The sequence below is a fragment of the Janthinobacterium sp. Bl 1 genome, from assembly GCF_058215535.1.
On the sequence record NZ_CM177086.1, the window covers coordinates 1141171 to 1197665 of the forward strand.

At 62.2% G+C, this 56495-nt stretch carries 53 protein-coding genes and 1 riboswitch (2 of these 54 only partly in view); of the genes, 38 read left to right on the top strand and 15 right to left on the bottom strand.

What is annotated here, in order from left to right; all coding sequences use genetic code 11:
• A protein-coding gene (locus tag AC4BCN_RS05175) for a hypothetical protein (protein WP_223279002.1) crosses the window boundary here: on the bottom strand, positions 1-350 show its 5' portion. The gene continues 340 nt to the left of window position 1, outside the view; only the first 350 of its 690 coding nucleotides appear in the window; the start codon lies at positions 348-350; its stop codon lies off the left edge, out of view.
• A 99-nt stretch (positions 351-449) separates the two neighbouring features.
• On the opposite strand from AC4BCN_RS05175, the gene AC4BCN_RS05180 reads away from it, so the two are divergent.
• From AC4BCN_RS05180 to AC4BCN_RS05200, 5 genes are all read left to right on the top strand, one after another.
• Entirely contained in the window at positions 450-1367 is a 918-nt protein-coding gene (locus AC4BCN_RS05180) for a LysR family transcriptional regulator (protein WP_139091751.1), read from the top strand.
• A gap of 88 nt (positions 1368-1455) precedes the next feature.
• Complete coding sequence (locus tag AC4BCN_RS05185; RefSeq protein WP_139091750.1) at positions 1456-2325, top strand: MBL fold metallo-hydrolase; 870 nt, start codon at positions 1456-1458, stop codon at positions 2323-2325.
• A gap of 20 nt (positions 2326-2345) precedes the next feature.
• Entirely contained in the window at positions 2346-3002 is a 657-nt protein-coding gene (locus AC4BCN_RS05190; RefSeq protein WP_139091749.1) for a DsbA family protein, read from the top strand.
• A gap of 93 nt (positions 3003-3095) precedes the next feature.
• Positions 3096-4559 carry a catalase gene (locus AC4BCN_RS05195; protein ID WP_139091748.1) on the top strand — a complete coding sequence of 488 codons (1464 nt, stop codon included), beginning with the start codon at positions 3096-3098 and terminating at the stop codon, positions 4557-4559.
• Between the two features lie 142 nt (positions 4560-4701).
• The gene (locus AC4BCN_RS05200; RefSeq protein ID WP_139091747.1) at positions 4702-5085 is read left to right on the top strand and encodes a hypothetical protein; all 384 of its coding nucleotides are present in this window, start codon (positions 4702-4704) and stop codon (positions 5083-5085) included.
• Between the two features lie 53 nt (positions 5086-5138).
• On the opposite strand, the gene AC4BCN_RS05205 is transcribed toward AC4BCN_RS05200, so the two are convergent.
• From AC4BCN_RS05205 to AC4BCN_RS05220, 4 genes are all read right to left on the bottom strand, one after another.
• Entirely contained in the window at positions 5139-8717 is a 3579-nt protein-coding gene (locus AC4BCN_RS05205) for an ABC transporter permease/M1 family aminopeptidase (protein ID WP_490492724.1), read from the bottom strand.
• A gap of 10 nt (positions 8718-8727) precedes the next feature.
• On the bottom strand, positions 8728-9621 hold the full coding sequence (locus AC4BCN_RS05210) for an ABC transporter ATP-binding protein (protein ID WP_046683456.1): 894 nt from the start codon (positions 9619-9621) through the stop codon (positions 8728-8730).
• Between the two features lie 171 nt (positions 9622-9792).
• Positions 9793-10989: an ABC transporter permease gene (locus AC4BCN_RS05215; protein WP_490492725.1), complete on the bottom strand. Its 1197-nt coding sequence runs from the start codon at positions 10987-10989 to the stop codon at positions 9793-9795.
• A 3-nt stretch (positions 10990-10992) separates the two neighbouring features.
• A complete protein-coding gene (locus AC4BCN_RS05220) occupies positions 10993-11772 on the bottom strand; it encodes an ATP-binding cassette domain-containing protein (RefSeq protein ID WP_128141266.1) in 780 nt (259 codons plus the stop codon).
• 147 nt (positions 11773-11919) lie between these two features.
• On the opposite strand from AC4BCN_RS05220, the gene AC4BCN_RS05225 reads away from it, so the two are divergent.
• Both AC4BCN_RS05225 and coq7 read left to right on the top strand, forming a co-directional pair.
• On the top strand, positions 11920-12351 hold the full coding sequence (locus tag AC4BCN_RS05225; RefSeq protein ID WP_139091743.1) for a hypothetical protein: 432 nt from the start codon (positions 11920-11922) through the stop codon (positions 12349-12351).
• Positions 12352-12436: 85 nt separating this feature from the next.
• Positions 12437-13081 carry a 2-polyprenyl-3-methyl-6-methoxy-1,4-benzoquinone monooxygenase gene (gene coq7 / locus AC4BCN_RS05230; RefSeq protein ID WP_046683453.1) on the top strand — a complete coding sequence of 215 codons (645 nt, stop codon included), beginning with the start codon at positions 12437-12439 and terminating at the stop codon, positions 13079-13081.
• Positions 13082-13197: 116 nt separating this feature from the next.
• On the opposite strand, the gene AC4BCN_RS05235 is transcribed toward coq7, so the two are convergent.
• Positions 13198-13620, bottom strand: coding sequence for an OsmC family protein (locus AC4BCN_RS05235; protein ID WP_077399527.1), 423 nt, complete (start codon positions 13618-13620; stop codon positions 13198-13200).
• Between the two features lie 225 nt (positions 13621-13845).
• Here AC4BCN_RS05235 and rplM point away from each other — a divergent pair, with 225 nt between their 5' ends.
• The 5 genes from rplM (at position 13846) to erpA (ending at position 16825) form a co-directional block, all read left to right on the top strand.
• A complete protein-coding gene (rplM, locus tag AC4BCN_RS05240; protein ID WP_010393282.1) occupies positions 13846-14274 on the top strand; it encodes a 50S ribosomal protein L13 in 429 nt (142 codons plus the stop codon).
• A gap of 9 nt (positions 14275-14283) precedes the next feature.
• On the top strand, positions 14284-14676 hold the full coding sequence (rpsI, locus tag AC4BCN_RS05245) for a 30S ribosomal protein S9 (protein ID WP_010393285.1): 393 nt from the start codon (positions 14284-14286) through the stop codon (positions 14674-14676).
• Between the two features lie 170 nt (positions 14677-14846).
• Complete coding sequence (gene argC / locus AC4BCN_RS05250) at positions 14847-15884, top strand: N-acetyl-gamma-glutamyl-phosphate reductase (protein ID WP_128141267.1); 1038 nt, start codon at positions 14847-14849, stop codon at positions 15882-15884.
• Between the two features lie 90 nt (positions 15885-15974).
• Positions 15975-16364 (top strand): bactofilin family protein, encoded by a 390-nt coding sequence (locus AC4BCN_RS05255; RefSeq protein WP_034749532.1) that lies wholly within the window; start codon positions 15975-15977, stop codon positions 16362-16364.
• 98 nt (positions 16365-16462) lie between these two features.
• Positions 16463-16825 (top strand): iron-sulfur cluster insertion protein ErpA, encoded by a 363-nt coding sequence (gene erpA, locus AC4BCN_RS05260; protein WP_029496047.1) that lies wholly within the window; start codon positions 16463-16465, stop codon positions 16823-16825.
• 64 nt (positions 16826-16889) lie between these two features.
• Here the strand turns inward: erpA and AC4BCN_RS05265 are convergent, their stop codons facing one another.
• Together AC4BCN_RS05265 and AC4BCN_RS05270 are read right to left on the bottom strand one after the other, a co-directional pair.
• Entirely contained in the window at positions 16890-17984 is a 1095-nt protein-coding gene (locus AC4BCN_RS05265; RefSeq protein WP_490492726.1) for an anhydro-N-acetylmuramic acid kinase, read from the bottom strand.
• Positions 17985-18105: 121 nt separating this feature from the next.
• A complete protein-coding gene (locus AC4BCN_RS05270) occupies positions 18106-19473 on the bottom strand; it encodes a M23 family metallopeptidase (RefSeq protein WP_034749221.1) in 1368 nt (455 codons plus the stop codon).
• A 154-nt stretch (positions 19474-19627) separates the two neighbouring features.
• Here AC4BCN_RS05270 and tyrS point away from each other — a divergent pair, with 154 nt between their 5' ends.
• From tyrS to AC4BCN_RS05325, 11 genes are all read left to right on the top strand, one after another.
• Positions 19628-20893, top strand: coding sequence for a tyrosine--tRNA ligase (gene tyrS / locus AC4BCN_RS05275; protein ID WP_034749219.1), 1266 nt, complete (start codon positions 19628-19630; stop codon positions 20891-20893).
• On the top strand, positions 20890-21336 hold the full coding sequence (gene dtd, locus AC4BCN_RS05280) for a D-aminoacyl-tRNA deacylase (protein ID WP_456129326.1): 447 nt from the start codon (positions 20890-20892) through the stop codon (positions 21334-21336). The genes tyrS and dtd overlap by 4 nt, the downstream gene beginning before the upstream one ends.
• Before the next feature lie 33 nt (positions 21337-21369).
• Positions 21370-22002 (top strand): YbhB/YbcL family Raf kinase inhibitor-like protein, encoded by a 633-nt coding sequence (locus AC4BCN_RS05285; protein WP_490492727.1) that lies wholly within the window; start codon positions 21370-21372, stop codon positions 22000-22002.
• 3 nt (positions 22003-22005) lie between these two features.
• Positions 22006-22650: a histidine phosphatase family protein gene (locus AC4BCN_RS05290; protein WP_139091737.1), complete on the top strand. Its 645-nt coding sequence runs from the start codon at positions 22006-22008 to the stop codon at positions 22648-22650.
• 107 nt (positions 22651-22757) lie between these two features.
• On the top strand, positions 22758-23798 hold the full coding sequence (gene dusB, locus AC4BCN_RS05295) for a tRNA dihydrouridine synthase DusB (RefSeq protein ID WP_139091736.1): 1041 nt from the start codon (positions 22758-22760) through the stop codon (positions 23796-23798).
• A 191-nt stretch (positions 23799-23989) separates the two neighbouring features.
• Positions 23990-24223 (top strand): helix-turn-helix domain-containing protein, encoded by a 234-nt coding sequence (locus AC4BCN_RS05300; RefSeq protein WP_008445162.1) that lies wholly within the window; start codon positions 23990-23992, stop codon positions 24221-24223.
• Positions 24224-24328: 105 nt separating this feature from the next.
• The gene (gene purH, locus AC4BCN_RS05305) at positions 24329-25915 is read left to right on the top strand and encodes a bifunctional phosphoribosylaminoimidazolecarboxamide formyltransferase/IMP cyclohydrolase (RefSeq protein ID WP_139091735.1); all 1587 of its coding nucleotides are present in this window, start codon (positions 24329-24331) and stop codon (positions 25913-25915) included.
• A 184-nt stretch (positions 25916-26099) separates the two neighbouring features.
• Positions 26100-26639 (top strand): crossover junction endodeoxyribonuclease RuvC, encoded by a 540-nt coding sequence (gene ruvC / locus AC4BCN_RS05310; protein ID WP_034749205.1) that lies wholly within the window; start codon positions 26100-26102, stop codon positions 26637-26639.
• A gap of 54 nt (positions 26640-26693) precedes the next feature.
• The gene (ruvA, locus tag AC4BCN_RS05315; protein ID WP_034749203.1) at positions 26694-27272 is read left to right on the top strand and encodes a Holliday junction branch migration protein RuvA; all 579 of its coding nucleotides are present in this window, start codon (positions 26694-26696) and stop codon (positions 27270-27272) included.
• A gap of 6 nt (positions 27273-27278) precedes the next feature.
• The gene (gene ruvB, locus AC4BCN_RS05320; protein ID WP_034749202.1) at positions 27279-28334 is read left to right on the top strand and encodes a Holliday junction branch migration DNA helicase RuvB; all 1056 of its coding nucleotides are present in this window, start codon (positions 27279-27281) and stop codon (positions 28332-28334) included.
• 23 nt (positions 28335-28357) lie between these two features.
• Positions 28358-28825, top strand: a complete 468-nt coding sequence (locus tag AC4BCN_RS05325; protein WP_071079569.1) for a YaiI/YqxD family protein — start codon at positions 28358-28360, stop codon at positions 28823-28825.
• Positions 28826-28876: 51 nt separating this feature from the next.
• Here the strand turns inward: AC4BCN_RS05325 and AC4BCN_RS05330 are convergent, their stop codons facing one another.
• From AC4BCN_RS05330 to AC4BCN_RS05345, 4 genes are all read right to left on the bottom strand, one after another.
• Positions 28877-30016 carry an OmpA family protein gene (locus AC4BCN_RS05330; protein WP_490492728.1) on the bottom strand — a complete coding sequence of 380 codons (1140 nt, stop codon included), beginning with the start codon at positions 30014-30016 and terminating at the stop codon, positions 28877-28879.
• Positions 30017-30029: 13 nt separating this feature from the next.
• The gene (locus tag AC4BCN_RS05335; RefSeq protein WP_490492729.1) at positions 30030-31805 is read right to left on the bottom strand and encodes an ice-binding family protein; all 1776 of its coding nucleotides are present in this window, start codon (positions 31803-31805) and stop codon (positions 30030-30032) included.
• A gap of 273 nt (positions 31806-32078) precedes the next feature.
• Positions 32079-32534 carry a DUF2147 domain-containing protein gene (locus tag AC4BCN_RS05340; protein ID WP_128141277.1) on the bottom strand — a complete coding sequence of 152 codons (456 nt, stop codon included), beginning with the start codon at positions 32532-32534 and terminating at the stop codon, positions 32079-32081.
• 112 nt (positions 32535-32646) lie between these two features.
• Positions 32647-35454 carry a valine--tRNA ligase gene (locus AC4BCN_RS05345; protein ID WP_490492730.1) on the bottom strand — a complete coding sequence of 936 codons (2808 nt, stop codon included), beginning with the start codon at positions 35452-35454 and terminating at the stop codon, positions 32647-32649.
• Positions 35455-35624: 170 nt separating this feature from the next.
• On the opposite strand from AC4BCN_RS05345, the gene AC4BCN_RS05350 reads away from it, so the two are divergent.
• Complete coding sequence (locus tag AC4BCN_RS05350) at positions 35625-38009, top strand: ankyrin repeat domain-containing protein (protein ID WP_338680789.1); 2385 nt, start codon at positions 35625-35627, stop codon at positions 38007-38009.
• A gap of 468 nt (positions 38010-38477) precedes the next feature.
• On the top strand, positions 38478-39542 hold the full coding sequence (locus AC4BCN_RS05355; protein ID WP_490492731.1) for a porin: 1065 nt from the start codon (positions 38478-38480) through the stop codon (positions 39540-39542).
• Between the two features lie 9 nt (positions 39543-39551).
• On the opposite strand, the gene AC4BCN_RS05360 is transcribed toward AC4BCN_RS05355, so the two are convergent.
• Positions 39552-41636: a putative bifunctional diguanylate cyclase/phosphodiesterase gene (locus AC4BCN_RS05360; protein ID WP_490492732.1), complete on the bottom strand. Its 2085-nt coding sequence runs from the start codon at positions 41634-41636 to the stop codon at positions 39552-39554.
• Positions 41637-41871: 235 nt separating this feature from the next.
• On the opposite strand from AC4BCN_RS05360, the gene AC4BCN_RS05365 reads away from it, so the two are divergent.
• The 12 genes from AC4BCN_RS05365 to AC4BCN_RS05420 all read left to right on the top strand — a co-directional run bounded on the left by AC4BCN_RS05365 (position 41872) and on the right by AC4BCN_RS05420 (position 53253).
• The gene (locus tag AC4BCN_RS05365; protein ID WP_128141281.1) at positions 41872-42612 is read left to right on the top strand and encodes a Crp/Fnr family transcriptional regulator; all 741 of its coding nucleotides are present in this window, start codon (positions 41872-41874) and stop codon (positions 42610-42612) included.
• A 45-nt stretch (positions 42613-42657) separates the two neighbouring features.
• Positions 42658-44562, top strand: coding sequence for a hybrid sensor histidine kinase/response regulator (locus AC4BCN_RS05370; protein WP_490492733.1), 1905 nt, complete (start codon positions 42658-42660; stop codon positions 44560-44562).
• Positions 44563-44590: 28 nt separating this feature from the next.
• Complete coding sequence (locus AC4BCN_RS05375) at positions 44591-45397, top strand: response regulator (RefSeq protein WP_034749183.1); 807 nt, start codon at positions 44591-44593, stop codon at positions 45395-45397.
• 38 nt (positions 45398-45435) lie between these two features.
• The gene (locus tag AC4BCN_RS05380; RefSeq protein WP_034749180.1) at positions 45436-45693 is read left to right on the top strand and encodes a hypothetical protein; all 258 of its coding nucleotides are present in this window, start codon (positions 45436-45438) and stop codon (positions 45691-45693) included.
• A gap of 83 nt (positions 45694-45776) precedes the next feature.
• Positions 45777-45892, top strand: a riboswitch (TPP riboswitch).
• A 79-nt stretch (positions 45893-45971) separates the two neighbouring features.
• Entirely contained in the window at positions 45972-47885 is a 1914-nt protein-coding gene (thiC, locus tag AC4BCN_RS05385) for a phosphomethylpyrimidine synthase ThiC (RefSeq protein WP_128141283.1), read from the top strand.
• Positions 47886-47905: 20 nt separating this feature from the next.
• Positions 47906-48109: a sulfur carrier protein ThiS gene (gene thiS, locus AC4BCN_RS05390; RefSeq protein ID WP_490493575.1), complete on the top strand. Its 204-nt coding sequence runs from the start codon at positions 47906-47908 to the stop codon at positions 48107-48109.
• Between the two features lie 15 nt (positions 48110-48124).
• The gene (locus AC4BCN_RS05395; RefSeq protein WP_070305799.1) at positions 48125-48916 is read left to right on the top strand and encodes a thiazole synthase; all 792 of its coding nucleotides are present in this window, start codon (positions 48125-48127) and stop codon (positions 48914-48916) included.
• Positions 48917-48924: 8 nt separating this feature from the next.
• Complete coding sequence (gene thiD, locus AC4BCN_RS05400; protein WP_490492734.1) at positions 48925-49680, top strand: bifunctional hydroxymethylpyrimidine kinase/phosphomethylpyrimidine kinase; 756 nt, start codon at positions 48925-48927, stop codon at positions 49678-49680.
• 10 nt (positions 49681-49690) lie between these two features.
• A complete protein-coding gene (thiE, locus tag AC4BCN_RS05405) occupies positions 49691-50302 on the top strand; it encodes a thiamine phosphate synthase (RefSeq protein ID WP_490492735.1) in 612 nt (203 codons plus the stop codon).
• A gap of 78 nt (positions 50303-50380) precedes the next feature.
• The gene (locus tag AC4BCN_RS05410; RefSeq protein WP_034749164.1) at positions 50381-51013 is read left to right on the top strand and encodes an ANTAR domain-containing response regulator; all 633 of its coding nucleotides are present in this window, start codon (positions 50381-50383) and stop codon (positions 51011-51013) included.
• Positions 51014-51106: 93 nt separating this feature from the next.
• The gene (locus AC4BCN_RS05415) at positions 51107-52213 is read left to right on the top strand and encodes an S-(hydroxymethyl)glutathione dehydrogenase/class III alcohol dehydrogenase (RefSeq protein WP_490492736.1); all 1107 of its coding nucleotides are present in this window, start codon (positions 51107-51109) and stop codon (positions 52211-52213) included.
• A gap of 185 nt (positions 52214-52398) precedes the next feature.
• Positions 52399-53253 (top strand): hypothetical protein, encoded by an 855-nt coding sequence (locus AC4BCN_RS05420; RefSeq protein ID WP_139091723.1) that lies wholly within the window; start codon positions 52399-52401, stop codon positions 53251-53253.
• On the opposite strand, the gene AC4BCN_RS05425 is transcribed toward AC4BCN_RS05420, so the two are convergent.
• Positions 53250-53525, bottom strand: a complete 276-nt coding sequence (locus tag AC4BCN_RS05425; RefSeq protein WP_490492737.1) for a hypothetical protein — start codon at positions 53523-53525, stop codon at positions 53250-53252. The genes AC4BCN_RS05420 and AC4BCN_RS05425 overlap by 4 nt on opposite strands.
• A 108-nt stretch (positions 53526-53633) precedes the next feature.
• On the opposite strand from AC4BCN_RS05425, the gene AC4BCN_RS05430 reads away from it, so the two are divergent.
• Positions 53634-55937 carry a UvrD-helicase domain-containing protein gene (locus AC4BCN_RS05430; protein ID WP_070305791.1) on the top strand — a complete coding sequence of 768 codons (2304 nt, stop codon included), beginning with the start codon at positions 53634-53636 and terminating at the stop codon, positions 55935-55937.
• A gap of 184 nt (positions 55938-56121) precedes the next feature.
• On the opposite strand, the gene AC4BCN_RS05435 is transcribed toward AC4BCN_RS05430, so the two are convergent.
• Positions 56122-56495 carry the 3' end of a BPSS1780 family membrane protein gene (locus AC4BCN_RS05435; RefSeq protein WP_485883494.1) on the bottom strand. The gene runs 418 nt beyond the window's last position, so only the last 374 of its 792 coding nucleotides appear in the window; its start codon lies beyond the right edge, outside the window; its stop codon occupies positions 56122-56124.

The following is a 56495-nucleotide window of genomic DNA, read 5'->3' on the forward strand; positions in this document are numbered from 1 at the left end:
TTTCCATCCTTCTCGAAGTGTCCGCGGACTACCGTCGCCTGGAACTGGCGCAGCGGCAGCGGCGCGGCCGGCAGCAAGCGCGCCAGCTCGAAGTGTTCCGGTTCGAGGGTCCATAGCGCCGTATGTCCATCGAGCTGCCGGCGCAGCCGCGCATCGAGGACGGGGTCGGCCAGCCGCACTTGCAGCACCACCTGGTAATCGTGCGGCGCATGGAACATCGGCAGGTGCGAGGCATACAGCCCTTGCTTGCCGCCAAACAGCACCATGCCGTGCAGGCCCCAGGTCAGGGGCGCGGCGTGGGCGAGGCTGGAGGTGAGCAGGAACAGAGAAAGGAAGAGGGTGCGCAGCATGGGTTTCATCGATGAGTTGGAATGCAACGATGATAGGGGCGGTATCATGGACAGTACAGCAACCATTTTTCACTTTTTGTGTCCTGTTTGGAAATCATCATGAACATGAGCCTTGCCGACCTGCGCGTGTTTTGCAGCGCCGCGCGCCAGCCGACCCTGGGCGCGGCGGCGCTGGAATTGCACCTGACGCCATCAGCTGTGTCGAAAGCCTTGCGCCGTCTGGAGGGGGACATGGGCGCGCCCCTGTTTGACCGGAGCGGCAAGCAATTGCTGCTCAACGACAGCGGCCGTTTGCTGCTCGAGCGTGCGCGCACCTTGCTGGCGCTGGCCGAACAGGCGCGCCTGGACGTGATGGGCGAGCGGGGCGCCATCGATGGCCGCATCGCCGGCCCCGCCTTGCTGCTGTGGCGCCACGCGGACACCCTGGCGGCGGCGCTGGACGCCTATCCGCAGGCCAGCGTGCGTTTGCAACCGGCTTTCGAGGATGCGGCGCTGGCGGCCCTGGCGCGTGGCGATTGCCATGCGGCACTCGTAACGCAGGACGCCATCGCCCGGCGCGGCGCCGACTGGCCCGCCACCTGGCACAGCACGGCGCTGGGCAGCATGCGCATGCTGCTGGCGGCCGGGCGCGGCCATGTGCTGGCGCGCGGCGTGCCGGCAGCCTGCGCCTCCGTGCGCTGCGGCATGCAGGATGTCTCGCCGCACGCCTTCGCCAGCCCGACGCACTCCTTGCTGTGCGGCGAGGAGCGTGGCCGCCATGCCGATGGCTGGCGCGGCGTGGCCGGGCGCACCATCCGCTACTGGAGCGACGATGTGCAGTTGCTGTTGGGCTATGTGCAGTCCGGCCGGGCGCTGGCCTACCTGCCCGACTTCGCCGTGCGTGCGCACGATTTGCTGCAGGTCGAACTGGCCGGCAGCGTCGATTGCAGCGAAAAAATCCTGCTTGTGTGGGATGGCGCGCTGGCGGGGGAGTGGCTGCACGCCTTGGCGCGGCAGTTGGCAATTCATCCGAATTGAGCAACAAACTATTGCGCTTTAACGGGTTTTTCTACCGGATTGAGCAACGTAAGATGCAGTCATCCCAATCATCTTGTGAAGGCAGATCATGTTCTCCAAAACCATCAGCAGCGTTCTTGTTTCCACCGTGTTTGCCGCCGGCGCCGCCTCGGCCGCCGCCAGCGCTCCTCTGACCCTGGAAGTATTCAATCCGGGCGAAGAGGCCATCTTCCCCGTCGCTTCCGTGCTGGTCGCGGGCAAGCATGACGCCGTGCTGATCGATGCGCAGTTTTCGCGCGCCGAAGCGCAAAAGCTGGTGGAGAAGATTCGCGCCAGCGGCAAGAAACTGACGACCGTGTACATCAGCCACAGCGATCCCGATTTTTACTTTGGCCTCGACGTGATCAAGGCCGCGTTCCCGCAGGCGAAAATCGTTGCCACGCCTGAAACCGTCGCGGAAATTCGCCGCAAGGCTGACGCCAAGGTCGCCTACTGGGGCCCGATCCTGAAAGACAATGCGCCGAAAAGCATCGTCATTCCGGAAGCGTTGACGGGCAAGCGCATCGCCCTGGAAGGCCAGTCGCTGGACATCGCCGGCCCGACGCCAGCGCGCACCTATGTGTGGATTCCATCGATCAAGGCCGTCGTCGGCGGCGTGGTGCTGTTTGGCAATTTGCACGTGTGGACGGCCGATACGCAAAGCGCGCAATCGCGCCAGGACTGGCTCAAGACCCTCGACGGCATCGCCGCCCTGAAACCCGTCACCGTCGTGCCTGGCCACTTCAAGGTCGGTTCGCCCCTGACGCCGGACAGCATCGGTTTTACGCGCGACTACCTGGTGACGTTTGAAGAGGAAACGGCCAAGGCCGCCAATTCGGCCGCCCTGATCGAGGCGATGAAAATGCGCTATCCGAAGCTGGGCCTCGATGGCGCTTTAGAAACCAGTGCAAAAGTCGCCAAAGGCGAAATGAAATGGTAAGCGGCAACCAGGAGGCTCACATGCCCACACTGCACTACATTTTCGACCCGCTGTGCGGCTGGTGCTACGGCGCCGCGCCGCTGGTCGAGGCGGCGCGCGCCGTGCCTGGCCTGACGGTGGCGTTCCACGGCGGCGGCATGATGACGGGTAGCAATCGCCGCCAGATCACGCCCGAGTGGCGCGGCTATGTGCTGCCGCATGACCGGCGCATCGAGCAAATGTCGGGCCAGCCCTTCGGCGACGCTTATATCAACGGCTTGCTGAACGATACGACGGCCATGATGGATTCCGAACCGCCGATCACGGCCATCCTGGCGTCTGAAGCCTTGGCCGGCAAGGGCCTGGACATGCTGCAGCGCGTGCAGCGCGCCCATTACGTGGACGGCTTGCGCATCGCCGACCTGCCCGTGCTCGTGGCCTTGGCGCAAGAGCTGGGCATGGATGGGGCGGCCTTCCAGGCCGAATATGCGCGGCAGGCGGGCGCCGCCACGCAACGGCACATCGACGCCAGCCGCACCTTGCTGGCGCAGGTGGGCGGGCAGGGCTTTCCTACCTTCGTGCTCGACGATGGTAGCGGCAAGCTGTCCGTGATCGATATCGGCGGCTTCCTGGGCCAGCCGGTGAAGTTGCAGGCGCAGCTCGGTGGCGTGTGCGATGCGCAAGGGTGCGCATTGTAAATAACTATCGATTCGATAAAATCAATTATCTTTTCCTTTGTTGTTGACCTCGTTACACTGCTTCCATTAGTCAACAACGAAGGAAAAGCAGCCATGAGCCAACAGCCGCCATTCAGTACCGCCTCGGGCATTCCCGTCGCCGACAACCAGAATTCCATCAGCGCCGGCCCCCGCGGCCCGCTGCTGCTGCAAGACTTCCACCTGATCGAAAAACTCCAGCATTTCAACCGCGAGCGCATCCCTGAGCGCGTCGTGCACGCCAAAGGTTCGGGCGCCTACGGCACCTTTACCGTCACGCACGACATTTCGCGCTACACCAAGGCCAAATTGTTTGCCGAAGTAGGCAAGCAGACGGCGACCTTCGCGCGCTTTTCCACGGTCGGCGGTGAACGCGGCAGTGCCGACACGGAACGCGATCCGCGCGGTTTCGCCGTACGTTTCTACACGGAAGAGGGTAACTGGGATTTGGTTGGCAACAACACGCCGATGTTCTTCATCAAGGACCCGATCAAGTTCCCCGATTTCGTCCACACGCAAAAGCGCGATCCGCAAAGCAATCTGAAATCGGCCGAAATGATGTTCGACTTCTGGAGCCATGCACCGGAAAGCTTGCACCAGGTCACCATGCTGTTCTCGGACCGGGGCACGCCGGACGGCTACCGCCACATGGATGGCTTCGGCAGTCACACATATAGCCTGATCAATGCCGACGGCCAGCGCGTGTACGTGAAATGGCATTTCAAGACGCGCCAGGGCATCAAGAATCTGCCTGCCGCGGAAGCGGGCCGCCTGGCCGGCGCCGATCCCGATTACGCGCAGCGCGACCTGTTCGGCGCCATCGCACGCGGCGATTTTCCCCAGTGGGAAGTCAAGCTGCAAGTGGCGACGCAGGAGCAACTCGATGCATGGGAACAGCGCACGGGCTGGAATCCGTTCGACCTGACGAAAGTGTGGCCGCACGCGGACTTCCCGCTGCTGCCGGTCGGTATTTTCGAGCTGAACCGTAACCCGGACAATTACCATGCGGAAGTCGAGCAGGCCGCCTTTTCGCCGGCCAACGCCGTGCCCGGCATGGGCTACTCGCCGGACAAGATGCTGCAAGGCAGGCTGTTCGCCTACCACGACGCCCAGCTGTACCGGGTCGGCACGAACCACCAGCATCTGCCCGTGAATGCGGCCCGCTGCCCCTTCCACAACCAGCAGCGCGACGGCGGCATGGCGATCCACAATGGCGGCGCGGCACAGAATTACGCAAACGTGGCGGCGGCAGGCAGCGCGCCGCAAGGGCTGGGCCATGGCGAGGGAGCGCTGGCGCTGGCTGGCGGTGCGGCGCGCTACGATGGGCGCGGCGTGGAAGACGACTTTACGCAAGCCGGCAATCTGTTCCGCCTGATGTCCGCGCAGGCGAAGCAAAACCTGTTCGACAACCTGGCTGGTCCCTTGAGTCTGGTGCGGCCGGAAACCTTGCAGCGTCAACTCGGTCACTTCGACCGGGCCGATGCCGCCTACGGTGCCGGCGTGCGGGCCGCCTTGCAGGCGCGTGGCGTGGCGCTGTAGGAGTGTTGCAGGCGGAACAAGCTTGTTCCGCCTGTTGTTGATGCAGCGCAAATTAGAGCCGGATACTAAATATTGCCTTGTGGACATATTTGCCGTCCATGCGTAGACTTGACGATCTGATCTGACTAGAAAGTCTTGCAATATGAATATCGCGAAGCTGTCGGTGCATGGGGACGACCCCACGCTCAAATCCATCCTCGAAGTCTTGCCCACCGATCCGGAACGACAATGGCGCAAGGGCGAGGCGAAGGGCGCGAATCGCGTGCATCTCGATTCCGGCTTTGAAGTGCTGATCGCGCAGGCGCCCAAATCGCAAGTGTTGCCCTCGCGCATACGCAGCTATCTGGCCGAATGCCGTTCGCGCGGCGTCACGTTCACGATGCCGCGCATCGTGGCCGAGCTGCAACTGGAGCTGAACGGCGATGACACGGTCGATACGCCGCTCGACCTGTCGCTGGCCGACATGCAGCACCTGACGGAAATGGGCATCAGCCTGAGCCTGGTGACGCGTTCCGCCGCAGGCTGATTCCCCTGTAATACCGAAGTGGCCGCCCTGAATGCACGGGCGGCCATTGTTCGTCACGGCTCTTCGAGCTCGACGGCGACCATATTGTCGTCCGGCTTGCGGTCGATCAGCTTGTTGTCGGGATCGATGCCCGCCTTGCCGGGGCGGCTGCCGACGATGACGGTGTAGCTCGCCTGGCGGGCCGTCATGCGCAGGCGCTCGCGCAGCAGCGGATGGCCATTCGCATCGTCGACGCCGATCTCGATCCAGTCGTGCAGCGGCGCGTCGTGTTCCTCTCCCTGTTCGCCGGCCGTCAATTTTCCCGCCTGCACCTTGAGGGTGACGGCGTACTTGCCATCGCCGCGCTTGGTGGCCGTGGCTGACAGGGCGCGGTTGTCGAACAGTACGATTTTCTCGAACAGGTCGTCGATCAGATAAGCCTGTTCGGGTGGCGTGACCTGGCGCAAGCCGGCAATCAGCGCCGTCACGCTCGCATACGGCGGGCCTTTCTGGCCATGGGTCTTGAGCAGGTCGCGCAGCACGCCGTTGATCTTGTCTTCGCCGATGATATCTTGCAGCAAGTACATGGCCAGGCTGCCCTTGTGGTAGTGGATGTAGGCCTGGTTTTCATTCTCGGCCAGCGGCAATTCCTTCTTGCGCTCTTCGCTGCGTCCCATCAGGTATTGATTCAGGTCATAGCGCAGGAAGCGGCGCATCTTGGCCGGCCCCACGGTTTTCTTCATCACCATCAGCGCCGAATATTCGGCCAGGGTTTCACTGAGCACGGTGGCGCCGCGCGTGTTGCCACCCACCAATTGATGCGCCCACCACTGGTGCGCCACTTCATGCGCCGTGATGTAGAACGGATAGTCGATGTCCTTCGGGTTCTTGTCGTCCACCTTGGCGATGAAACCGAGGCCTTCCGAGTACGGAATCGTGTTCGGGAACGATTGCGCGAACGTGGCGTAGCGGGGGAACTCGACGATGCGCAGGATCTTGTGCTGGTAGGGGCCGAAGTTTTTCGTGTAGTACTCGAGCGCTTCCTTGCTGCCGCGCACGAAACGATCGAGATTGTATTCATGCCCCGGCTGGTAATACACGTCGATGGCCACGTCTTGCCAGCGCTCGTGCTTGACGGCGTAGCGGGCCGACTGGAACGCGTAGAAATTCAGGATGGGCTGGTCCATCGTGTAATGGAAGTAATGGCGACCCTTGGCGATCCAGTCGTTGTCCAGCATGCCCGGCGCGATGGCCGTCTGGCCGTCGACGGTGCTGACGGTGGCGTCAAAGTTGATGCGGTCGGCATCGTTGCTGACGTAATTGTCGGCCAATCCCTTCACATCGTCGCGCGGCAAGGCCCGTTCGCGCGCCGGCAAGCCGTGTTTCTTGCGGTCGCGCGGGTCCGTCAATTCCTGCTGCGGCTGGTAGCCGATGTGCGGCAGCACGGCATTCGTGAAGAAGGTGCCGTTGCCCACCACGGGCGTGTCCTGGCCCAGGCCGAAGATGCCGCGCGGCGCATAGCGGACGTCGAAATCGAGGCCCAGCGTGGCGCCCGGCGCCAGCGGCGCGGCCAGGCGGTAGCTATAAAAGCCCAGCTTGCCGTCGTCGAGACCGGGATGCACGCGCGCGTCAAAACGCAGGCGCATGGTGGCGGTCGGGTCTTGCTGCACAAAAATGTGGCTGATCGGCAGGCTGGTCTTGTTTTGCAGCAGATAGCGGCCCGTGACGATGAGGCTGCGCTGCGCCGGGTAGATGGCCACGTCGAGTTTCACGTCGGTGATTCTCGGCTGCGGCGTGGCGGCAAACTTGCGGTACTGGCGTTCGATGCTGGCGCGGTCCGCATCGCGGGAAAATTCGGACTGGTAATCGTTGGCCACGTGGAAAACGTAGAACAGCACGCCGCCGGCGAAGACGAAGATCAGGGCGCCGCCTGCAAAGCTGGCCAGCACGCCATGCGTGAGGCCGTGGCGCGCCAGGCGCAGGCGGATGCGCCAGCTGTCCTGCGCGCCGCGGGGCCAGAACAGCAGCGACAGCACCGTCAGCATGACGGCCGCGCCGCTCCAGTACAGCAAATACCAGCGCTCGCGCAACACAAAGTGGCCGGCGCCGTTCATGGCCGAATACACGACTTCCGGCGTGCTGCCGTACAGCAGCAGCGGGTCGCCCAGGCCCAGCGAGGAAAAGCTGATGCTGGCGATGTGGTACAGAATCATGGCGAAATACGCGAGGTATTTCTGATTGATCAGCACCTGCACGAAGATGGCCAGCACGGCCACCAGCGCATAGTAGGGCAGGTGCGACAGGAACAGCGATTCCAGGTACAGGCCGGGGTCGAGGCGGTAATAGCCCTTGAAAACCTGGATCGACATGCCGCACAGCATGATGACCAGGCTCAGCAAGGCTTGCAGGCCGACCAGCGCCAACAGCTTCGACAGCAGGGGCAGCCAGTTCGGCACGGGCAGGGCGTCGAGCATCTGATACGTGCCCGCTTCCCGTTCGCGCCACACCAGCTCGCCCGCGTAGAAGGTGGTAATGATCAGCATGAACAGGGCGAACGAGGCGCTGACCATGTCCAGCACCTTTTCCGTCACGGGATAGGTATTCGTGCCGTACATGGAACCCATGTCCAGCGCGCCCGCATACATGGTCAGCACGCCGGCCAGCACGATGACGACAAAATAGATGTTCTTGATGGTTTCGCGCAGGTTCAGCCAGCTCATCTTGAGAAGCAGGGCGGCCAGGTTACGCTGCGCGAAGTCGGGCGTTTCCTGCGTGGATAGCGAGGCGTTCGACAGGCGCTGCGGCGCCTCGCCCTCGCTGCGGCGCCTGGTGGCGCCCGCGTCCGTCGTCGCGTGGAACTGGAAGCGCCAGTAGCCGAGCAGCAAGGCCACGAGGGCGAAGCCGGACCAGATGACGCGGTTCAGCAGGTACACGCCTTCCAGGGGCACCAGGCGCGTGTTGCGCTCCGCGTTCGGCCAGTATTCCGTCAGGCGTATCAGCGCCGTGGTGCCGAAGGGGTCGATCAGGGCGGCCAGGGTCTTGTAGTCGAGGTCGCGCGCCAGCGACGGCGCCACCAGGTAGCCGATCAGCATGACTACCGAGCTGATGTACACGGGCAGCATGCGCCGCGTGAGAGCCGCGATGACGAAGAAGATGGCGCCGAAGATGAACAGGTTCGGCAGCAGGGTAAATACATACGGCATCAGGTAGGCGAGCGCCCGTTGCGGGCCCAGCCGTTCCGGGTCGATGCCGGGCAGCCAGGCGCCCAGCCAGGCACCGATGACGATGCTGGAAAACACCACGGCCAGCACCAGATAGGCGCCGAGGAATCGGCCGAATACGTACTGGTATTTCTTGATCGGCGCGCTGAAGAAGAAATGCTGCATGCCGTATTCGAAATCCTGCTGCACCGAGCGGCCCATCATGGCGGCCACCACCACGGCGCCGAAACAGCCGAGCAGGCTGCACGTGAACGCCAGCGAGCGCGGCGCGTTGATCAGGAACTTGCCGCCGAAACTGATGCTCGCTTCCTTGAAGACGCCGCCGGCCGCCGCCATCCACAGCATGGCCAGCGCCAGGAACATGGCGAAATACACCCAGGTGGACAGCAGCTTGAGCCGCTGTCGCGCTTCAAAGCGGGCGATGGCAAACATGGCCGTCCCCTCAGTCGCACTGCGGGGCGACGCGGTGGCGCCCGGCAATGGTGGCGAAATACAGGTCTTCCAGGTCGCCGATGGCTTCCTCGAAGCCGTCGCCCGGGTCGTCGTCGCTGTAGACGTGGATCAGGGTACGGCCCGACAGCAGACGCGTGGAAATGACGGCGTGGCGCTGCTGGAAGCTGGCCAGCTCTTTCTTGTCGACAAAGCGTGCCCAGATCTTGCAGCTGACTTCGTCAATCAGTTCCTGGGTCTTGCCGCACAGCAGCAAATGGCCCTTGTTGATGATGGCCATGTTGGCGCACAGGTCGGCCACGTCGGACACGATGTGGGTCGACAGGATCACCGTCTTGTCTTCGCCTATGTCGGACAACAAGTTGTGGAAGCGCACGCGTTCCTGCGGGTCGAGGCCGGCCGTCGGCTCGTCGACGATGATCAGCTTCGGGTCGCCCAGCAGGGCTTGCGCGATGCCGAAGCGCTGGCGCATGCCGCCGGAAAAGCCGCCCAGGCGCTGGTGGCGCACGTCGAACAGATTGGTTTGCTGCAACAGCCCGTCGACGACTTCGCGCCGGCGCGCCCGCTGCGACAAGCCTTTTAACATGGCGAAGTGGTCGAGCAGCTCGTAGGCCGTCACTTTCGGGTACAGGCCGAAGTCTTGCGGCAGATAACCGAGCATGCGGCGGATCTCGTCCTTGTCGTCGAGCACGTCGTAGTCGCCGAAGAAGATCGAGCCGGAATCGCATTCCTGCAAGGTGGCCAGGGTGCGCATCAGGGTCGACTTGCCGGCGCCGTTCGGGCCCAGCAAGCCGAACATGCCCGGCGGTATCGTCAGCGAAACATTGTCCAGCGCCACTACGCCATTCGCGTAGGTCTTCGACAATTTGCGGATCTGCAATTCCATACAACTCCTAACTCATGCGTTGCTGCCCGGTGCGACAGGGCTACTCTATGCTGGCATTGTATTGAATTTAAGACGTACTGGGCAGTTGCATGCGATACACGGCATTTTCGCGTGCCCAGAGTGCAGCCGGGCGGGGTGGATGGTGCCCCGCCGCAAGCATTGGGCGCAAGTTTAATTCCGGAATAACACCGATTCGCGATTGAACCACCAGCGGCACAGCATCAAGAGCGCGCCCGCGATCACCGTGGTCGACGCCAGGATCACGCCGAACATGCGGTAATCCATGGTGCCCTTGACCAGTTCCTTCATCGCCAGCGACACATTCGTCAGCGGCACCATGGCCCATATCCAGTTCAGCTCGACGCCGGGCAACATGGCCGCCACCGTGGGCAGGATGACGAACAGCATCAGCGGCGTGATCATGCCGGCCGCTTCCTTGTAGCTTTTCGCGTAGATCGAGATCGACAGCAGCAGCGAGGCGAAGATGGCGGCCGTCGGCACCAGCATCAGGGTCACCATGGCCAGGTCGGGCAAGCCGATGCTGCGCACCATGACGGCCATGTTGCCTTCGAGTGAACTGCCGAAGATGGCCAGCAGGGCGCCCATGCTGCCCACCATCAGCACGGCCGAGGTCATGCCGACGGTAAACAGCACGAGGAACTTGGCCACCACGATGGCGCTGCGCGGCACGGGGGCCAGCAGCAGGGTTTCCAGGGTGCCCCGCTCCTTTTCGCCCGCGCCCAGGTCGATGGCCGGGTACATGGCCGCCGTCAGGCACACCATCAGCAGCAGGTATGGCAGCATGCCGCCGACGATGGCGCCCATCTGCTCGCGCTCGTTGGCCGTCGATTGCTTGTCGAGCACGATGGGGTGCAGGGCAAAGGCCAGCTGGGCCGGGCTCAGGTTCAGGGCCGACAGCGCGCTTTCGCGCAGGCTGGCGTTGTAGGCCTCGACGATCTCGCGCACCCGCTGCTGGGTCACGTCGACCGTGCTGGCGCTGTTGTAATGCAGGGTGACCTTGGCTTGCTGCTGTTGCTTCAGCGCTTCTTCAAACCGGGGCGGGATGACGACGGCGAACTTGATGCTGTCGTCGCCGATGGCGCGGCGGATGTCGCCCTCGCTGGCCAGCGGCACTTCGCGCAGGTTGTGCTGCTGCGCAAAACGCGCGCTCAAGCCCGGTGAATGGTCCTTGCCGAACAGCGCATAGCGCATTTCCGCCGTTTTCGCGTTCTTGAACATATTGCTGGAAACATAAGCGAAGCCGCCAAAGATCAGCGGCATGGCAAAGATGGGGATGAGGATGGTGAAGATCAGCGTCTTGCGGTCGCGCGTGAGTTCCAGCAACTCTTTCAGATAAATGGTCCACATGGCTCAGGCTCCCTGGTTGATGACGCTGACAAAGGCGTCGTACAAGTCCGCGCTGCCGCCCAGGTGGCGCAGTTCGTTGACCGTGCCATTGAAGGCGGTGGTGCCGCGGTTGATGATGCAGACGCGGTCGCACAGCTTTTCCACCTCGTGCAGGTGGTGCGTGGAAAAGATCAGCGGCACGCGCAGCGCCTTGTAGCTGGCGATGAAGTCGAGCAGGATCTTGGCCGACATTACGTCGAGGCCCGTCGTCGGCTCGTCGAGGATCACCACCTGCGGCTCGTGCACGACGGTGCGGGCGATCGCGCACTTCTGTTTCATGCCCGTCGACAGCTGATCGGCCCGCTTGCTGCCATACTCTTCCATTTGCAGCAGGGAAAACAGCTCGTCGCAGCGGCGTTTCAGCTTGTCGGCCGGCATGCCATGCAGGCGGCCAAAGTATTCCACGTTCTCGCGCGCCGTCAGGCGGCCGTACAAGCCCGTCGAACCGGACAGGAAGCCGATGCTCTGGCGCGCCACCAGCGGTTGCTGCAAGACATCGACGCCGTTGACGAGGGCGCTGCCCGCGTCCGCCTGCAAGGCCGTCGACAGCAGACGCAGGGTGGTCGTCTTGCCGGCACCATTCGGTCCCAGCAGGCCCAGCACTTCGCCCGGGGCGCAGCTGAAACTGACGTCGCGCACGGCGTGGAACCAGCCCTCGTGTTCGCGCGGATCGCTGACGTGCACGCCCTTGCCCTTGTGGGGCGGCATGCGGAAACGTTTTGCCAGGTGTTTGACCTCAATCATGTGCATCATCCATTCAATGGTGAAGAACGAGAGTAGCATGCAAAAAATGTAACTTGCAAGGTGGAAATATCGTTTGGTCTATTGAAAAAAACAGCATCTTCATGCAAGCTGGCCCGGTGGGCGCCGCGGACGGCGCGGGAGAGCGCAATGCAAACGATCGATCAGGCAATGCAGGACAAGGTACTGGCCGTGGCCCGCGCCGGCATGACCAGTGCCGAAGCCATCGGTTTCTTCCGCGTCAGCCTGGGGCTGTACTACCTGGCCGGCCTGATGACGGAGGAAACGCTCGATTTCAAGCAGATCGACGCGAAGTACAACCGTTTTATCTACCACTCGATAGGTGGGGGGCACAGCATCGCCAGCGTGCTGCAATTCATGAGCGGCGAGAAAGTATTGCGCGTGCTGCAATCGGAGCGTTTCCTTGCCGCGTTTGCCCAGCACTGCCCGGACATCCCCGTCGACAGTATTTCCTTCCTGATTTCACTGAATCTGGGCGTGGCGAAAAGCCTGTCCGGCCTGGACGCCGTCGGCCCCGTGGTGGACTGGATCGAGCAGGAAAAAGCGCGCACAAGTCAATAAAGCCCCGATCCCCCTGCGCGCGGCGTGGGGACGGCCGGCCGCTATCGTCCTATAATTCATGTTTTCCCTGACATGAATAGCCACGATGACCGCAAACCGCCATTTTGACCCCCTGGATCGTTTGATTGTTGGCGCCGACAAGGCCTTGCGCGTCATGGCGGGCGTGGCCTCGGCCTCGCGCCCCACGCCAGCCGCGCATGCGCCCGATGCGGAACTGAGCCCGGCCGAACAGCGCCACAGCGCCGGCTTGATGCGCGTCAACCATGTGGGAGAAGTGTGCGCGCAAGCCCTGTACAACTCGCAGGCGCGCTACGCGCACAGCCCGGCCATCCGCGCCCAGTTCGACGAAGCGGGACGCGAAGAGGAAGACCACCTGGCCTGGACGGCGCAGCGCCTGACGGAGCTGGGCTCGCGTCTGAGCCTGCTCAATCCCCTGTGGTACGCCGGTTCGTTTGCGCTGGGCACCATCGCCGCGCGCATGGGCGACGGCCGCAGCCTGGGTTTTGTGGTGGAAACGGAACGCCAGGTGGAAGCGCACCTGGCCAGCCACCTGGAGGAATTACCGCCGCAGGACGCCAAGTCGCGCGCCATCGTCAAGCAAATGGCCATCGACGAAGTGGAACACGGCGCCGCCGCCCAGCGACTGGGCGCCATCGACACCCCGGCGCCCGTGAAGGCGCTGATGGGGTTGATGGGCAAAGTGATGACAAAAACCGCGTATTACATCTGATACTTCTGCGTATATCGGGTACATCTGATACTTCTGCAGATCGTAAGCCGACAACATTGTTGGCGCCGGTAGTGTCGTCGGATTACGCGGGGCTTGCCCCGCTAATCCGACCTACATCATTCCTCGATGATTTCAAAGGAATGCGTAATCTCCGCCGTTTTCGCCAGCATGATTGACGCCGAGCAATATTTGTCATGCGACAAGGCTACAGCCCGCTCCACAGCGGTCGGTTTCAGGGCCTTGCCCCGCACCGTGAAGTGAAAGTGGATCTTGGTAAAGACTTTCGGATCGGTGTCGGCGCGCTCGGCCTTCAGGGTCACTTCGCAGCCACTGACGGCTTCGCGCCCCCGTTTCAGGATCAGCACCACATCATAGGCGGTGCAGCCGCCCGTGCCCAGCAAGACCATTTCCATGGGGCGCGGCGCCAGGTTGTGGCCGCCGCCATCGGGCGCGCCATCCATGGTCACCAGGTGGCCGGAACCCGTTTCTGCCCGAAAACTCATGCCCGACGGGCCATTCCAGCTGACTTTGCATTCCATCGTACTCTCCGAAAATTGTAAGCGTTTTGTATTGTAATAGAGGAATGCCTGTCCATGTGCCGCCCGCCGGGCCGCAGCCGGCCTCGATTGCGGCTTGACGCGGCAAGGCAAAGCCGCTTATACTTGTCGGCTTTCCGTTCGCTCAGGAAAAGTAAATAAGGCAGAGTCCGAACAGCAATATCGTCGGAACCACCATTTGAGCGTGTAATCTATTAGGAAGTCAACATGAAAACATTTTCCGCTAAAGGACATGAAGTCCAGCGCGATTGGTTCGTGGTTGACGCGACGGACAAAGTCCTCGGACGTGTTGCCAGCGAAGTGGCACTCCGACTGCGCGGCAAACACAAACCAGAATTTACTCCTCACGTCGATACCGGCGACTTTATCGTCGTCATCAACGCAGGCAAACTGCGTGTGACCGGTACCAAAGCTACTGAGAAAATTTACTACCGTCACTCTGGCTATCCAGGCGGCATCTACGAAACCAACTTCCAGAAAATGCAACAGCGTTTTCCAGGTCGCGCGCTTGAGAAAGCGGTCAAAGGCATGCTGCCTAAAGGCCCACTCGGCTACGCAATGATCAAGAAGCTGAAAGTGTACGCGGAAGGTTCCCATCCGCACGCTGCTCAGCAACCTAAAGCACTTGTTCTCTAAGGAACTGACATGATCGGTAATTACAATTATGGAACCGGCCGTCGCAAAAGTGCAGTGGCTCGGGTTTTTATCAAAGTTGGCACAGGCTTGATCGTTGTTAACGGCAAACCAGCAAACGAATACTTTTCGCGCGAAACGGGTCTGATGGTCATCCGTCAACCACTGGAACTGACCGGCAATGTCGAGCGTTTCGACATCAAAGTCAACGTCCATGGCGGCGGTGAGTCGGGCCAGGCTGGTGCAGTTCGTCACGGCATCACCCGCGCTCTGATCGACTACGATGCAGCGTTGAAACCGGAACTGGCGAAAGCCGGCTTCGTTACCCGCGATGCACGTGAAGTCGAGCGTAAAAAAGTTGGTCTGCGCAAAGCACGTCGCGCAAAGCAATTCTCGAAGCGTTAATTTCTACGCTACAGCACCTTCCGGGGTGCTGGTCGAAAAGCCGCTGGACTTTGGTCCCGCGGCTTTTTTGCATTTCAGCGTGACTCTGCGTTGCGCTGTAAAATACGCGGAAAACCCCCAGGGGTAGCGTTCCCCCTCATCTTTATGCAATCTATACACAAGGAAAGAACATGATCAAAGTTGGCATCGTCGGCGGCACTGGATACACGGGCGTGGAATTGCTGCGCTTGCTCGCTACCCATCCAGATGTCGAGTTGACGGCGATTACCTCGCGCAAGGAAGATGGCTTGCCCGTTGCTGACATGTATCCTTCCCTGCGCGGCCATGTCAAACTGGCGTTTTCCTCGCCGGACAAGGCCAACCTGGAACAGTGCGACGTGGTCTTCTTTGCCACCCCGCATGGTGTTGCCATGGCGCAAGCACCAGCCCTGCTGGCCGCCGGCGTGAAAGTGATCGACCTGGCCGCCGACTTCCGCCTGAAAGACCAGGCCAAGTTCGAGCAGTGGTACAAGATTCCCCACACGGCCCCTGAACTGATCGAACAGGCCGTGTACGGCTTGCCGGAACTGAACCGCGAAGACATCAAGCAAGCCAAGCTGATCGCCAACCCCGGTTGCTACCCGACCACCATGCAGCTGGGCTTTTACCCGCTGCTGAAAGCTGGCCTGGTCAACGCGGGCAGCCTGATCGCCGACTGCAAGTCGGGCGTGTCCGGCGCCGGCCGCAAGGCGGAAATCGGCATCCTGTTCTCGGAAAGCAGCGACAGTTTCAAGGCCTACGGCGTGGCCGGTCACCGCCACCTGCCGGAAACGACGGCGCAACTGCAGCGTTTCACGGATGAGAAAGTGGCGCTGACCTTCACGCCGCACCTGGTGCCGATGATCCGCGGCATGCATTCGACCCTATACGCGCAGCTGAACAAGGATGTCAGCAATGACGAATTGCAAGCCTTGTTCGAAGAGCAATACAAGGATGAGCCTTTCGTCGACGTCATGCCATTCGGCTCGCACCCGGAAACCCGTTCTACGCGCGGCTCGAACATGCTGCGCCTGGCCTTGCACCGTCCCGAAGGCGGCAATACCGTCATCGTGCTGGTGGTGCAGGACAACCTGGTCAAGGGCGCATCGGGCCAGGCCGTGCAGTGCATGAACTTGATGTTTGGCTTGAAAGAAACGGCCGGTTTGCAACACATCGCCGTGATGCCGTAACGATAGGCGACTGTGCTTGCGCGGGTCCGGCGCCTTTTTGCCGGACCTGTGATAAATTGGACTGCCACCTACCCCGACAGGATGACGTTCATGTTCGAGCGCAACGCGAAAAATCCCATCGATACCTTGATCGGCGCTTCCACGCGGATCGAGGGCGACTTGCTGTTTTGCGGCGGCTTGCGCATCGATGGCCATGTGCGCGGCAACGTCACGGGCGAGCCGGGCGAGCCCACGTATATAGTGCTGGGCGAGGCGGGCCGCATCGATGGCGAAGTGCGCTGCTCGAGTCTGGTCGTCAGCGGCGAGATCAATGGCCCCGTGTATGTGTCCGAAATGCTTGAAATCCAGCCAAAAGCCCGCATTGTAGGAGAGGTCTATTACAAGGTGCTGGAAATGCACAGCGGTGCATTGGTGCAAGGCAAGCTGAGCCGGCACGACAGCGCCGACCCCGTGCTGCACCTGGCCGTGTCGGAAATGTGAGCAGGAACAACACCGTCCAGCCGCATCAGCGGCGGCCGCAGCGCGACTTGCGCCAACAGTCTATAATGACTTAATGTTTTCTAGTAGGAGTGCCTGATATGAATGCCGTCGCTGAAATGCAAGATGTGATCCCTTCCCCTATTATCTTTACCGATAGCGCCGCTGAAAAAGTCGCGCAGCTGATCGAAGAAGAAGGCAATCCCGACCTGAAATTGCGCGTCTTCGTGCAGGGCGGCGGCTGCTCCGGTTTCCAGTATGGCTTCACCTTCGACGAAATCGTCAACGAAGATGACACCACCATGGTCAAGAACGGCGTCCAGCTGTTGATCGATTCCATGAGCTACCAGTACCTGGTCGGCGCGGAAATCGACTACAAGGATGACCTGGAAGGCGCGCAGTTCGTGATTAAAAACCCGACAGCCACGTCGACCTGCGGTTGCGGTTCGTCTTTCTCCGTTTAAAGTACTAAACTGGGCAAGTAAAAATAGCGGATCATCGATCCGCTATTTGTGTTTCTGTGCCCGCTTAGCTCGGGTATAAGGCGCCCAGTACCCTCAGCCCCTGCGCTCCCGTCACGGCCGGCAGATTGCCCGGCTTGCGCTGCGTAAAGCGCCAGGCCAGCCAGGCAAAGGCCAGCGCCTCGACCTGACTGGGTGCCACGCCCAGCGCTGCCGTCGATTCCACTGCCATGCCCGGCAATGTTCGGGCCAGCGCCGCCATCAGGCTGGCGTTCTGCGCGCCACCGCCACACACATATACCGTTTCCGCCTGCGCACCGTCGCGTAGGATGGCGTGCGCCAGGCTGGCGGCCGTCAGCTGTGTCAGGGTCGCCTGCACGTCGGCAGGATTGGCTTGCGGATAGTTGCTCAGCTTGTCCTGCAACCAGTCGGCATGGAACAGGTCGCGGCCCGTACTTTTCGGCGCCGGCAAGTCAAAATATGGTTCATTGAGCAAGTCTGCCAGCAAGCCGGGGATGACCTGGCCCGTGGCGGCCCAGGCGCCATTGGCGTCGTAGGGTTGGCCCTGGTGCCGCAAGACCCAGCCATCCATCAGCGCATTGCCGGGGCCCGTGTCGTAGCCCGTCACCGTGCCGTCTGCGTGCAGCACGCTGATATTGCTGATGCCGCCGATATTGGCCAGCACGCGCGTGTGGCCGGGCACATTGAAAATGGCTTGGTGAAAAGCGGGCACCAGCGGCGCGCCCTGGCCACCGGCCGCCACGTCGCGGCTGCGCAAGTCGGCGATGACGTCGATGCCCGTCAGTTCAGCCAGCAGAGCCGGGTTGTTCAACTGGCGCGTAAAACCCAGCTCGGGGCGGTGGCGAATGGTCTGGCCATGTGCGCCGATGGCGGCGATGGCGTCCGGGCCGATGCCCGCATTGTTCAGGAGCATAGCGACGCAGTCGGCGTAATGGCGCACGAGCTGGTTTGCCGCCAGCGCTTCGCGTTCGATTTCATTCTGGCCGGCACTTTGCAAGGCCATCAGGTCGTCGCGCAGGCTGGCGGGAAAGGGAATGTAGACGTCGCCCAGGCTGCGTGTGCCGCCATCGTCGGAAAAGTCGACCAGCGCGCCGTCAACGCCATCGAGGCTGGTGCCAGACATCAGGCCGATATACAGCATGGGTTTTCCTTGAGTGCGTAAGTGATGGGGTGCATTGTGCCGCATTTTCCTGTTCAAAAAACAAAGGCACCGGCCATCTGCATGGGCGGTGCCTTTATATATTGCCCGAAGGCAGTGTTGCTTAGCGCGAAGCCAGTGCCGTGTCGTTCGGACGCAGCAGGGTGAAGCGGTGCATCATGTCGGCCGATACCATGCGGAAGCGGCTCAGCTCGGCGGCCGTCAATGGCGCCTGGGCTTGTACATTCAGCTTGCTTGGATCTTGTGCCACGCCGCCGACGCGGAATTCATAGTGCAAATGGGCACCCGTGGACCAGCCGGTGGTGCCGACGTAGCCGATCACATCGCCCTGGCTGACTTTTTGACCTTTTTTCAGGCCCGAAGCGAAGCGGCTCATGTGGGCGTAGGCGGTGCTGTAGTTGGCCCAGTGTTTCAGGACAACAACATTGCCATAGCCGTTTTGGCTGCCGACGGAGTCGACCACGCCATCGCCCGAAGCGCGGATAGGCGTACCCGTTGCTGCAGCGAAATCGATGCCCTTGTGCGCTTTCCAGTTGCCGGAAATCGGGTGCACGCGCATGGAGAAGCCGGACGAGATGCGGGAGAATTCGAGGGGGGATTTCAGGAAGGCTTTTTTGAGGGACTTGCCGTCGAAACTGTAGTAACCGCCGCCTTGCTTGCTGGCTGGGTCTTCGAACCAAACGGACTGGTAAGTCGTGCCGCGGTTGGTGAATTCACCGGCCAGGATGCGGCCCGCTCGGACGAATTCGCCATCTTGCCAGAATGTTTCGTAGACAACATTGAACGAGTCGCCGCGTTTCAGGTCGGAGCGGAAGTCGATATTGGTGGAGAACATTTCCACGATTTGCGCGGAAATCGAGTCTGGCAGGCGGGTGCCGTCCAGGCTGGAGTCGGTGGCGGCGAACAGGGTGGAAGTAATCTTGCGCGCGTGCATTTCAACGCGGCGTTCCAGCTGGGCTGCCACTTCCGTGGCCACGAACTTGTCGCCCTTGCGGGTGATCAGGATGTTCTTGACCGATTTGTCCGTGCCGTCGACGAGAGTGGCGCGCATCCAGTTGAGGTCGCCGTTTTCGGTCGTTTGCGCTTGCACGCGCTTGCCCGATTTCAGCAACATCACGCCGCGCGCGATCTTGTCGGTTTTAATGAAATTGGCGGCCGCCTGATCATCCACGCCGAGACGGGTCAGCAGGGTGGCGAGGGTATCGCCAGCGCGGACTTTTTCTTCGTGGGTGAAATTCTGGTCTACCTGTTCCATCGCGGAAATTTGCGAGGCGAGATCAGGCATTTCCAGGTTTTGGGCGATGGACGTGACCGGCAAGTCCGACGCGTCGGGTGCCATGGGCGACACAGCGACCGCGCCGAAGGCGGCCACGGCGAGCAGCACCGCGGACGCACCAATAATGCGTGCCTTGCGGGTCGTCGTCAGCTGTGTGTACAAGCGTGAGCCTGTGATTTTATGTATAGGGTTCATGCAATCAGTTAAAATTTGCCCTTGAACGTGACCTGAGCTAGCGCTCTTTGTTATTGTTATTTTGATTCGTTTTCATACGGCAAGATTGATGGGATCGAGCATTATAACAAACTCCGCAAACCTACTACCATTTTGAGATCTACAGTCAAATTTTATGGAAATCAACACCACCGCATCGCCTACAAAGGCTAACGCCGCTCAGACCGCGCTTCCGCTGTCTGACAGAGTACAAGAAGCCCTCGCGATTACCAAGCGTGGCGTCGACGAACTATTGATCGAAAGCGAATTTGCGCAAAAATTAGCACGCTCCGAGAAAACCGGTGTTCCGCTGCGCATCAAACTGGGCCTGGACCCGACCGCACCCGACTTGCATCTGGGTCACACTGTCGTCCTGAACAAGATGCGCCAGCTGCAAAACCTCGGCCATCAAGTCATTTTCCTCATTGGCGACTTCACGTCCATGATCGGCGACCCTTCGGGCCGCAACGTCACGCGCCCGCCGCTGACCAAGGAACAGATCGAGATTAACGCGATGACGTATTTCGCGCAAGCATCTTTAGTGCTGGACGCCAGCAAGACTGAAATTCGCTATAACTCCGAGTGGTGCGATCCGCTGGGCGCGCGCGGCATCATCCAGCTCGCTTCCCACTACACGGTGGCGCGCATGATCGAGCGCGACGACTTCACCAAGCGCTTCCAGGGCGGCATTCCTATTTCCGTCCATGAATTCCTGTACCCGCTGATGCAAGGTTACGACTCGGTGGCCCTGAAATCAGACCTGGAACTGGGCGGCACGGACCAGAAGTTCAACCTGCTGGTGGGCCGTGAACTGCAAAAGCAGTACGGACAGGAGCAGCAGTGTATTTTGACCATGCCGCTGCTGGAAGGTTTGGACGGCGTGGAAAAAATGTCCAAGTCGAAGAATAACTACATCGGCATCACGGAACCGGGCAACACCATGTTCGCCAAGCTGATGAGCATTTCCGACGTCATGATGTGGCGTTACTACGAGCTGCTGTCGTGGCGCTCGATCGCCGAACTGGCCCAGCTGAAGCGCGAAGTCGAGGAAGGCCGCAACCCGCGTGACGCCAAGGTTGCGCTGGCGCAAGAGATCGTCGCCCGCTTCCACTCGCAGCAGGCGGCCGAAGATGCGCTGGCCGACTTCGTCAACCGCTCGAAGGGCGGCATCCCCGACGATATCCCGGAAGTGAGTCTCGCTGGCGCACCGCTGGGCATCCCGCAATTGCTCAAGCAAGCCGGTCTGTGCCCATCCACGTCGGAAGCCATGCGCAAGATCGACCAGGGCGGCGTGCGCATCGACGGCACCGTCATCAGCGACAAGGGCCTGCAAGTGGAAGCCGGTCAGTTCGTCTTGCAAGTTGGCAAGCGCAGCTTTGCGCGCGTCACCTTGACGGCATGATCGCGCTGCTGCAGAGAGTTACGCAGGCCAAGGTCGATGTCGATGGCGCCACCATCGGCGCCATCGACGCCGGGCTGATGGTGCTCGTGTGCGCCGAGCGGGGCGATACGGAGAAGGAAGCGGACGCCTTGCTGACCAAGTTGCTCGGCTATCGCGTGTTTGCCGACGAGGCGGGCAAGATGAACCGCAGCGTGACGGACGTGGCCGGCGGCTTGCTGCTGGTGCCGCAGTTTACCCTGGCGGCCGACACCAAGTCCGGCACGCGCCCGTCGTTTACGCCGGCCGCCGCGCCGCAGGACGGCTTGCGCCTGTTCACGCATTTCGTGGACCAGGCGCGCAGCCGCCATGCAGGCGTGCAAACGGGGCAGTTCGGTGCCGACATGCAGGTGTCGCTCACCAATGACGGCCCCGTCACATTCTGGCTGCAAGTGAACGCTAAATAAGCGTCAAACAATAACTATAAAGAGGAGCAAGCGATGAAATTGTGGAGCGAGACGTTTCGTGATGGCGGCCTGATGCCGGCCTACTATGCTTTTGCCGAGATCGATCCGGCCAGCCGCGTGCGCCTCGCCGGCAACCGCAATCCCCATCTGGCCTGGGACGATGTGCCCAACGGCACCGAGTCGCTGGCCCTGTTCTGCATCGACCCCGATGCGCCGCAAGACGCCAGCCTGGCCAACCGCGATGACCAGGCCCTGCCGCTGACGGCGCTGCGCGGCGACTTTTATCACTGGAGCTTGCTCGATTTCCCATCAGTCATGCGCGTGATTGCCGCCGGTGAATTTTCCAGCGGCATCACGCCGCGTGGCAAGGCTGCTGGTTCTGGGCTGCGCCAGGGCATCAACGACTACACGGGCTGGTTTGCCGGCGATGCCGCCATGGTCGGCGATTACTACGGCTATGACGGCCCGTGCCCGCCGTGGAATGACGAGCGCATCCACCACTATATTTTCCGCCTGTATGCGCTCGACGTGCCGCAGCTGGCTTTGCCCGAGCGTTTCACGGGACAGCAAGCCCATGCCGCCTTGTACGGCCACATCCTCGACGAAGCCCAGCTCGTCGTCGCCTATTCGCTCAATCCCGAGTTGGCACTTACTCTGAAGAAATAACGCATGAGCACCACGATTTTATTGATACGCCATGGCGAGACGGCCTGGAATGCGGGCCGCCGCCTGCAGGGCCATATCGACATCGCCTTGAACGAGGCGGGCCTGGCGCAAGCGGCCGCGCTGGGGCAGGCGCTGGCGGACGAACCGCTGGCCGCCATCATCGCCAGCGACCTGCAGCGCGCGCAGCAGACGGCGCAAGCCGTGGCCGACGTGAACAAGCTGCCAGTGCAGACTGACCCCTTGCTGCGCGAGCGCTGCTATGGCGCTTTCGAAGGCTTGTTGTATGCGGACATCGCCGCGCGCTATCCGCACGAGTATGCGCAATGGCAATCGCGCCAGATCGACGCCGTGATGCCGTCGGGCGAACGCCAGGCCGAAAGTTTCCGCCAGTTCTATGCGCGCGCAAACGGCGCCATCGCCCGCTGGGCGCAGCAGCATGACGGCCAGACGATCGCCATCGTGGCCCACGGCGGGGTGCTCGAGTGCGCTTACCGCGAGGCGGTTGGCATGACGCTCGACAGTCCGCGCGACTTCCAGGTCAAAAATGCCAGCGTCAACCGTTTTTCTTACGCCGACGGCAAGCTGCATTTAGTGCACTGGGGAAATATCGAGCACCTGAGCGCGCCCGCGATGGACGAGCTGGGCTAAGCGGCCTCATCGCCACTCTGACGCACTGAGCTAAAAAAATAGTGCTTATTAAATAGGCAGGGAATCGGTTAAAATAGCAGGTTCCTCCGTCCATTCCAGGTTCCTCAGTGCAAATCGGCCCTCACATTCTGCGCAATAACGTTTTCGTCGCTCCCATGGCGGGCGTGACGGATCGGCCTTTCCGCCAGTTGTGCAAGCAGTTGGGTGCCGGCTACGCCGTGTCGGAGATGGCGGCGTCGAATCCGCGCCTGTGGGCGACGGAAAAAAGCGCGCGCCGCACGGACCATGAAGGTGAAATGGAGCCGAAAGCCGTGCAGATCGCCGGTGCCGATCCGCAAGACCTGGCCGACTGCGCCAAGTTCAACGTGGACCGGGGCGCGCAGATCATCGACATCAACATGGGTTGCCCCGTGAAAAAGGTGTGCAACAGCTGGTGCGGTTCGGCCCTGTTGCAAGATGAAAGCCTGGTCGAAAAGATATTGCACGCCGTCGTCAACGCCGTTGACGTGCCCGTCACCCTGAAATTTCGCACGGGCTGGAACCGTTCCAACAAGAATGCCCTGACCATCGCCCGCATCGCCGAGAAAGCCGGCATCCAGATGCTGACCTTGCACGGCCGCACGCGTGCCGATGGCTACAAGGGCGATGCCGAATATGAAACCATTGCCGCCGTGAAAGCATCGGTGGGCATCCCCGTGGTGGCCAATGGCGACATTACCAGTCCGGAAAAGGCCCGCTTTGTGCTCGATCAAACGGGCGCCGATGCCGTCATGATCGGCCGTGCGGCGCAGGGCAGGCCGTGGATTTGCCGCGAGATCGACCATTTCCTGCGCACCGGCACCTTGCTGCCGGCGCCGTACGTGGATGAAGTGCGCACCCTGATGGACGAGCATTTGCGCGCCCATTACGCGTTTTACGGTGAATTTCTCGGCGTGCGCACGGCGCGCAAGCACATTGGCTGGTATGTGAAGGACCTGGAAGGCGGCGAAGCGTTCCGCCAGCAAATGAACTTGCTGGAGTCGACGGATGCGCAATTGCTGGCCGTCGATCAATTTTTTGAGTCGCAATGGAAATTTGGCGAACGGTTACAATACCGCCTCTCCGAATCCAGTGAAAGTGGCCTGATAGAAGCGGCCACGGCAGCATGAGCAGATAGCAAGGCAGTGGTATAAGTTATAAGCAATAGTGATCAGCAAGAGTGATAAGAAGTACAAGGGCGAGCGCCTATACAGAGCGTCATGCAATATTAATTACAACATCAAGGCAAGAGGGCAGCACGCGGACCGCATGAGCGACGCGGCACCGGATGGCCAGATGTTCAGCCGGTTGAAGCATACAAATGAGCAAAGAAAGCATTCAGGAAGTCGTACAGAAAAGTCTAGAAGATTACTTCAATGACCTGGGCGAACAGCAAGCATCGAATATCTACGACATGGTCGTGTTGACCGTGGAAAAGCCCATCCTGGAAGTCGTGATGACACGCGCCGATGGCAACCAGTCGCACGCCGCGCAGATGCTGGGCATCAACCGCAATACCCTGCGCAAGAAATTGCAGGAGCACGGTTTGCTGTAATGCCGGCATGCAAGTGACGCCAAGATTTGAATCTGCCGCAGCGGGCCCAGCCTCCATACTGACCTGCGCCATTCGCCAAGAACACTTAACCACCTAGCCACAGCCATGATCAAACAAGCTCTCCTCTCCGTTTCCGACAAGACCGGCGTTCTCGAATTCGCCCGCGCCCTGTCCGCCCTCGGCGTCAACCTCCTGTCCACAGGCGGCACCGCCAAATTGCTGGCAGACAACGGTGTTCCTGTCACGGAAGTGGCCGATTACACGGGTTTCCCGGAGATGCTCGATGGCCGTGTGAAAACCCTGCACCCAAAAGTGCACGGAGGTATCCTGGCGCGCCGTGATTTCCCTGAGCACATGTCGAAACTTGTCGAGCACGACATGCCGACCATCGACATGGTGGTGGTCAACCTGTACCCGTTCCAGGGCACGGTCGCCAAGGCCGATTGCACCTTGGAAGACGCGATCGAAAACATCGATATCGGCGGCCCGACCATGCTGCGTTCGGCAGCCAAGAACCACAAGGACGTGGTTGTCATCTGCGATCCGACCGACTACGACGTGGTACTGGCGGAAATGCGTGCGGCCGATGGCAAGGCAGGCGACGTCAGCTACGACACCAAATTCATGCTGGCGAAAAAAGTCTTTGCGCACACGGCGCAATACGATGGCGCCATCACCAACTACCTGACGAGCCTGGGCCCGACGAAAGTGCACGCCGAGCGCGGCGCCTATCCGCAAATCCTGAACGTGGCCTTTGAAAAAGTGCAAGACATGCGCTACGGTGAAAACCCGCACCAGAGCGCCGCCTTCTACCGCGACCTCGTCACCACCGACGGCGCGCTGGCCAACTACCGCCAGCTGCAAGGCAAGGAATTGTCGTACAACAACATCGCCGACGCTGATGCTGCCTGGGAATGCGTGAAGAGCATGGGCGGCTTCGAGCAAAGCGCCGCTTGCGTCATCGTCAAGCACGCGAACCCATGCGGCGTGGCCCTGGGCAAGAATGCGGCGGAAGCGTATGCGCGCGCCCTGCAGACCGACCCCACCTCGGCATTCGGCGGCATCATCGCCTTCAATACGGAACTCGACGGCGCCACCGCCGGCGAAATCGCCAAGCTGTTCGTGGAAGTGCTGATCGCCCCGTCGTTCTCCGCCGAAGCGAAACAGATTCTGTCGAGCAAGCAAAACGTGCGCATGCTGGAAATCCCGCTGGGCAGCGGCGTGCACGCCATGGACTTCAAGCGCGTCGGTGGCGGCTTGCTGGTGCAATCGCCGGATGCGAAAAACGTCGGTATCGGCGACTTGCGCGTGGTCAGCAAACTGCAGCCAACGCCGCAGCAACTGGCCGACCTGATGTTCGCCTGGAAAGTGGCGAAATTCGTCAAGTCGAACGCCATCGTCTTCTGCGGCAATAACATGACCCTGGGCGTGGGCGCTGGCCAGATGAGCCGTATCGATTCGGCCCGCATCGCGTCGATTAAGGCGCAAAACGCCGGCCTGTCGCTGACGGGCTCCGTCGTGGCGTCGGACGCCTTCTTCCCGTTCCGCGACGGCCTCGACGTCGTCGTCGACGCGGGCGCAACCTGCGTCATCCACCCGGGCGGCTCCATGCGCGACCAGGAAGTGATCGATGCGGCGGACGAGCGCGGCGTCGTGATGCTGTACACGGGTACGCGTCACTTCCGCCATTGATATCGATAGAGAGAGTAGGTCGGATTAGCGGGGCCGCAGGCTGCGCGTAATCCGACAAGCGCAGTTGGCAACGCATGTCGGATTACGCGTACCGCTAATCCGACCTACAGCTACTCGATAAAGTACTCAGCGGCAGGCACCGGTTATTCACCGGTGCCTGCCGTATTCATTATAGAATCTGGCGATGATTATTCTTGGCATCGATCCTGGCCTGCGCACGACCGGCTTTGGGGTCATTGAAAAACACGGCAACAAGCTGCGCTATATCGCGTCGGGGACCGTCAAGACGGGTTCCGAAGGGGAATTGCCGCCGCGCCTGAAGGTCATCCTGCGGGGCGTGAGCGAAATCGTCGGCACCTACCAGCCCGATTGCGCGGCCATCGAAAAAGTGTTTGTCAACGTCAATCCCCAATCGACCTTGCTGCTGGGCCAGGCGCGCGGCGCGGCCATTTGCGCGCTCGTGCATGCCGACCTGTCGGTGGCCGAATACACGGCGCTACAAGTGAAACAGGCCGTCACGGGCCACGGCAAGGCGGCCAAGGAGCAGGTGCAGGAAATGGTGTCGCGGCTGCTGTCCTTGCCCGGCTTGCCCGGTACGGATGCGGCCGACGCGCTGGGCGTGGCCATTTGCCACGCCAACAGTATCGATGCACTGGCCATGATAGGCGCGCTGGCGCCGCAACTGCAGGGTCTGCGTATGAAGCGCGGCCGCCTCGTCGGATAGTTGCACTGCCATCACGCCCTTTGTTTCAACGATTTAATTCATTAGGAACACGCGATGATAGGCCGTCTCTCCGGTATTTTGCTTGAAAAGAATCCGCCACAATTGCTGGTCGATTGCCAGGGCGTCGGCTATGAAGTCGACGTGCCGATGAGCACCTTTTACAACTTGCCCCACGTGGGCGAAAAAGTCGTGCTGTTTACGCACCAGGCCATCCGCGAAGATGCGCACCTGCTGTTTGGCTTCGGCAATGCGGCCGAGCGCGCCGTGTTCCGCCAGCTGATCAAGATCACGGGCGTGGGCGCGCGCATGGCGCTGTCGATTCTCTCGGGCATGACGATTGCCGATCTGGCGCAGGCGATTACCCTGCAGGACTCCGGCCGCCTCGTGAAAGTACCGGGTATCGGCAAGAAGACGGCCGAGCGCCTGTTGCTGGAATTGAAGGGCAAGCTGGGAGCCGACATCGGCGCCGGCGGCGCGCATGCGGCGCCGGACGCGCAATCGGACATTTTGAATGCACTGGTCGCGCTCGGCTATTCGGACAAGGAAGCGCTGGCTGCCGTGAAGAACGTGCCGGCTGGTACAGGCGTGTCGGACGGCATCAAACTGGCGCTGAAAGCGCTGTCGAAAGGCTGATAGGGCATGAGCATCCAGACCGACAGCTTCACGGAACAGCGCATCATCGACGCGGCGCCCATCTCGCACAACGAGGAGGCGATCGAACGGGCCTTGCGCCCCAAGCAGCTCGACGAGTATGTGGGGCAGGAAAAGATCCGCGACCAGCTGGAAATCTTCATCACGGCCGCGCGCCAGCGCAAGGAAGCGCTCGACCATACCTTGCTGTTCGGCCCGCCGGGCCTGGGCAAGACGACCCTGGCGCACATCATCGCGCGCGAAATGGGCGTCAATTTGCGCCAGACCTCGGGCCCCGTGCTCGAGCGCCCGGGCGACCTGGCGGCGATCTTGACGAACCTGGAAGCGAATGACGTCCTGTTCATCGATGAAATCCACCGGCTGTCGCCGGTCGTCGAGGAAATTTTATATCCGGCGCTTGAGGATTATCAAATCGATATCATGATCGGCGAAGGCCCGGCCGCCCGTTCCGTGAAGCTCGATTTGCAACCGTTTACCCTGGTCGGCGCCACCACGCGCGCCGGCATGCTGACCAACCCGCTGCGCGACCGCTTCGGCATCGTCGCGCGCCTCGAGTTCTACAACACGGGCGAATTGACGAAGATCGTCACGCGCAGTGCCGCCTTGCTGAAAGCGCCGATCGACCCGGAAGGCGCGCATGAAATCGCCCAGCGCGCCCGCGGCACGCCCCGTATCGCCAACCGCTTGCTGCGCCGCGTGCGTGATTTCGCGGAAGTCAAAAGCAATGGCGAGATCACCAAGGTGGTGGCCGACCGCGCACTGGCCATGCTCGATGTCGATTCCGCCGGCTTCGACGTGATGGACCGCAAGCTGCTCGAAGCCGTGCTGTTCAAGTTCGGCGGCGGCCCCGTCGGCATTGGCAACCTGGCGGCGGCCATCGGCGAAGCGGCCGATACCATCGAGGACGTGCTGGAGCCGTATCTGATACAACAAGGTTTCTTGCAGCGCACGCCCCGTGGCCGTGTCGCCACGCCGGCCGCCTATTTGCACTTCGGCGTCAGCGCGCCGCGCATGGGTCCGGGTGGCGAAGCGTGGGAACTGTGATGGCGCAAGAGGGTGTGCCGGGCATGCAAATCTGGATCGACGCGGACGCCTGCCCCGTCGTCATCAAGGAAATTTTGTACCGGGTCGCCGACCGCCTGGAGTTGCCGCTCACCCTGGTCGCCAACCAGGGCTTGCGCGTGCCGCCGTCGCGTTTCATCCGCACCGTGCAAGTGCCGTCCGGCGCCGACGTGGCCGACCAGGAAATCGTGCGGCTATTGAATCCCGGCGACCTCGTCATCACGGGCGACATCCCGCTGGCCGCCGACGTGCTGGCCAAGGGCGGTTTCGCGCTGAACCCGCGCGGCGAGTTCTACACGAAGGACAATATCGCCCAGCAACTGACGATGCGCGCCTTCATGGAAGAATTGCGCAGCGGCGGCGTGGACACGGGCGGCCCGGCCGCCTTCAGCCAGTCCGACCGGCAACAGTTTGCCAATAGCCTGGACAGGCATTTGAGCAAGCATCACCGCAAGCCGGCCCCGGCGCAGTAATTCGCGGACGAAAAAAAACCGGCGCAAGCCGGTTTTTTTCGTGCGCGTAACTTAACGCATGACTTTTTTCGTGCCCACCACTTCCACCGTCACACGGCGGTTCTTGGCGCGCCCGGCGGCACTTGTGTTGTCGGCCACCGGCTGCGTTTCTCCCTTGCCTTCCGTGTAGACACGGTTCGTTTCCACGCCTTGCGCCACCAGATAGGCCTTGACGGCTTCGGCGCGGCGTTGCGACAGTTTCTGGTTGTAGGCGTCAGGGCCGACGGCATCCGTATGGCCGACCGTGACGATCACTTCCAAGTCCATGCCCGTCAATTGGCCGAGCAGCTGGTCCAGCGCGGCCTTGCCTTGCGGCTTGAGCGCCGATTGATCGAAATCAAATAACGCTTCCGAGGCAAACGACACTTTTTCCGACACGGGCGCTGGCGCCGGTGCGGCCACGATGACGGGGGCCGGCATCGCGACGGCCGGGGCGACTTCTGGCGCCGGCTGGTAGGCGGGCGTGGCGCTGGCCGGGCGGCCCAGTTTATACACGAGGCTGACGGAATACAGGTCCGCATCGCCACGGTTGCCGACGGCGTCGTTCAAGCGATAACGCTCGACTTCGCCGCGCAGGGCCAGCGCTTCGCTGAACTTGTATTCGAGGCCCAGGCCCACCTTGGCATTGAGCTTGCGCTCGCTGGCATGGGTATTGGTCGAACCCAGCAGACGGTTGCCGCTGAATTCCGTGTTGGTCTTGGTGTAGTGCATGCCGACACGGCCCAGCAAGGACAGGCGCTGCGACAGCGGCAGCTGCCCCAGCAAGTCCAGGTTCACGCCGCGAAAGGCCGCTTGCCCGTTCAGTACGCCGTTGCCGCTGGTGGTCGACTTGAAATCGAACTTGCCCAGGTCAAAGTAACCGGCTTCCACGGCGACATACTGGTTCAGCTGGCGGCCGACAAACAGTTTATAGCCGGTGTCGCGCTGGTCCTTGCTGAAGCCGGTGACGCTTTCGCCGTTGGCGGCCAGGCTGGCGCGCAGGCGCGGCTCGTCGATGGTGGCGCGCGACTGGCCCACGCCCGCGCCAATGTACCAGGCGCTGTTGGCCCAGTCCGGGTTGATGAACGTGTTGTCCTGCGCCTGCGCCGATTGTGCCGCCAGCAAGGCGCCGGTCATGACGCTCAGGGCGCCCAGTGTGTGTGCGATAGTCATGGTCATGTCCCGGTTATTTGGTGATCTGGTTGTTGCGCAGGGTAACGGCGGCGGCCGTCAGCACGCGGCCATTGAGCAGGGTCGTGTTGTCGCCCACCGTGATGGCGGCCGACTGGCCCAGGATATTGCCCTTGAAGACGCTGTTCGCGGCCAGGGTGGTCGGGCCGACGGGCAGCCAGCTGACGTTGTCGGCCGTGGCGCCATTGTTCAGGGCAACCACCGAGTTGACGGTCGAGTTCAAGGTCAGCGCCGTGCGGAAGATGTACACGCCGGGACCGTTCAGGGTCAAGGTACCCGTGATGCTGATGGCGCCCGCATAGCAATACACGCCGGGGCCGAAGGTCTGGCCGCCGAGGTCGATGCCGCCGGCAAAGCTGACGTCGCAAGTGCGGCTGTTGCCGTCCGTGATCGCCGTTTGCAAATCCGTCATCGCGCCGGCCAGGATGGCGCCCGACTTGTAGTTGGTAAAACCTGCGGCCTGGGTCGGGTCGACCGTTTGCGACGGCGAACCCACGTCGCCCGTGATCAGGGTGGTGCCGCCCGAATTATTCGTGATCGAGGTGCCGGCCAGCACGCCGAATGATGCGGCGCGGCCCAGGATGATCGGATTGAGGACGGGCGGGATGGCGACGGCAGTGACGGTCAGCAGCGCGCTGCCCGACTGGCCGCCGGCCGTGGCTGTGATGCTGCTGGTGCCGGCGGCGATGCCGGTGGCGACGCCCGTGTTCAGCACGCTGGCATTGGCAACGGTGCCCGACGTCCAGGCGGCGCTGTTGGTGATGATGGCGTTCGAGCTGTCCGAGTACGTTGCGGTGGCAATGAATTGCTGCGTGGCACCGACAACGATGCTGGCGGTGGCCGGCGTGACGGCGATGCTGGCCAGGGTAATGGCCGGCACGGTGACGGTGGTGCTGGCCGTCTTGCCGTTGAAGCTGGCATTCATGATGCTGGTACCAAAGGCAATGCCGGTGACGAGGCCGCCGCTGGCGACAGTGGCCGAAGCTGGCGTGGCGGACACGAAGCTGCTGCCGGATGTCACGTCAGCGCTGCTGCCATCCGAATACGTGGCAAGGACGGCCAGCTGGCGCGTCGCGGCGACGGGCACGATGGGGTTTTGCGGTGTGACGGCGATCGACAGCAAGGTCGCTGGCGTGACGGTCAGCACGGTGCTGGCCGTGAGCGCGCCCGTGGTGGCCGTAATCTGCGTCGTGCCGGCAATCTTGCCCAGCGCCAGGCCGCCAGCGGCGATGCTGGCCATGGCGGGACTGGCCGAGGCAAAGGCCGACACGGCCGTGACGTCGCGCGTGGCGCCGTCGCTGAAGCTGCCCGTCACCGTGAATTGCTGCGTTGCGGCGATGGCGATCGATGGCGCGAGCGGCGTGATGGCGATTGCCGTCAAAGTGGCGGGCGAGACGGTCAACTGGGCCGCTGCGCTCTTGCCGCCAAATGTGGCGCTGATGCTGCTGCTGCCGGCAGCGATGCCGGTGCTCAAGCCTGTGGCGGCATTGACTGTCGCGCTGGCTGGCGTGGCCGAGGTCCAGGCCGACTTGGCGCTGACATCTTGCGAGGAGCCGTCGCTATACGTGGCGATGGCCGTGAATTGCTGGCCTGCACCGATAGCGACCGTGGCCGTGGCTGGCGTGACGGCCAGGCTGGACAGGGTGGCAGCCGGCAAGCCGAGGATGGGATCGCGTCCCTGGTCGCCGCCGCCGCAGCCGGCCAGGGCGGTCATGGCCAGCAGGCCTGCCGAGACGATCAGCGGGTTCAGATATCGCTTGAAGAGATTCATAGTGTTCCTTTGTGCATGGCAGTCATTGCCGGTCATCCGCGGATGAGGTCATCCGGCAGAGCCATGCCGCCTTTCGCTACAGGGCGATGGCGTCACAGGCATGCACTATTTCATTTAGGAAACTTCAAGTATGTTCGGTGGCGCGCATAGGCCCCTGGCGTTCGGAGATAGGGTCAAAAAAACGCGATTCGGCCTGGAAAACAACGGCCGTGTGCGGAAAACAGACGCAAAAAAGCCGGCGCTAAGGCCGGCTTCATCAGGGCAGGGGGGAGCTTACTCTTCACGCACCCACGTCTGCGAGCGGCCAATCAGCGGGATGCCCACATAGCCGCGCACCTGCAACTTGGTGCCGCCTTCCGTCAGTTCCGCCTTGCTCTTGTAAAGCTTGCCGGTGGCCGGGTCGATGATTTCGCCGCCCGTCCACTCCTTGCCGTCATATTTCAGGCCGGACAGGATCACCATGCCGACGATGGGCTGGTCCTTGTTGGCGCCCGTGCACTTGTCGCACTTGGGATTTTGATCTTCATTCGGGGCACGGAACAGTTTTTCGATCTTGCCTTGCAAGACGCCATTGTTTTCCGTGATGACGACGAGGGATTTCGGCTTGCCGCTGGCGTCGTCGATGGTTTTCCATGTGCCGACGGGGGTAAAGTTGCCGTCGCGCGCGGTGGCGCTGCCGGCGATGGCCAGGGCGGCCACCAGTACGCTTGCTTTGAATACTTTATGCATCGCTAGTCTCCATTGGTTTTTTGATCGTGTCACGAACAGTTATATACCAAGGCAAGACCAGCAGTGCTGCGCGGCGTCACGGATGACGCCGCGCAATCCTTCCAAACTTGCCTTATGCGCTGGCTAGTTTAGCAAACTGTTCGCGCAGTTTTTCAATTGTCGCCGAAAAACTGAGCAAGCGCTCGTTTTCTTGCGCAACGATGGCGGCAGGGGCGCGCGCGACGAAGCTTTCGTTGCCCAATTTGCTGTTGACTTTGGCAATTTCCGCTTCGATGCGGGCGATTTCCTTGCCCAGGCGTTCGCGTTCGGCGGCCACGTCGATTTCCACTTTCAGCATCAGCTTGGTGGTGCCGACGATGGCGACGGCCGCTGGCGAGTCCGGCAATGCATCAACGATCTGCACGTCGGCCAGCTTGCCCAGCGACTGGATGTACGGTGCGTACGATGCCAGCGCTTCTTTCTCGCTGGCATTGCCCGCTTCGACGATCAGCGGCACGCGCACGGAAGGCGAGATCTGCATTTCGCCGCGCAGGTTGCGCGTCGCATCCGTCAAGGCTTTCAGCTGCTGCATCCACGCTTCGGCCGATTCGTCGATCTTGTCGGTGTTGGCGATCGGATACGGCTGCATCATGATCGAATCACCCTCAGCTTTGAGCGTTTTGCCAGCCAAAGGCGCCACCGTCTGCCACAGGGCTTCCGTGACGAACGGGATGATCGGGTGGGCCAGGCGCAGCACCACTTCCAGCACGCGCAACAGGGTGTGGCGGGTGGCGCGCTGCTGGCCTTCCGTGCCTTGCTGTACTTGCACCTTGGCTACTTCCAGGTACCAGTCGCAATACTCGTCCCAGACGAATTTGTAGATGGTGGCGGCGATATTGTCGAAGCGGAAGTCTTCAAAGCCCTTGGCCACGTCCAGTTCCGCCTTCTGCAGCAGCGAGATGATCCACTTGTCCGCTTGCGACAGATCGGCGTCGTTCGCGGTGCAGTCTTTGCCTTCCGTATTCATCATGACGAAACGGGTGGCGTTCCACATCTTGTTGCAGAAGTTGCGGTAGCCTTCGCAGCGGCCCAGGTCGAAATTGATGTTGCGGCCCAGCGAAGCGTAGCTGGCCATGGTGAAGCGCACGGCGTCCGTGCCGTAGGCCGAAATGCCTTCCGGGAATTCCTTGCGCGTGGCCTTGGTGATCTTTTCCGCGTCGCGCGGGTTCATCAGGCCCGTCGTGCGCTTGACGATCAGGTTTTCCAGGTCGATGCCGTCGATCAGGTCTATCGGGTCCAGCGTGTTGCCCTTCGACTTCGACATTTTCTGTCCCGTCGAATCGCGCACCAAGCCGTGCACGTAGACGGTTTCAAACGGTACCTTGCCCGTGAAGTGCGCCGTCATCATGACCATGCGCGCGACCCAGAAGAAGATGATGTCGAAACCGGTCACCAGCACGGACGATGGCAGGAAGGCCTTCATGTCCGGCGTTTCTTCCGGCCAACCCATGGTCGAGAATGGCACCAGGGCCGACGAGAACCACGTGTCGAGCACGTCGTCATCGCGCTTCAACGGGCCCGAGCTGCCGGCCGCCTGCGCCTTGGCTATGGCCTCGGCTTCCGTCTTGGCAACGAAGATATTGCCCTTGTCGTCGTACCACGCCGGGATTTGATGGCCCCACCACAGTTGGCGCGAGATGCACCAGTCCTGGATGTTGTTGAGCCACTGGTTGTAGGTGGTGCTCCAGTTTTCCGGCACGAACTTGATTTCGCCATTGGCGACCTTGTCCAGCGCCGTTTCCGCGATCGATTTGCCTGGGAAGAAAGTGCCTTCCGGGGCCGGCTTGCTCATGGCGACAAACCACTGGTCCGTCAGCATCGGTTCGATGACGACGCCCGTGCGGTCGCCGCGCGGCACCATCAGTTTGTGCGGCTTGACTTGCTCCAGCAAGCCTTGCGCGTCGAGGTCGGCGACGATCTGCTTGCGCGCGGCAAAGCGGTCCATGCCGCGGTAGGCTTCCGGCGCGTCGTCCGTGATCTTCGCGTCCAGCGTCAAAATGACGATCTGCGCCAGTTTGTGGCGCTGGCCCACGGCGTAATCGTTCATGTCGTGCGCAGGGGTGATCTTCACGCAGCCCGTGCCGAATTCCTTGTCGACGTATTCGTCGGCGATGATGGGGATTTCGCGGTCCGTCAGCGGCAGTTTGAGCATCTTGCCTACCAGCGGCAGGTAGCGCTCGTCCGTCGGATCGACGGCCACGGCCACGTCGCCCAGCATGGTTTCAGGACGGGTGGTGGCCACCGTCAGGAAGCCGCTGCCGTCTGCCAGCGGGTACTTGATGTACCACATGGAGCCGTCTTCTTCTTCGGACACCACTTCCAGGTCAGACACAGCCGTGCCCAGCACGGGGTCCCAGTTGACGAGGCGCTTGCCGCGGTAGATCAGGCCTTGCTCAAACAGGCGCACGAAGACGTCGGTGACGACTTTCGAGCGCGGTTCGTCCATCGTGAAGTATTCGCGCTGCCAGTCGGCCGAGGCGCCCAGGCGGCGCATTTGGCCGGTGATGATGGAACCGGATTTTTCTTTCCATTCCCACACTTTTTCCACGAATTTCTCGCGGCCCAGGTCATGGCGCGAAATCTTTTGCGCGTCCAGCTGGCGCTGCACGACGATTTGCGTGGCGATGCCCGCGTGGTCGGTGCCGGGTATCCAGGCCGTGTTGTGGCCCAGCATGCGGTGGTAGCGTGTCAGGCCATCCATGATGGTCTGGTTGAACGCATGGCCCATGTGCAGGGTGCCGGTGACGTTCGGCGGCGGCAACTGGATGCTGAAGGAAGGTTTTCCGGCATCGAGGGTGGCGGTGAAGTAACCGCGCTGTTCCCACTCGGTGCGCCAGAATTGTTCAATGTCGGCGGGCTCGAAAGACTTGGCTAATTCCATGATTTGGCGTGTGATTGGCAAAAGGAACCATTATAAGGGGTGCATAAAGCATGCGCAGCAAATAGCGGGCCTGGATGGCCCGAAAAGCCGCGCACGATTGCGCAATATTGCTTCATTGTATTTTTTCTAAGCTATCATCTTTGCAACATTATTTGAAAGCTTAGGCAATCATGAAAAAATTGTGGCAATTGGCCGTGCTCGGCGCCGGATGGGCTGCCGGTGGCGCGTGCGCCGGCGTTCCGGAGGGGATGGCGGCTCTGCAGGATGGGCGCTGCAGCAAGGCCGTTGCGCAATTGCGCGGACCGGCGCAAGGTGGCAATGTCGAGGCGCAAAAGGTCCTCGCCGATATCTACATGGGCGAGAAAGGATGCCGGGACGTGGAGCGCAGCGAGGCCGAAGCGGAGCGCTGGTATCTGCTGGCGGCCAAGGGCGGCGATCGCGCCGCGCAGGAGGCGCTGGTTTTCATGTATGCATACGCGCCGGGCCGCATGCTCAATCCATCGCGCGCGCGGCCCTGGTTGGGCGTCATGGCCGCGCAGGGTGAGGGCAAGCCGCTGCAGGACCTGGCACAAATGTATGAGCGGGGCGAAGGCGGGCCGGTCGACAGGGTGCTGTCGTATGCACTTAACCTGCTGGCGCTGCAAGACAAGGAGTGGAGCGGTGCGGCCGCGATGGAGAAGTCCCTGCCGGCGCGCCGTGACAGGATGTCGCCGGACCAGGTCGACGAGGCCGTGCGCCTGGCCGGCCTTTGGCAGCGCGGCGCGCCCCTGCCGGCGGCGTCGCAGACGGGACAGCGTTCGCCGCAGGATTGGTACCGCCGCGCCGCCGAGGGTGGCGACATGGAAGCCGCTTACCAGCTGGGTTTGCTGTGCTGGAAAGGCACGGGCGGCCTGGATGAAAAGCAGGCTGCCCGCTGGCTGCGCAAGGCCGCCGAAAGCGGCATTGCCAAGGCCCAGCTGCAGCTGGCCGTGCTGTATGGCGAGGAGGCGGGCGTGCCGCAGGACTATGTGCTCGCTTCCATGCTGAGCCAGTTGGCGGCGGCGGGCGGCGCGGCGGACGCCGGCGACGCCGTGGCCCGCTGGACAAAGAAACTGAATGCGGCGCAACAGGCCGAGGCGCAGCAGCTGGCGCGGGCATGGAAAGTGGGCATGCCGTTGCCGCAGGTCTCGGTGCATGGCATGGAACGCTTGATCAATTATGTGCGCGAGGCACGCAACAAGCTGCCGCCGACGCCAGAGGTGACGGCGCTGTTCAAGGCTGCCAAAGAGGGCGACGAAGCTGCCTTTGGCAAGCTGCTGGCCGGCGTCGCCGAGCCGGGCGCCTATGCGCTCGACAGGAGTCCCTTGCTGAACTATTTGATTTCGCCTCCATCGAGCATGTACAAAGCCGAAGCGGCATGGCTGAATGCGCAAACCCGGCAGGACGACGATCAGCAGCGACTGGCGCAGGCGCCGCTGCAGGCGCGCCGCCAGGCGCTGCGTGAGCAGTACGCCGCGCTGTTGCCCGCCAAGCTGCGCATGATGACGCTGCTGTTGCAACGCGGCGTGCCGCTCGGCGAAGGCGATACGCTTTACCACGCCGCACCGCTGCATCTGGCTGCCCTGTACGGCAATGCCGCAATGGTGCGCCTGTTGCTGGCGCATGGCGCCGATGTGCGGCAATACGGCGGCGAAAACCACACGCAGGCGCCGCTGGAATACGCCTTGCAGCAGGAGGATGCGGGCATCTTGCCGGAATTGATCGACGCGAAAGAACGTACGGCCAGCATGATCGCCATGCTCGACGCAGGCGCGGGCCGGCCCTATTTGCTGGTAGACCAGTACCTGGCAGAGAAAAAGGCCAAGAAAGGCGGGGCTGCGCAGCCAGCGGAACGGCCGCTGGCCGATTCTTTGCTATGGGGGCCCTTGCTGCGCCTGACGCGCGGCACCGAAGTGCTCGATAAAATGCTGGCCACCGGCACCACGCCAAATACTGATGAGCAGGAAAAGTCGCTGTACGCCTATGCCGCCGAAGCGGGCAACGCCGGCGCGCTGGACTGGCTCAAGCAGCGCGTGCCCCGGCATGACGCGAAGGGAAATGACCGCTGGCTCGACGCTGCGATGCGCGCCATGTACAACTACCAGCCGGCGTCCGAGGACGTGCTGCGCCAACTGGTGGTGCCCGGCATGCCATGGCAGCAAGTCGGACCCGCCGCCGAAGTTTCTTACAAGGGACAGCAGGCGGCGCTCGATTCGCGGCGTCTGGAAAAGGAGACGCTGCTGTGGCATGCGGTGCGCAGCCAGCGGCACGACTGGGTCGCCCGCCTGGCCGCGATGGGCGCGCCCATCGTCACCGGCGGTTATCTGCCGCCCTTGCTGGCGGCCGTCGAAAATGGCGACGCGGCGATGGTCAAGCTGTTGCTGAGCCTGGGCGCCGATCCGCTGGGCGGCGAGTTCCCCGTGTTGAAGATGGCGCGGGACCGGGAATCGACGCCGGAAAATAAAGCGGTGCTGAGCTTGCTGAAGGCGGCCGCCGCGGCGCGCAAGCCTGCGGCAGCCGCACCGTTGCTGCAATAGCATTTGCCTGGTCGGTATGCGTCATCTTGCCCGGCGACAACGCCGTGTTTTGGCGGCTTTGCGGGCCGTTTTGCCGCAACAGAACGGGGATGAAAGGTGCTGCCGATGTTATAATGCCCGCCTCGGCGCCTCCTGCCCTATCTTTGCGGACGGTGCCAGCAGMCGCGGTTGTATCAACGTTTCATATCCAACTCTCGTCCGCGTCACACGGCCAGCGCATCTGCGATGCCAGCCACTTTCAGAGCGTCCCCTGCGGGCTGGGCGCCTGAGCCACGCGCACCGCCAGCGGTGCACCATTCACGGCGGAATCATCGCGGCTCATTGCCGGCCGCTGCCGCCACAGTTTAGCCAGGAATGTTGTTATCTGGCCCGTCGTCTTTCGATACGGCACTCCGCAGCGCGCCTTGGCGCCTGTGGCCGCGCCATGGCCGCGCGCTTTCCCGGTTTTGCTTTTACAAGGAAACCAGCATGAAAAAAATCTCGATCACCGTCGGCTTCGTTTCGACCATCGCCACCCTGGGCGCCTTGCCTGCCGCCCACGCCCAGTCGTCAGTTGATCCGTCTTCAGTCACCATGTATGGCTTGATGGATGCGGGCCTGGTGCAGGAAGGCGGCGTCAGCAAGCTCACCAGCGGCATATCGGCCGGCTCGCGCCTGGGCCTGCGCGGCACCGAGTCCTTGGGCAATGGTCTGCAAGCCGTGTTCACCCTGGAAGCGGGCGTGCAGAGCGACACGGGCCGCTCCGACCAGGCGGGGCAATTGTTCGGCCGCCAGGCTTTTGTCGGCATCGACAGCCCGCTGGGCATGCTGACCGTGGGGCGCCAGTACAACCTGCAAAGCCAGGCGCTGACCGACGTGGCCGACCCGTTCGAAGGCGGCTTTGCCGGTGCGGCGACCAACCTGGCCGGTTATTCGGCCACGCGCATCGACAATACCGTGCGCTACACCTCGCCTGAAATGCGCGGCGTCACGGCCACCGTCATGTACGGCTTTGGCGAACATACGGGTGTGGCGGCCGACCAGCGCTCGCTGGGCCTGGCTCTCGGCTATGTCAACGGCCCCTTGACCTTGCGCCTGGCGCGCCAGAGCCGTGCCGGCGAACCGGGCAAGGCCGATGTGAACAACACGATTTTGGCGGGTAACTACAACTTCGGCGTGGCCACGGCGTTTGCCGGTTATGGCCGCAACACGGGTGATGGCAGCACCATGTTCTTCGGGGAAAACCCGTATGGCGCAGCGCAGGCGCCGGCCCAGTCCACGGACAGCCGCGACGCCATCGTCGGCGTGTCCGTGCCGCTGGGCGCGACGACCTTGCTGGCCTCGTACGTGCACAAGGATGATCGCGACGCCGCCAACCGCGATGCGCGGCAGTTGGCTATCGGCGCCACGTATGCCTTGTCCAAGCGCAGCAAGGTGTATGTTGCTTACGCGCATATCCGCAACCGCAACGACGCCGCCTACATGGTGGGCAACGCCACGGAAGTGGGCACGGGCAACCGCGCCTTCAACGTCGGCCTGCGCCACGCGTTTTAAGTCTTTGCGCTAAGCGGGCAGCATGCTGCCTTCGAGCAGCAGTGTCTCGAAGGCGGCGGCAGCCAGGGGGCGGCTGAACAGGTAGCCCTGCATCTGGTCGCAGCCGTGCCGGCGCAGGAAGGCCAGTTGCTGCTCCGTTTCCACGCCTTCGGCGATGACTTTCAGGCGCAGGCTGTGCGCCAGCGAAATGATGGCGCGCACGATGGCCGCGTCGTCCATGCTGTGCGTGATGTCGCTGACGAAGGTTTTGTCGATTTTCAGCACGTCGATGGGGAAATGGCGCAGGTAGGCGAGGCTGGAATAGCCGGTGCCGAAGTCGTCGATCGACAGTTGCACGCCCAGCGCCTTCAGCTTGGCCATGATGGCCGTGGCTTGCTCCACGTCATGCATGACCATGCTTTCCGTCAATTCCAGTTCCAGGTGGGCCGCATCGAGCCCCGTGTCCGCCAACGCCTGCGCCACCGCGTGCAGCAAATTCTTTTGTTTGAATTGCCGCGCCGACAGGTTGACGGCCAGGCGCAGCGGTCCATGGCCGGCCAGTTGCCAGGCGTGCGCCTGGGCGCATGCCGTGCGCAGCACCCAGTCGCCGATGGGTGTGATCAAGCCCATTTCCTCGGCCAGGCCGATGAAGCTGGCAGGCGGTACACGCCCCAGTTGCGGATGTTGCCAGCGCAGCAGCGCTTCCATGCCCACCACGGCGCCGCTGGCCAGGTCCAGCTGGGGCTGGTATTCGAGGTGGAACTGCCCCCGTTCCAGCGCGTGGCGCAACTCGCTCTCCAGTTCCAGCCGCTCCAGGGTGCCCGCATTCATGCTCGAAGCATAGAATTGCCAGTGGCCCCGTCCCTGTTCCTTGGCGCGGTACATGGCGATGTCGGCATGCTTGATCAGGGTGTCGGCATCGCCGCCATCGTCGGGATATACGGCCACGCCCATGCAGCAGCTGAGAAAAAACTCATATTCGCCCAGTTGCAGCGGCTGCGCCACGGCGTCCTGGATGCGCTGCAGGATGGCGGCGCCCGGCTCGCCATTGCCATGCTGGGGCAGCAGCAGCACGAATTCGTCGCCGCCCAGGCGCGCCACCGTGTCGACTTCGCGCGTGGCGCCGCACAGGCGCTCGGCCACGCTTTTCAGCACCAGGTCGCCAGCGTCGTGGCCCAGGGTATCGTTGACAAATTTAAAGCGGTCGAGGTCGATGAAGACCACCCACAGGGGCAGGCCGCTGCGCCGCGTCACGGCCATCGCCTGCTCCAGCCGTTCGCGCAGCAGGGCCCGGTTGGCCAGGCCCGTCAGGATATCGTGCCTGGCCTGGAACTCCAGTTCCTGTTCGAAACGCATGACGGTGCTGATGTCATATTGCGCCACGACAAAATGGCTGAGCGCGCCATCGCCAGCGTCGCGCACGGGGGCGACGAACAGTTCGCTCCAATAGCTGCTGCCATCCTTGCGGAAATTGCGCACGATGGCCTTGCCTTCGCGCTGTTCGCGCAGGGCCGCCGTAATGGCGTGCATGTCTTGCCGCCCTTGTTCGGGACCCTGCAAGTCTTCCAGGCGCTGGCCGATGACTTCGCCGGCCGCATAGCCGGTGATGCGCTCGAAGGCGGGGTTGACGTACTCGATCAGGTAGCCTGGCGCGTCGGCGCTGCACAGGATGATGGCGTTGGCCGACACTTCGATGATGCGTTCGCGCAAACGCAGCGACTTTTCATTGTGCATGCGCGCGGCGATGTCTTCGGACAGGCGCAAATTGGCAAACTGCAGCGCCGCCGTGCGTTCGCCCGTGATGCGGGCAATCACGGAATTGCGCGAGACCAGCTGATACACGTATGCGGCTGCCAGCAGGCTTGACAGCACTCCACCGAGCAGCACATACAGCGAGCCGCGATGGCTGGCGTCCAGGCCCATGCCTTTGGCCGGCAGCAGGGCGGCGCCCAAGGTGTGGCCGCTGGCGTGGTACTGCAGCAGCAGCCGGGCGCTTTCCGCTTCGATCTGGCGCGCCGAGGCGTAGCACAGGGCCGTCAGGCACAGCCCGAACGCGAGGGTGAGCAGGGCCGAGGTGGAAACGGAAATGGAGATGCGTTTGAAGAATGATTGCATGGTGGTCCCGTGGCAGCACCGGTGCCGATCCATGATCAGGCAGGCCGGGCAGTGACTGACTGTAGGGTGCGCGGCGAAATGCCGTCCGTTCGCTACCGAACGGACGGCCATGCCGACAAGAAATATAGTCGGGGCACTGTGCCAGCGCTGTGTTACGCTGCACCGCATGGCGGCCCTCGTTCGGACGCCTTTCATCTCTCCCCTAGCTGACGACTGGAAAACAGGAAACCTGCCCATGTCGAGTCCGCATGCCCAGCTGCACAACCCGAATCAAAACCATTTGCTCGCCGCCATGCTCGACGCCGATTTCGCGCGCCTGGCTCCCCATCTGGAGCAAGTGCCGATGCTGCTCGGTGACGTGATCTATGATTCGGGCGACAAGCTGCAACATGTGTATTTCCCCACCACGGCCATCGTTTCGATTCACTACCTGCTGGAAAACGGCGGCTCGTCGGAAATTGCCGGTGTCGGCAATGAAGGCGTCGTGGGCGTGTCGCTGTTCATGGGCGGCAACTCGACGCCGAGCCGCGCCGTCGTGCAGACGGGCGGCGTCGGCTACCGGCTGAAGGCGCATTTGCTGATGGAAGAATTCGACCGCGCCGGTCCCGTCATGCGCTTGCTGCTGCGCTATACGCAAGCCTTGATCACGCAAATGTCGCAGACAGCCGTGTGCAACCGCCACCATACGGTGGAACAGCAGCTGTGCCGCTGGCTGCTGCTGACCATGGACCGCCTGCCGAACCGCGAGCTGACGATGACGCAGGAGTTGATTGCCAACATGCTCGGCGTGCGCCGCGAAGGCGTGACGGAAGCGGCCGGGCGTTTGCAGACGCGCGGCTTCATCAGCTACCGGCGCGGCCATATTTCCGTGCTGGACCGCGCCGGCCTCGAAGGCCATGTATGCGAATGCTATGGCGTGGTCAAAAAGGAATTCACGCGCCTGTTGTCGGACGTGCGCCAGCGCCAGGCGCGCTGAACGCCGCATCCTCTCTTTTATCGTTGTCACAGCCCGGGCTACCCCATGCAATCTGTCGAAAACATTCCCCCGCGCGCACCGTCGCGCTGGCCCATGGCGCTGGCGTTCTCGTTCAGCGCCATCGTGCTGCTAGCCATCGGCCTGCTGGCCTGGCGCGCGCCGTTCGAGACGGCATGCGTCATCGATGCGCTGGTCTTCTTGCTGCTGATGCTGCTCGTGGCGCTGTACCGGCGCACCCTGGCCGCCAGCCTGCCTCGCCAGCTGCTCAAGGCGGGCGCCTTGCAGGATGCGATTTTCAACAGCGCCAATTTCTCGTGCATCGCCACCGATGCGCAGGGCGTGATCCAGATTTTCAACGTGGGCGCCGAACGCATGCTCGGTTATGCGGCGAGCGACGTGGTTGACAAGCTGACGCCGGCCGGTATTTCTGACGCGCAGGAAATCGTCGCGCGCGCGGCCGCCCTCAGTGCCGAACTCGACACCGTCATCACGCCCGGCGTGGAAGCGCTCGTGTTCAAGGCCACGCGCGGCATCGAAGACATCTATGAACTGACCTACATCCGCAAGGATGGCAGCCGCTTTCCCGCCATCGTCTCGGTAACGGCCTTGCGCGATGCGCAAAGCAAGGTCATCGGTTACTTGCTGATCGGGACGGACAACACGGTGCGCAAGCAGGTTGAAGCGGAACAGGCGCTACTGGACCAGCGCCTGCGCGAACAGCAGGCATACACGCGCTCGCTGGTCGAAACCAACAATGCGGAGTTGACGAAGGCGCGCCAGGTGGCGGAAAAGGCCAACCGCGCCAAGTCCGAATTTTTGTCGAGCATGAGCCACGAATTGCGCACGCCGCTGAATGCCGTGCTGGGCTTTGCGCAGCTGATGGCCTCCGACGTGCCGCCGCCGACCGTGCCGCAGCAGCGCTCGATCGAACAAATCCTCAAGGGCGGCTGGTATCTGCTGCGCCTGATTAATGAAATCCTCGACCTGGCCATGATCGAATCGGGCAAGGTCACCTTGTCGCAGGAGGCGATGTCGCTGCTCGACGTGTTGCAGGATTGCCAGGCGATGATCGCGCCGCAGGCGGAAAAACGCGGCATCCGCATGCATTTCCCCCGCTGCGGCGAAGCCTACTTCGTGCATGCGGACCGCACGCGCGTGAAACAGGTGATGGTCAACCTGCTGTCGAACGCCATCAAGTACAACCAGGGCGGCGGCACCGTCACCGTCGATTGCAGCCAGCGCGGCGACCAAGTACGGGTCAGTGTGCGCGACAGCGGCGCCGGACTCGACGCGGGCCAGGTAGCCCAGCTGTTCCAGCCGTTCAACCGCCTGGGACAGGAAAACAGCACGGAAGAGGGCACGGGCATCGGCCTCGTCGTCACCAAGCAACTGGTCGAATTGATGGGCGGTACTATCGGCGTCGACAGCACGGTCGGCGTGGGCACTACGTTCTGGTTCGAGCTGGCCGCCAGCAGCGCGCCGGCACTGGTGCTGGGCGACGGCGACGCGCTGCCGCAGGTGCAGGAGCCGCAGGAAAGCCAGCGCACCTTGCTGTACGTGGAAGACAATCCCGCCAACTTGGCGCTGGTGGAGCAATTGATTGCCCGCCGCAGCGATTTGAAATTGCTGACGGCCATCGATGCGCACCTGGGCATCGACCTGGCGCGCACGTATCAGCCGGACGTGATCTTGATGGACATCAACCTGCCCGGCATCAGCGGCTTTGGCGCCCTGCATATCCTGCATGACGACCCGCTGACGAGCCATATTCCCGTGATGGCCCTGTCGGCCAATGCTGTGCCGCGCGACATCGAGAAGGGCCTGGAAGCGGGCTTCTTCCGCTACCTGACCAAGCCGATCAAGGTCGTCGAATTCATGGATGCGCTCGACGTGGCCCTGCACCATGCGGCCGCGCACGGCCTGGCCGACGACATTCACGCAGTACGCTAATTCAGCATTTATTTTTAGGAATACCGCCATGCTTCAAGCCACCGAGATCCTGAACGCCAGCATCCTCATCGTCGATGACCAGGAGGCCAATGTCATGCTGCTGGAACAGGTGCTGCGCAATGCCGGCTATACGCGCATCACGTCCACCATGGACCCGCAAGCCGTGCGGGCGCTGCACCAGCAGCACCGCTACGACCTGATCCTGCTCGACTTGCAGATGCCGGAAATGGATGGCTTCGAGGTCATGGAAGGCTTGCGCGACATCGAGGCGGGCAGCTATCTGCCCGTGCTGGTGATCACGGCCCAGCCCGGCCACAAGCTGCGCGCGCTGCAAGCGGGCGCCAAGGATTTCGTCAGCAAGCCGTTCGACCTGGTGGAAGTCAAAACGCGCATCCACAACATGCTGGAAGTGCGCCTGCTGTACCAGAAGCTGGCCGAATACAACAAGTCGCTGGAACAGATGGTGGAAGAACGCACGGCGGAGCTGCGCGAAAGCGAAGCGCGCTTCCAGCGTTTCACGGAACTGTCGTCCGACTGGTACTGGGAACAGGATGCGCAGGGCAATCTGACGCGCTTTTCCGGCCCCGTGGCTGAAATGCTGGGCATCGGCAGCGAGCAAGAGCCGCAGCGCTGGAATGCCACCGAGCGCGCCTTGCTCGACGCAAAAATTGCCGCGCGCGAACCTTTCCTCGATTTCATCTATAGCCGCGCCAACCTCGACGGCAGCACGCAGTACCTGCAAGTGAGCGGCGAACCGATGTTCGATAATGGCAGCCGCTTCATCGGCTACCGCGGCATCGGCCTCGATGTCACGGAGCGCCATCGCATTGCCTGATTTATACTGGGTGCTATCGATACTGACCAGGAAAAATCATGACTGACAAATCAACGCCGCAATACTGGTTCCCCGCCAAGACCTATGGCTGGGGCTGGGGTTTGCCCATCACGTGGCAGGGCTGGCTGGTGTTCCTGGCCGCGCTGGCGCTGTTCGCCTGCGGCGCCTTCCTGTTTCCGCCGCAAACCATGCTGGTCGGCTACATCGTCTATGAAGTGGCCATCGTTGCCGTGCTCATTTTCATCTGCCAGCTGAAAGGCGAACCGACCAGCTGGCGCTGGGGCAAGAAGAAGTAGAGCGATGTACAAAGACGACACCTGCAAGAAATCATCTGGCCGCGCGGCGTGAACCGCGTATAATTGGCTCGCTGCCGCAAGGCGGCAAACGCTAGGGGTCCTGCCTTTCGCTGTGGAAACACAGTGCAAGCGCGGGTGAGAAATACCCTCCGAACCTGATCTGGATAATGCCAGCGAAGGGAAGCTTTAGGATGAACGCACCCCGCCTTTCCGCGTGCGCGCAGCCGAACCTCCTTAGCTGGCTCCAGGCTTAAAAATAGTCTAGCCAAGGAGCCAAAATGAACGCCAACCCGAAATTCCTCTCCGCCACCGCCACGGTCGACGAAGCCGCCATCGCGCCGCTGCCCAATTCGCGCAAGATCTATGTTGAAGGCAGCCGCCCCGACATCCGCGTGCCCATGCGCGAGATCAGCCAGTCCGACACGGAAGCGTCGTTCGGCGGCGAAAAGAATCCGCCGATCTACGTCTACGACACGTCCGGCCCGTACACGGACCCGGACGTGCAGATCGACATCCGCTCGGGCCTCGATACGCCGCGCCTGCCGTGGATCGTCGAACGTGCCGATACGGAAGAATTGCCGGGCCCGACCTCCGACTATGGCATCGCCCGTCTGGCGGACCCAAAACTGGCCGAGCTGCGTTTCAACCTGCACCGCAAGCCGCGCCGCGCCATTGCCGGCAAGAACGTGACGCAGATGCATTACGCGCGCCAGGGCATCATCACGCCGGAAATGGAATATGTCGCCATCCGCGAAAACATGCGCCGCCAGGAATATTTGCGCGAGCTGAAAGCGTCCGGCCCCATGGGCGAGCGCCTGGCCGACCTGATGGGCCGCCAGCATCCGGGCCAGTCGTTTGGCGCCAGTATCCCGGCCGAGATCACGCCGGAATTCGTGCGCGAGGAAATCGCCCGTGGCCGCGCCATCATCCCCGCCAACATCAACCATCCGGAAGTCGAGCCGATGATTATCGGCCGCAATTTCCTCGTGAAAATCAACGCGAATATCGGCAACTCGGCCGTCACCTCGTCGATCGGCGAGGAAGTGGAAAAGATGACCTGGGCCATCCGCTGGGGTGGCGACAACGTGATGGATTTGTCCACAGGTAAACATATCCACGAGACGCGCGAATGGATCGTGCGTAACAGCCCCGTGCCGATCGGCACCGTGCCCATCTACCAGGCCTTGGAAAAGGTCAATGGCAAGGCCGAAGATCTGACGTGGGAAATCTTCCGCGATACCCTGATCGAGCAGGCCGAGCAGGGCGTCGACTACTTCACCATCCACGCGGGCGTGCTGCTGCGCTATGTGCCGATGACTGCCAAGCGCCTGACGGGCATCGTCTCGCGCGGCGGCTCCATCATGGCGAAATGGTGTCTGGCGCACCACCAGGAATCGTTCCTGTACACGCATTTCGAGGAGATTTGCGAAATCATGAAGGCGTACGACGTGTCGTTCTCGCTGGGCGACGGCTTGCGTCCCGGCTCCATCTACGACGCCAATGACGAGGCGCAGCTGGGGGAACTGAAAACCCTGGGCGAGCTGACCCAAGTCGCGTGGAAGCATGACGTGCAAGTGATGATCGAAGGCCCGGGCCACGTTCCGATGCAGCTGATCAAGGAAAACATGGACTTGCAGCTGGAGCAGTGCGGCGAAGCACCTTTCTATACCTTGGGACCATTGACGACCGATATCGCGCCAGGCTACGACCACATCACGTCCGGCATCGGCGCGGCCATGATCGGCTGGTACGGCACGGCCATGCTGTGCTACGTGACACCGAAGGAACATCTGGGCCTGCCCAACAAGGCCGACGTCAAGGACGGCATCATCACCTACAAGATTGCGGCGCACGCGGCCGACCTGGCGAAGGGCCATCCGGGCGCGCAAATCCGCGACAACGCGCTGTCAAAAGCCCGCTTCGAATTCCGCTGGGACGACCAGTTCAATATCGGCCTGGACCCGGACAAGGCGCGCGAATTCCACGATGAAACTTTGCCCAAGGATTCTGCCAAGGTGGCGCATTTCTGCTCCATGTGTGGCCCGCATTTCTGCTCGATGAAGATCACGCAGGAAGTGCGCGAATACGCGGCCGGCATGGGCATCGCGGAAGACAAGGCACTCAAGCAGGGCATGGAAATCAAGGCCATCGAATTCATCAAGAACGGCGCCGAGCTGTACCGCAAGGTCTGAAGGAGAGCGTGATGCCTGCATTGATATCCATCACGCTCAACGGCGCACCGCACCAGGTGCCGCCGGGGCAAACCCTGGACCAATTGATCGCCGCGCTGTCGCTGGAAAACCAGGCGCTGGCGCTGGCCGTCAACCGCAATGTCGTGCCGCGCAAGGCGTGGCCGGGACAGATCTTGCAAACCCAGGATCAGGTTGAGATCGTCCGCGCCATCGGCGGCGGCTGAAATAAGGAAGAAGACATGAATAGCAACAATAACGACCTGCTGACCATCGCAGGAAAACAGTATCAATCGCGCTTGCTGGTCGGTAGCGGCAAGTACAAGGATTTGCCGCAGACGCGCGAAGCGACGGATGCGGCCGAGGCGCAGATCATCACGGTGGCGATCCGGCGCGTGAATATCGGGCAGGACCCGAACGCGCCCAGTTTGCTCGACGTCGTGCCGCCGGACCAGTACACGATCTTGCCGAACACGGCCGGCTGCTACAACGCCAAGGACGCCGTCTACACCCTGCAACTGGCGCGCGAGCTGCTGGGCGGGCGCAATCTGGTGAAACTCGAAGTGCTCGGTGACGAGAAGACCCTGTTCCCGCACATGCCGGAAACCTTGATCGCGGCCGAGGCGCTGGTCAAAGATGGTTTTGACGTGATGGTCTACTGTAGCGACGACCCCATCCAGGCGAAGATTCTGGAAGACATCGGCTGCGTGGCCGTCATGCCGCTCGCGTCCCTGATCGGTTCGGGTATGGGCATTTTGAATCCGTGGAATTTGTCGCTGATCATCGACCAGGCGAAAGTGCCGGTGCTCGTCGATGCCGGCGTGGGCACGGCGTCGGATGCGGCCATTGCCATGGAACTCGGTTGCGATGGCGTGCTGATGAATACGGCCATTGCCGGCGCGCGCGATCCCGTGCGCATGGCGCATGCGATGAAGCTGGCCGTGCGGGCCGGGCGCGAAGCATTCCTGGCGGGACGCATGCCGCGCAAATTTGCCGCGTCGCCGTCGTCGCCGATGGCGGGCCGCCTGGCGTGACGGTGCCGATGCGCCACACTGTGCTCGTGTTTGCCGGCGCCGATCCGTCGGGTGGCGCCGGCATCGCCGCCGATATCGTGGCGATTGCGGCGCAGGGCGCGCATGCCTTGCCCGTCATCACGGCGCTGACGGTGCAGGACAACGACAGGGTCTTTGGCGTCGAGCCGGTGGCGCCGGAATTGCTGCGCCGCCAGGCGCAGGCGCTGATCGACAAGATCGTCATTCATGCCGTCAAGATCGGCATTCCCGGCAGCGCCGCGAACGCTGCCGTCATTGCGCAACTGATCGCGCAATTGCGGTTGATTCGCCCAAGCTTGCCTGTCGTGCTAGACCCCGTGCTGGCCAGCGGCCATGGCGACGTGCTCAGCCGGGATGATGCCGTGCTGGCGCTGGCGCCCTTGCTGCCAGTGACGACCGTCATCGTACCAAACGGGCCGGAAGCGCTGGCCCTCGGCGGCGCAGACAATTTGCTTGCGCAAGGCTGTGAGAACGTGCTGGTGACGGGCGGCCACGGCGAAGGCGAGGTGATCGTCAACCGCTGGTTCGATGGCGCTGGCAGCGAGCGTGAGTGGCGCTGGCCGCGCTTGCCCGGCGAATTTCACGGCAGCGGCTGCACTTTGGCGTCCGCCATCGCGGCGCGCCTGGCGCAAGGCATGCCGATGCAAGAGGCACTCGATGGCGCGCAACGTTATTGCCATGCGGTCCTGGCCGGCGCGTTTGCGATTGCGCCAGGCCAGCTGATGCCGCAACGATTCATTCAATAGGGAAAATATCATGCGTGGACTGTATCTGGTCACCCCGAACTGGGACGACACCGACCGCCTGCTCGACGTGAGCGAGCAAGCCTTGCAGGAAGGCGTGGCCCTGCTGCAATACCGCCACAAGAGCGCGGAAGCGGATCAGCGGCGCGAGCAGGCGGGCGCCTTGCTGGCGCTGGCCCGCAAGTATGGCGTGCCTTTCATCATCAACGACTTCATCGAGCTGTGCGAAGAGCTCGACGCGGACGGCGTGCACGTGGGCGGCACGGATGCGTCCGTCGCGCAGGTGCGCGCGCGCCTGGGCAAGGACAAGATCGTCGGTGCCTCGTGCTATGGCGACATGGCCTTGGCACGGACGGCTGAGGCGGGTGGCGCCAGCTATGTGGCCTTCGGCGGCTTTTATCCATCGCTGGTGAAAAAGTACCCGGTGACGACGCCGCTCGACATCGTGCTGCAGGCGAAACGCGAGATTGCCTTGCCGTGCGTGGTGATCGGCGGCATGACGCCGGAGAACGCCGCGCCGCTGGCCGCGCGTGGGGCCGACATGGTGGCGGCCATCACTAGCGTCTACCAGGCGGACGATGTAGATATTGCGGTGCAGCAATTCAATCACTTGTTTGCGGCGTGAGCAGTGGCGCGCAGTGCTGGTTTGGGGGAATAATCGGCATATAATAAGAACATCATTCATTACCGAGGTCCCCCACCCATGAGCCAGCCAGCCGCCGCGAAACGCCTTATCCTGATCGTTGACGATGACCAGCTCCTGTTGGAGTTCCTCGGCGAAGTCCTGCGCCATGCCGGCTACGAAACAGCCCTGGCCCATTCGGCCGAAGTGGCGCTGCAGCTGATCGCCCAGCGCGAGCCGGACCTTGCCTTGCTCGACATCCACATGCCGGGCATGTCCGGCCTGGAACTGGCCAAGCGCCTGCATGGCGAGACGGCCGTGCCGTTCATGTTCCTGTCCGGCAGCGGCGACAGTGAATCGGGCAAGCAGGCGGCCGCCTACGGCGCCGTCGGTTATGTGGTCAAACCCGTCGACGAGGGCCGCTTGATGCCCGCGTTTGAAGCGGGCCTGGCGCGTGCCGATGAAATCCGCCAGCTGCGCCGCACCGAGCTGAACCTGAACGCGGCGCTGGCCGCCGGCCGCGAAACGAGCCTGGCAGTTGGTTTGTTGATGGGCAAGTTTCAGACGGACCGCAACACGGCCTTCGAAGTGCTGCGCGACCATGCCCGTTCCAGCCGCCGCAAGATCAATGAAATCGCCAGCCAGTTGCTGCTGGCCGAGGAAACCCTGAACGGCTTGCACGGCGCCTTTTTGAACCGCGCGAAAACCAAGTAAGCGTTTTCCTGGCGCCTGCTTTGCTATGATGTGGCGATACGGCGCGCTGGCGCGCCCGGTTCAACCATACACAGCACACACCACAGGACACACATGAAAACCAAAGCAGCGATTGCATGGAAGGCGGGCGCGCCTTTGACCATCGAGGAAGTCGACCTGGCCGGCCCGCGCGAGGGCGAGGTACTGGTCGAGATCAAGGCCACGGGCATTTGCCATACCGATTACTACACTTTGTCGGGCGCCGATCCGGAAGGTATCTTCCCGTCGATCCTCGGCCATGAAGGCGCCGGCATCGTCGTCGACGTGGGCCCGGGCGTGAAAAGCCTGAAAAAGGATGACCATGTCATTCCTCTGTACACGCCGGAATGCCGCCAGTGCAAATTCTGCCTGTCGCAAAAAACCAATTTGTGCCAGTCGATCCGCTCGACCCAGGGCCGTGGCCTGATGCCGGACGCGACCTCGCGCTTTTCCATCGACGGCAAGCCCATCTTCCATTACATGGGCACGTCCACCTTCTCCAACTATATCGTCGTGCCGGAAATCGCCCTGGCGAAGATCCGCGAAGATGCGCCGTTCGACAAGGTTTGCTACATCGGCTGCGGCGTTACCACCGGCGTGGGCGCCGTGCTGTTCACGGCCAAGGTGGAAGCAGGCGCCAATGTCGTCGTATTCGGCCTGGGCGGCATCGGCCTGAATGTGATCCAGGCAGCCAAGATGGTCGGCGCCGACAAGATCATCGGCGTGGACATCAACCCGGCCCGTCAGGCCATCGCACGCAAGTTCGGCATGACGCATTTCGTCAACGCCAACGAGGTGGAAAACGTCGTCGACACCATCGTGCAGCTGACGGACGGCGGCGCCGATTATCAGTTTGAATGCATTGGCAACACCACCACCATGCGCCAGTCGCTCGAGTGCTGCCACAAGGGCTGGGGCCAGTCCATCATCATCGGCGTGGCGGCGGCCGGCCAGGAAATTTCCACCCGTCCATTCCAGCTGGTGACGGGGCGTGTGTGGAAAGGTTCCGCCTTCGGTGGCGCACGGGGCCGCACGGACGTGCCGAAGATCGTCGACTGGTATATGGAAGGCAAGCTCAACATCGACGATTTGATTACGCACCGCCTGAAGCTCGACGACATCAACCAGGGCTTCGACCTGATGAAGAGCGGCGAATCGATCCGCTCCGTCGTGCTGTACTAATACATTACGCCGTACCACGGCGTTTTTGCGGAGGCTGCGGCCTCCGTTTTTTTTTGCCCGGCGTTCCATCCATCGTCCGTGTCTGCCATCCAGGCCGGTCTTTTTGCAGCCTGTCGCACCGCGCTGGAGTCGTGCTCCATCCGCCGCTAAAGTCAACGCTCCACTACTTTTGCGACGAGGCAGCCATGTCCACTTCCTACCGTTTGATCCTCAGCCTGGCCGGTATCCTGCTTGGCGGCAGTGCGCTGGCCGTGCAGCCGCCGCAGCCGCCCACGCCGCCTGCCCCGCCGGCCGCACCCAGCGTGCAGGTCAGCCGTTCGATCGACAAGGGCGAAAGCTATGCGCTCGTCGACGGCGCCACGGATAGCGAGGGCGTCATCGTCGTCGACAGCGATATTCATTCGCAGCAGGTGGAAAAGCTCAAGCGCTCGATCAAGGGGCCGTTCTTGTGGTTCCGCGACCAGGGGCAGGCCTATGTGCTGCAGGATGCGGCCTTGCTGGGCAAGGTGCGCACGGCATGGCAGCCGTCGAAACAGATCGGCAAGGAGATGAGCGCGCTCGGCGATCAAATGGGCGCGCATGGCAAGGCCATGGGCGAAATGGGCCGCAAGATGGGCGCCCGCAGTCTGGAAAAAGGCAGCGCGCGCGAGTCGGAACAGTTGCGCGCGCTGGGCCGCCAGCAGCAGGAGCTGGGCCGCAAGCTCGGTGACGCTTCGCGCCGCCAGGCGCTGGCGACGAGCGACACGGCGCGCCGCGCGGCCGAGCGCGACGTGGAACGCCTGCAGCAGCAGATGGAAGATGCACAGGAAGAGATGGAAGAGATCAATGATCGCATCGCCGACGTGCACGAGCGCGAGGCCGAGAAAGTGGAGCAGATGTCGCGCCAGATGGAGCAGCGCAGCAAGCCGATGGAAGCGCTGGGCAAACAAATGGGCGACCTGGGCCGCCAGCAGGAAAAAGTCGTCAAGATCGCCGACAAGACCACGCGCCAGGTGATCGCCCAGGCGCTCAGCGAAGGCAAGGCGAAGCTGGTGCGTTAGCCTCTATGCCAGGTGGCGGCCACGGCGCGGTATTGCGCCGGCAACTGCTCCCTGGCGTCGTCCTCGCTGGCATACACGTCATCCTGCACCGTTTCCCACTGCGCATCGCAGCTGAAACGGTACACGCGCGCTTCGTCTGCGTAGCGGCACACGGCCAGGCCGTGGATGGCGATGGGGGCGCCACCATGCTCATTGGTGACGTGGCCGAAGGGCAGGTCGGACCAGGCCCAGGCCAGTACGCGGGCGCCGTCGAGGTGGGTCGGTGGTGTCATGGTATACAGGCTGCGGTGTCGGGATGGTGATTGTAGCGCGCGTGGGTAAAATGCCGCGACCGCTGGACAAATGCACAGTATTTTTAGCCATGCCGGTATAATCACGGGATGCAAAATCTTCTTCACAACCTCAATCCCGAACAATTGGCTGCCGTCACCTTGCCGGCGCAACATGCGCTGATCCTGGCAGGCGCCGGTTCGGGCAAGACCCGCGTGCTGACCACCCGCATCGCGTGGCTGATCCAGACCCAGCAGGTATCGCCACCCGGCATCCTGGCCGTGACGTTTACCAATAAAGCCGCCAAGGAAATGCTCACGCGATTGTCGGCCATGCTGCCAATCAATACGCGCGGCATGTGGATCGGCACTTTCCACGGCCTGTGCAACCGCCTGCTGCGCACGCACTACCGCGACGCGGCCTTGCCGCAAACGTTCCAGATCCTCGATTCTCAGGATCAATTGTCGGTGATCAAGCGCTTGTTGAAGGCAAACAACATCGATGATGAGAAATTCCCGCCGAAGACGGTGATGTATTTCATCAACAACGCCAAGGACCAGGGCTTGCGCGCCACGGACGTGGAAGCGTACGACGCGCACGAGCGCAAGATGGTCGAGCTGTACCAGCTGTACGACGACCAGTGCCAGCGCGAAGGCGTCGTCGATTTTGCGGAATTGCTGCTGCGCACGTATGAATTGCTCAGCCGCAATCAACCGCTGCGCGAACATTACCAGGCCCGTTTCCGCCATATTCTGGTGGACGAGTTCCAGGATACGAATAACCTGCAATACAACTGGCTCAAATTGCTGGCTGGCCACGGCAGCCGCGATGGCGGCGCCCTGTTTGCCGTCGGCGACGATGACCAGAGCATCTACGCGTTCCGTGGCGCCAACGTGGGCAATATGAGCGCCTTCGAGCATGAGTTCCAGGTGAAGAACTTGATCAAGCTTGAGCAGAACTACCGCTCGCATGGCCACATCCTCGACAGCGCCAACGTGTTGATCGCCAATAACAGCAAGCGCCTGGGCAAGAATCTGCGCACGGACGCGGGCCATGGCGAGCAGGTGCGCGTGTATGAAGCCAGTTCCGACTTGCAGGAAGCGCAGTGGATCATCGAAGAGGCGAAAAGCCTGATCGCCGATGGCGCTTCGCGCAGCGAAATCGCGATCTTGTACCGCTCGAATGCGCAGTCGCGCGTGATCGAACACGCGCTGTTTTCGGCCGCGATTCCGTATCACGTGTATGGCGGCCAGCGCTACTTCCAGCGCGCCGAGGTCAAGCACGCGATTGCCTATTTGCAACTGATGGACAATCCGCACAACGATTCGGCCTTCTTGCGCGTGGTCAATTTCCCCACGCGCGGCATCGGCATGCGCTCGATCGAGCAATTGCAGGCCGCCTCGGAACAGTACGGTATTTCGCTGTACGCCTCCGTGCCGTATGTGGCGGGCAAGGCGGGCAGCGTGCTGGCCGGCTTCGTCAAGCTGATCGAAGGCGTGCGTTTCGAAACGCAGCAGTTATCTCTGCCGGAAATGGTCAGAGTGGTGCTGGAAGCCAGTACTTTGCTCCAGCATTACCAGAACGAAAAAGAAGGCGCCGACCGCATCGAGAATCTGGAGCAGATGGTCAGCGCGGCCAGCCAGTTCATTTCCGAGGAAGGTTTTGGCCAGGGCGCACCGGCCCATCTGGGGCCTGCCGCCCAGGCGCAGTCGGGCGCGCCCGTCGTCAACCAGGATGGCATCGAAATCCTCGATGCGGACGCGCCGTTGCCGGCCGTGATGTCGCCGCTGTCCGCCTTCCTGTCGCACGCGTCGCTGGAAGCGGGTGACAACCAGGCGCAGGCGGGCCAGGATGCGCTGCAGATGATGACGGTGCACTCGGCCAAGGGCCTGGAATTCGACAATGTGTTCATTACCGGCCTGGAAGAGGGCCTGTTCCCGCACGAAAGCAGCTCGAAGGAAGACAATGGCGTGGAAGAGGAACGCCGGCTGATGTACGTGGCCATCACACGCGCGCGCAAGCGGCTGTACATGAGCTTTTCGCAGACGCGCATGCTGCATGGCCAGACGCGCTACAACATGAAGTCGCGCTTCTTCGACGAATTGCCGGAAGAATCGCTGAAATGGCTGTCGCCGAAGGTGCAGGCGAACTGGTTCGGCAACCGCAAGTCGGCCTGGGATGAGGCGCCACGTGTGGTCAGCCTCGGTTCGGATAATGCGATTGCGCAAAAGATCGCGCAAAAAGCCACGGGCGGCGGCTGGCGCATCGGCGAATCCGTGGCGCACGCCAAGTTCGGCGAAGGCGTGATCGTCAATATTGAAGGCGGCGGCGGCAATGCGCGCGCGCAAATCAATTTCGGACAGCACGGCATGAAGGTGCTGGACCTGGGGATTGCGAAGCTGGAACGGCTGTGACGGCCATCCGTCACCAACGCGGGCGCTAACAATGTTGTCGCATTACGCGTGGCCTTCGGCCCCGCTAATCCGACCTACCAGGGCCACAATGTTGTCGCTCGCGTAGGCCGGATTCGCGCCCCGTAATCCGACACCATTGTCGGCCTCGCAGCGCCGGATTACGCGGCCGACCGGTGGCCGGCGATCACTCGCCGGTCTTGTCCAGCGACACCGTCTTGCTCTCATCGACGGGCAGGCCGAAGATCTGGCGGTAGGCGGCGTAGAACGAGCAATGCATGATGATGGTGAGTATCATCGACAGCGGCATCATCAGTTGCATCATCAGCTGCGTGCGGCCAAAGATGACGGCCAGCAACTGGCTGGTGACGATGCTGATGGCGAACCAGGTGGCGGCGAAGACGATGAAGGCCGACAGCGAACGCCAGACGGCGAAAAAGCTGAAGAACAGCGCCTTGCCCAGGCTGACTTGTTTCCAGTAGATCAGCGGCGCGGCAAAGCAGAAGGCCATGGCGGCCGGCACGTACAGCACGATGGCCAGCAGGATGCCGAGGCCCAGGC

Excerpts from the sequence above, each read along its gene's own strand:
- AC4BCN_RS05330 (WP_490492728.1), bottom strand. The coding sequence starts at position 30,016 with ATGACTATCGCACACACACTGGGCGCCCTGAGCGTCATGACCGGCGCC.
- AC4BCN_RS05380 (WP_034749180.1), top strand. The coding sequence starts at position 45,436 with ATGACTGACAAATCAACGCCGCAATACTGGTTCCCCGCCAAGACCTAT.
- AC4BCN_RS05200 (WP_139091747.1), top strand. The coding sequence starts at position 4,702 with ATGAATATCGCGAAGCTGTCGGTGCATGGGGACGACCCCACGCTCAAA.
- AC4BCN_RS05285 (WP_490492727.1), top strand. The coding sequence starts at position 21,370 with ATGAAATTGTGGAGCGAGACGTTTCGTGATGGCGGCCTGATGCCGGCC.
- AC4BCN_RS05195 (WP_139091748.1), top strand. The coding sequence starts at position 3,096 with ATGAGCCAACAGCCGCCATTCAGTACCGCCTCGGGCATTCCCGTCGCC.
- AC4BCN_RS05340 (WP_128141277.1), bottom strand. The coding sequence starts at position 32,534 with ATGCATAAAGTATTCAAAGCAAGCGTACTGGTGGCCGCCCTGGCCATC.
- AC4BCN_RS05290 (WP_139091737.1), top strand. The coding sequence starts at position 22,006 with ATGAGCACCACGATTTTATTGATACGCCATGGCGAGACGGCCTGGAAT.
- AC4BCN_RS05190 (WP_139091749.1), top strand. The coding sequence starts at position 2,346 with ATGCCCACACTGCACTACATTTTCGACCCGCTGTGCGGCTGGTGCTAC.
- AC4BCN_RS05345 (WP_490492730.1), bottom strand. The coding sequence starts at position 35,454 with ATGGAATTAGCCAAGTCTTTCGAGCCCGCCGACATTGAACAATTCTGG.
- tyrS (WP_034749219.1), top strand. The coding sequence starts at position 19,628 with ATGGAAATCAACACCACCGCATCGCCTACAAAGGCTAACGCCGCTCAG.
- dtd (WP_456129326.1), top strand. The coding sequence starts at position 20,890 with ATGATCGCGCTGCTGCAGAGAGTTACGCAGGCCAAGGTCGATGTCGAT.
- AC4BCN_RS05360 (WP_490492732.1), bottom strand. The coding sequence starts at position 41,636 with ATGCAATCATTCTTCAAACGCATCTCCATTTCCGTTTCCACCTCGGCC.
- AC4BCN_RS05220 (WP_128141266.1), bottom strand. The coding sequence starts at position 11,772 with ATGATTGAGGTCAAACACCTGGCAAAACGTTTCCGCATGCCGCCCCAC.
- coq7 (WP_046683453.1), top strand. The coding sequence starts at position 12,437 with ATGACCGCAAACCGCCATTTTGACCCCCTGGATCGTTTGATTGTTGGC.
- ruvA (WP_034749203.1), top strand. The coding sequence starts at position 26,694 with ATGATAGGCCGTCTCTCCGGTATTTTGCTTGAAAAGAATCCGCCACAA.
- AC4BCN_RS05425 (WP_490492737.1), bottom strand. The coding sequence starts at position 53,525 with ATGACACCACCGACCCACCTCGACGGCGCCCGCGTACTGGCCTGGGCC.
- AC4BCN_RS05235 (WP_077399527.1), bottom strand. The coding sequence starts at position 13,620 with ATGGAATGCAAAGTCAGCTGGAATGGCCCGTCGGGCATGAGTTTTCGG.
- AC4BCN_RS05395 (WP_070305799.1), top strand. The coding sequence starts at position 48,125 with ATGAATAGCAACAATAACGACCTGCTGACCATCGCAGGAAAACAGTAT.
- thiD (WP_490492734.1), top strand. The coding sequence starts at position 48,925 with ATGCGCCACACTGTGCTCGTGTTTGCCGGCGCCGATCCGTCGGGTGGC.
- AC4BCN_RS05365 (WP_128141281.1), top strand. The coding sequence starts at position 41,872 with ATGTCGAGTCCGCATGCCCAGCTGCACAACCCGAATCAAAACCATTTG.
- AC4BCN_RS05205 (WP_490492724.1), bottom strand. The coding sequence starts at position 8,717 with ATGTTTGCCATCGCCCGCTTTGAAGCGCGACAGCGGCTCAAGCTGCTG.
- thiC (WP_128141283.1), top strand. The coding sequence starts at position 45,972 with ATGAACGCCAACCCGAAATTCCTCTCCGCCACCGCCACGGTCGACGAA.
- AC4BCN_RS05300 (WP_008445162.1), top strand. The coding sequence starts at position 23,990 with ATGAGCAAAGAAAGCATTCAGGAAGTCGTACAGAAAAGTCTAGAAGAT.
- AC4BCN_RS05325 (WP_071079569.1), top strand. The coding sequence starts at position 28,358 with ATGCAAATCTGGATCGACGCGGACGCCTGCCCCGTCGTCATCAAGGAA.
- AC4BCN_RS05430 (WP_070305791.1), top strand. The coding sequence starts at position 53,634 with ATGCAAAATCTTCTTCACAACCTCAATCCCGAACAATTGGCTGCCGTC.
- AC4BCN_RS05370 (WP_490492733.1), top strand. The coding sequence starts at position 42,658 with ATGCAATCTGTCGAAAACATTCCCCCGCGCGCACCGTCGCGCTGGCCC.
- AC4BCN_RS05350 (WP_338680789.1), top strand. The coding sequence starts at position 35,625 with ATGAAAAAATTGTGGCAATTGGCCGTGCTCGGCGCCGGATGGGCTGCC.
- ruvB (WP_034749202.1), top strand. The coding sequence starts at position 27,279 with ATGAGCATCCAGACCGACAGCTTCACGGAACAGCGCATCATCGACGCG.
- AC4BCN_RS05415 (WP_490492736.1), top strand. The coding sequence starts at position 51,107 with ATGAAAACCAAAGCAGCGATTGCATGGAAGGCGGGCGCGCCTTTGACC.
- purH (WP_139091735.1), top strand. The coding sequence starts at position 24,329 with ATGATCAAACAAGCTCTCCTCTCCGTTTCCGACAAGACCGGCGTTCTC.
- AC4BCN_RS05375 (WP_034749183.1), top strand. The coding sequence starts at position 44,591 with ATGCTTCAAGCCACCGAGATCCTGAACGCCAGCATCCTCATCGTCGAT.
- AC4BCN_RS05265 (WP_490492726.1), bottom strand. The coding sequence starts at position 17,984 with ATGCTGTATATCGGCCTGATGTCTGGCACCAGCCTCGATGGCGTTGAC.
- AC4BCN_RS05355 (WP_490492731.1), top strand. The coding sequence starts at position 38,478 with ATGAAAAAAATCTCGATCACCGTCGGCTTCGTTTCGACCATCGCCACC.
- AC4BCN_RS05420 (WP_139091723.1), top strand. The coding sequence starts at position 52,399 with ATGTCCACTTCCTACCGTTTGATCCTCAGCCTGGCCGGTATCCTGCTT.
- AC4BCN_RS05335 (WP_490492729.1), bottom strand. The coding sequence starts at position 31,805 with ATGAATCTCTTCAAGCGATATCTGAACCCGCTGATCGTCTCGGCAGGC.
- AC4BCN_RS05210 (WP_046683456.1), bottom strand. The coding sequence starts at position 9,621 with ATGGAATTGCAGATCCGCAAATTGTCGAAGACCTACGCGAATGGCGTA.
- argC (WP_128141267.1), top strand. The coding sequence starts at position 14,847 with ATGATCAAAGTTGGCATCGTCGGCGGCACTGGATACACGGGCGTGGAA.
- AC4BCN_RS05180 (WP_139091751.1), top strand. The coding sequence starts at position 450 with ATGAACATGAGCCTTGCCGACCTGCGCGTGTTTTGCAGCGCCGCGCGC.
- rpsI (WP_010393285.1), top strand. The coding sequence starts at position 14,284 with ATGATCGGTAATTACAATTATGGAACCGGCCGTCGCAAAAGTGCAGTG.
- AC4BCN_RS05410 (WP_034749164.1), top strand. The coding sequence starts at position 50,381 with ATGAGCCAGCCAGCCGCCGCGAAACGCCTTATCCTGATCGTTGACGAT.
- AC4BCN_RS05185 (WP_139091750.1), top strand. The coding sequence starts at position 1,456 with ATGTTCTCCAAAACCATCAGCAGCGTTCTTGTTTCCACCGTGTTTGCC.
- AC4BCN_RS05225 (WP_139091743.1), top strand. The coding sequence starts at position 11,920 with ATGCAAACGATCGATCAGGCAATGCAGGACAAGGTACTGGCCGTGGCC.
- AC4BCN_RS05270 (WP_034749221.1), bottom strand. The coding sequence starts at position 19,473 with ATGAACCCTATACATAAAATCACAGGCTCACGCTTGTACACACAGCTG.
- erpA (WP_029496047.1), top strand. The coding sequence starts at position 16,463 with ATGAATGCCGTCGCTGAAATGCAAGATGTGATCCCTTCCCCTATTATC.
- rplM (WP_010393282.1), top strand. The coding sequence starts at position 13,846 with ATGAAAACATTTTCCGCTAAAGGACATGAAGTCCAGCGCGATTGGTTC.
- AC4BCN_RS05215 (WP_490492725.1), bottom strand. The coding sequence starts at position 10,989 with ATGTGGACCATTTATCTGAAAGAGTTGCTGGAACTCACGCGCGACCGC.
- ruvC (WP_034749205.1), top strand. The coding sequence starts at position 26,100 with ATGATTATTCTTGGCATCGATCCTGGCCTGCGCACGACCGGCTTTGGG.
- thiE (WP_490492735.1), top strand. The coding sequence starts at position 49,691 with ATGCGTGGACTGTATCTGGTCACCCCGAACTGGGACGACACCGACCGC.
- AC4BCN_RS05255 (WP_034749532.1), top strand. The coding sequence starts at position 15,975 with ATGTTCGAGCGCAACGCGAAAAATCCCATCGATACCTTGATCGGCGCT.